This is a genomic window from Trichormus sp. NMC-1 (assembly GCF_001858025.1).
Classification (GTDB): domain Bacteria; phylum Cyanobacteriota; class Cyanobacteriia; order Cyanobacteriales; family Nostocaceae; genus Anabaena.
In genome coordinates this window covers 164,210-221,880 of the sequence record NZ_LZQD01000008.1, presented here as the reverse complement: position 1 = coordinate 221,880, position 57,671 = coordinate 164,210, and the positions used below count along the sequence as shown (strand labels likewise).

Below are 57,671 nucleotides of genomic sequence, written 5' to 3'. Positions count from 1 at the left end.
ATTGGTTACGACCCCGATGATCATTATAATCGTGAATATAGATTTGAAGATAAGAAAAAAGATTATGGTTTTTATAGAGAGAATTTGTAATTCTATCAGCCCTGCAATTAATTGAATGACTCTTATTTGATTTTTGTTCGCATATAGGTGGTTAGGACATCAATTGATAATGAAACTCCCACTACAAGAGGGTTTTACTCCTGAACGGCAGTTGACGGCAGTTGCTACAAGTCGGGGAACCCGCCCATCGCACTGCCTCCTTTATGCCGGGGAACCCGTCCACCGCACTGCCTCCTCCTGTACGGGCGTATTGCAATACGCCCCTACTGACTCCTGCTATAGCTTGCGCTCTGCACTTAACAAACTGGAGCTTATGTAAAGAAATTTAAAGTAATGTAATGTAATGTTAATTTATAGATTGATTCTCAAAAATTGTTCTATTGTTGCTTGATCTCACATTCTGAAGCCTTTGGCCAGACTCAATCACTAAAAACTGTTACAGTCTATGACGCGATCGCAATATAAGCTCAATTACGATGTTAGTATGCCCTAAAAACGTTGAGAGACAACCTCTTATGGCAGACACTCTTACTGGTAAAACTCCACTTTTCGGTGGCAGCACTGGCGGATTGCTGAAAAAAGCACAAGAAGAAGAAAAGTACGCTATCACCTGGACTAGCCCTAAAGAGCAAGTTTTTGAAATGCCTACAGGTGGCGCTGCCACAATGGTTAAAGGCGAAAACCTGCTTTATATCGCTCGGAAAGAGTATGGCATCGCTTTGGGCGGCCAACTCCGGAAATTCAAAATCACAGACTACAAAATTTACCGGATTCTTCCCAGCGGTGAAACCACTTTCATTCACCCAGCTGATGGTGTGTTCCCAGAAAAAGTGAATGCTGGTCGTGATAAAGTGCGCTTTGTACCCCGCAGAATTGGTCAAAACCCCAGTCCTGCACAACTGAAGTTCAGTGGTAAAGCTACTTACGATGCATAGTACCGCAGGGCGGAATTAAAAATTAACAATTAAAAATTAAAAAAGCAGACTCAACAAGCTGTTAACGAATTTTTAATTGTTGGTTGATTTACGCCGTTGTGAATTAATCGTTGAGTAGTGGTTAATGGGTAATGGGGAAAAAGAAAAACTTTTACCAATTACCCATTGCCAATAACTCGTTCGTAATTGTTAATTTTTAAGTTTTAATTGTTAATTTTTAATTATTTATGATTTTTCCCGATTTCACCCAGTTTCAAAAACTCGCTTTACAAGGTAATTTTGTCCCTGTATATCAGGAATGGGTAGCTGACTTAGATACTCCTGTTTCTGCTTGGTATAAAGTATGTGCAGAGCAACCTTATAGCTTTTTACTGGAATCGGTGGAAGGGGGGGAAAAACTAGGGCGTTATAGTTTATTGGGTTGTGATCCTCTGTGGATTTTGGAAGCCAGAGGTGATAAAACTACCCAAACACATCGAGATGGTTCTGAGCAAGTTTTTACCGGCGATCCTTTTACAGTTTTAGCTGAATGTTTAGCACCCTATCACCCAGTAAAATTACCGCAACTACCTTCAGGAATTGGCGGTTTATTTGGGTTTTGGGGTTATGAATTAATTAATTGGATTGAGCCGCGTGTACCAATTCATCCCCAAGATGAGCGGAATATACCTGATGGATTGTGGATGCAGGTAGACCAGTTATTGGTTTTCGACCAGGTGAAACGGAAAATTTGGGCGATCGCATATGCTGATTTACGTGACCCAAATGTTAATTTAGAGGTAGCCTATCAACAGGCGTGCGATCGCATTCAGGAAATGGTCAGCAAGCTATCTTTACCCTTATCGCCACAAAATACCAAATTAGCTTGGACAGCCCCTGGAAACAAGCCCAAAGCAGGAATAGAGGAATACACCAGCAACTTCACCCGTCCAGAATTTTGCGCCAGTGTCGAAAAAGCTAAAGAATATATCAAAGCTGGTGATATCTTCCAAGTGGTCATTTCTCAACGCCTATCTACAGAATATACTGGCGACCCCTTCGCCCTTTATCGTTCTTTACGCCAAATCAATCCTTCACCTTACATGGCATATTTTAACTTTAAGGATTGGCAAATTATCGGTTCTAGTCCTGAAGTCATGGTGAAGGCAGAATGCGACCCAGATGGGGGTATAATCGCCACAGTCCGCCCCATTGCTGGAACAAGACCCAGAGGGAAGACAACGCAAGAAGATGCGGCTTTCGCTGAAGATTTACTCCAAGACCCCAAAGAAATCGCCGAACACGTCATGTTAGTTGATTTAGGACGCAATGATTTGGGGCGTGTGTGCGAAAGCGGTAGCGTTAAAGTTGATGAATTAATGGTAGTTGAACGCTATTCCCATGTTATGCACATTGTCAGTAATGTGGTGGGTAAATTAGCAAATGACAAAACAGCCTGGGATTTGCTTAAAGCCAGCTTCCCAGCCGGTACAGTCAGCGGTGCGCCGAAAATCAGAGCGATGGAAATCATCAACGAATTAGAACCAAGTCGCCGGGGTGTGTATTCTGGTGTGTATGGGTATTATGATTTTGAAGGGCAATTAAATAGTGCGATCGCAATTAGAACGATGGTATTGCATAATCATACCGTCACAGTCCAAGCTGGTGCCGGTTTAGTCGCTGATTCAGAACCAGAGAAGGAATACGAGGAAACGCTGAATAAAGCTAGAGGGTTATTAGAAGCAATTCGTTGTTTGCGGTGAACTCTATTTCCTACGAAGAAGGGAAATTAAAATCAACACTGGAGCTAAACTATGATACCAGACGGCAGATTAGCAAACACTTCACTTTTGTTTGAAACTTACAAAGTGAATGATTATTAACCTAACCCCCCAGCCCCCCTTCCCTACCAGGGAATGGGGGTTTCAAAGCCTCTCCCCGCGTCGGGGAGAGGTTTGGAGAGGGGTTTATTTATACATTAAAAACTTTTAAAACATCCTCTTAGTAAACCTTCAACCTTACTTGGTCGGATTAAAGTTGAAAAGGTAGATAAATTCAATTTATTTAAATTTAATGATGAACTCCAGAAGCGAATGGAAGAACTTTTGGATAGAAAAAAAGCTGATTTGCTGACTTCAGAGGAAGTTATAGAACTGGAAGCTATTGGAGAGTTAGATAGAATTTTCACTCACATCAATGCGATGTTAGTAGCTCAAGTATGACTATTTATGAATTTCTTGTAAAAGAATATAAATCTCTGTTTAGGTATAGGTAAAATTTTAGTATTTGCGCGGGGTAAAATTTGGCTTCAAATAAACAACGAGAATTACTAGAAAGTTTCATAGTTGACAATGAAGATTTAGAAGAACTAGAGGCAAAACTAGCTGAGTTCAATATTTTTGAAGCTATTGGTGTAGTAAGACAAGAAATTAGGCATTCAAATTTTTTAGCATTTCTGCTAGATCCATCTCAAAATCATAGACTTGATGATATTTTTCTCAAGCGATTTTTGAAGCGAGTGCTTTTAGAAACGGATAACCCTACAAATACAAATTATACAAAAATTAGTCCTGTTGATATAGATATAGCTGATTTAACAGACTCAGAGATTAGACGTGAGTGGCAAAATATTGATATTCTTATCCATTCACCGCGTAATAAATTAATATGTGCTATAGAAAATAAAATTGATTCGGGAGAACATTCAAACCAGTTAGAAAGATATCAGAACATTATTGATATTGAATACAAAAATTATCGAAAAATTTTAATTTATTTAACTCCCGAAGGAAGTTTATCATCTAAAGCCAATTGGAGAATATATAGCTATTCTCAAGTAATACAAATAATTGATAGTATTTGTAAAAGTTATAAATCTATACTTGGTGCAGATATTTACACATTAATGACACATTATTCCACATTAATTAGGAGATATATTGTGAGTGATTCAGAAATTGCAGAACTTTGCCGTAAAATTTATTTTAAACATAGGCAAGCTCTTGATTTAATTATTGAGCATCGTCCAGACTTACAGTCAGAAATAGTTGTGGAAATTAAGAAATTACTAAATCCACTTATTGAATCTAACGAAATATTTGCAGATTTTTGGAACAAGGGATACACAAGTTTTGGAGCGAAACACTGGGAAAATAAATTAGGAAGTCGAGTAATGATTTATTTTCAATTTGAAAATCTTCCTAGTTCTCTTAGCATGAGAGTGCAAATTGGACCCAGTGACAATAAAGAAATCCGTCAGAAAATATTTGAGTTATTACAAAAGCAAGACTATTCAAAAATTTTCAAAAAAACAAGACTAAGTTCAAAATGGACAACCATTTATAATAAACAAATTTTAAATAATATTGATTATGAGGATGGTGATATTGAAAATATCATCAAAAAAATTCAGGATTTTTGGCAAGATTTTAGTAAAAATGACTTTGTAGCTATAGAGCAGATAATTAGCACAACTATAGAGATGATTTTAAATCATAATTGAATAGTGCGATCGCAAAGCGCTCCGAAGGAATCGCAATTCGGACGATGGTATTGCATAATCATACCGTCACAGTCCAAGCAGGAGCCGGTTTAGTCGCTGATTCAGAACCCGAAAAGGAATATGAGGAAACACTGAATAAAGCCAGAGGGTTATTAGAAGCAATTCGTTGTTTGCGGTGAATTTCATAAAAAAGTAGAGACAAAAAATTTTTCTGTCTCCACACCACAAGTGCCAAATATAATAAATCAACGCCAACAGAAACTAGTTATATTTAGTGAAAATTGGCGCTGTGCCGAATCAAATTCATAAACTCCTCACGAGTCCGCCTATCTTCTGCAAACACACCACGCATAGCACTAGTCACAGTCCAAGAACCAGGTTTCTGCACACCCCTCATTACCATACACATATGAGTTGCTTCTATAACTACAGCAACTCCTTGGGGTTTGAGTAACCCTTGCAGTGCGTCAGCAATTTGCACTGTAAGACGTTCCTGCACTTGCAACCGTCGTGCATACATTTCACAAATGCGCGCAATTTTAGATAATCCTATCACCTTACCATTGGGAATATAGGCTACATGAGCGCGACCAATAATTGGTAGGATATGATGCTCACAGGAACTGAAAATATCAATGTCCCGAATTAATACCATTTCATTGGCATCTTCTTTGAAAACTGCTCCATTGAGGAGTTCATCTAAAGATTCATCATATCCCTTGGTGAGAAACTGCAAAGCTTTTACAACTCGTTTCGGAGTGTCTTTTAACCCTTCACGATCAGGATTTTCTCCTAATCCAATCAGCAAAGTACGCACAGCCTGAACCATTTCTGCTTCTGTGACAGTTGGCTGTTGCTGAGTAGATATAGATGATACTAATTGAGCAACAGAATTTATATCGGGACTAATCGATAGAGTCATTTGCTATGTTTGAGCGGTATGGGTTATGAACTGATTAACGGCAGATTAGCAAACACTTCACTTTTGTTTGAAACTTACAAAGTGAATGATTATTAACATATCTTAATCATAACAGACATTCATTAAGTTTTGTGTAAATTTCCTGAGTATTCAACTTTCTGCCAATAAAAACCACCTGATTTTTAGGTGAAGTTTGCCATTCATCAGCGTGTAAGTTGTAACGGGGTCCACTCAGTTGAAAAATATGGCGCAACTCACTATCACTAAACCATAAAATGCCCTTAGCTCGAAATACATCTTGCGGCATTTCTTCGGTAAGAAAATGCTCAAATTTATGCACATCAAATGGTCTATCACTTTGGAAAGAAATCGAAATAAACCCATCGTTCTCTAAATGATGAGAGTGATGATGATGATGATGATGATGATGTTCATGTTCATGATGATGTTCATGTTTATGAGTATCTTCATCATCAATAGCAATATACTCATCTGTAGGAGTTAAATCGACATCTAAAATAAGCGGTAACGCAACTTCTCCATATTTGGTATGCAGAATCCTCGCAGAATCTTTCAAATCATGGATGAACTTTTCTACTTCTTGCAGTTTTTCTGAAGGAACAAGATCTGTTTTATTCAGAAGAATAATATCTCCATAGGTAATCTGTTTTAAAGCAGCTTCACTTTGAAAATGTTCTTCATTAAATGTTTCCGCATCTACTACTGTCAGAATCGAGTCAATTTTTGTTAAATCTCTCAATTCCGTACCCAAAAAAGTTAAAATAATTGGTAGTGGGTCAGCGACACCAGTAGTTTCAATCACCAGATAATCAATCCGTTCTTCTCGTTCTAAAACCCGATAAACAGCATCAACTAAACCATCATTTATTGTGCAGCATATACAGCCATTGCTGAGTTCTACCATATCTTGGTCTACAGAAACTAGCAATTGGCTATCAATATTAATATCACCAAATTCATTTACAAGTACCGCAACTTTTAAATCTTGTTTATTCTTGAGAATTTGATTTAAAAGCGTAGTTTTGCCACTTCCTAAAAATCCTGTAATGATAGTTACAGGCATTCCCAGCTTGGGAATATCAATGCTTGGGTTTGAAGTTTGTTGTGTGAGAGTCGTCATATTTAAACCTCGTGGATGGAAGTTGTTGAATTTTGTTTTAAATTAGTCAAGCAAGCAGGTTTAAGCTGTGTTGTACTAGATTAATGAACTGACCATATTAAATCGAAACGAGAATCGTTATCAATATAGCGCAAAAAAGTCTGAATGTGACAACTTGGCTGAAAAAACTCAATTTCTGGAAAAATACAAGACATCGAAAGTGCTGTAAATATAGCAACGGACAAGGCTGTTAGGACATCAACCAATGCTAAAACTTAGACACCAAAAGATTTTTAGCTCTGTCACCTGTCCCCTGTCACCTGCTATATCTGTTCAAATGTGTATAATTAATTCTGTCGGAGTACTTACCAATCCCCAATCACAACAGCATCAAAGCCACTTCTTTTGCAAAATAAGTCAAAATTAAATCAGCACCAGCCCGTTTCATACTGGTTAAAGTTTCTAAAATCACCTTTTTCTCATCAATCCAGCCATTTTTAGCAGCAGCTTTAATCATGGCGTATTCACCACTAACGTTGTATGCTGCCACTGGTAAATTGGTCGCTGCTTTTACTTGACATATTATATCTAGATATGCTAAGGCTGGTTTGACCATAACGATATCTGCACCTTCAGCAATATCTAATTCCACCTCTTTTAAAGCTTCTTTTCATCTACAGTTAAAATCGTTTCCCGCACCATTTTTCGTAGGGTTTCAGTGCGACGCAAACGACGGGGACGCTGGAATAGGTGTGATGAATCTACGGGTGACATTAAATTTTATTTAAAATGATAATCGTTATTATACTCTAATTCAACACAGATGCAAGTTGGGTTGAGGAATGAAACAATATCGCAATATCTTTGGTATTAATCCTGAAACTGTTTGTAAAAGTTTTAACTAACCACATTATGTCTATGATATTGCCTAATCATACCGTCACAGTCCAAGTCGGTGCAGGTTTAGTCGCTGATTCAGATCCAGAAAAGGAGTAGGAGGAAACACTAAATAAAGCCAGAGGATTGTTAGAAGCAATTCGTTGTTTGCGTTAAATCAGTTATCAATTAGTAAATGTTGTCATAATTCATGATCCAGAAATAATACTTGTAAGGATTTTCATAAGTGTTGACAAATCTTCTGGAACTCGATAACGTTTTTGGTCTTGAGTTACTTGACGATTTTTGCGGTTATAAACTCCAAAACGCCAATCTTCACCAGTCGTAACTGCTCCATAAATAAGCTCAGAAGTAGATTTCGTCCATTGATCAAGTGCAATTAATTCAATAGCAAGTTGAGTAAATCCCCTCACCAAATCTGATTGTTTAGCTTCAATAACTAATAGATTTTGAGGTGCTGCAATATAATAATCTACAGTTCCTTTCAAATAATCATTGACTGCAATTGAATATTCTATATTAAGTCGCTGGTTAGTTAAATCGCATACCTCAAACAAAATTGGACCTATTAAAGCCTCACGTCTAGCAGTTTCATTCACTAAATCTATGTGAGATAAATTTCGCTGAATCTGGTGCTGTAAAAAGTCTAAATTTAGCGTTTCCGAAGATTCAGGTAATGTTAAATCTTGCCTTTCAATAGTGCAGTTTAATTCTGCTAAGATATCATCAATGGTAAAGGATAATTCAAAATATCGGCTGAAAGTATAGGATTCACCAGGTTTGAGAATACGACGGGAACTCATAAGCAACCTAAGTTAAATTAAGATAAGTCTATTTTACAGAAAATCCTTTAAAGTATCATCAAATTTAACTAGGCAATCTGTAATGGTTTTTGAGGAAGCATTCGGGGTTCTGGTAATACTTGATTTTCTTGAGTAAGCATCTCAACAAAAGCCTCAATTACTTCCTGACCATTTCTAGCAGCTTCTTCATAAGTTTTACCATGAGTATGAAACTCCTGCCAGGGAAATTCAGGTAAGTGAACTAAAAAAAGTTGATCCTCTTGAGACCATTGAATTACCATGCTGTAGTGATAAATCATTCTTCACCTTCCTTATTTTCTGGTTTTTCTAGTTCTTCCAGCTTTTTCAGCACCCGCTGAATGTTTTTTTCTAAATATAGCGGAGCATCATCTCCATCTTTTCCCGGTATGGTTAATGGTTCTTCCGGTAATAAAGGATGTTTCCAATAAGTATGACTTCCTTTACCTCTACCTGCTTGAAGGAGATACCCAACTTTTGCTACTATTGCCTTCAGTTCTCTTATTTTCTTCGGCATTTCTCATTACCACACTCCTGGTTTATATTGTATGCTATTTCTGTACAACATAATCATTGTCTGAATCAGGATATCCAGGATTTAAGGATTTACAGGATGATGATAAAATTAATCAGAAAAGTTAAACTACAATGATTAGTGTCTAAAAGATACATCACTCAAAAGGATTAATACGATTATTCATTTTCACTTTACCTCTAGTTTCAGAGACTAACTCCAGACATTCTTCTAAATCATCCCCTACCCATGTACCAGCATGACGTAAAATTGAACGTCCTGAAGCTGGCCTATAGTTAGTTTTTTCTGATAAATTTGTTTCTTGTTTATATTTAATAAATTCGACAAATTCATCAATCAATTTTAAATTTTCTGGTAAAATCGTTAATAAATTTTGTTCAATTTTTTGTCTTAATTCAAGAGAGTTCATAATTTTGATCTCCTAATTAAAATTAATATTTTTTACTTTTATAAAGATTGATTGTTGATTATGATAAAATTGTAGCATAAATTCGGGTTTCTGAAAACTCTATTACAACAATCATTTGTCAGAATCAGGATTTACAGGATTTAAGGATTTACAGGATGTTAATTTTTAATGATCTCACATTGAACTTAGGTAAGATAAAACTATCAGCCATAAGGAGTAACATTAACTATAAATATTTCTTCATCACTTGTTGCTTGAGACTAGAAGATTCATCTATCATTTTCTGATTATTAGTAATTACTTGCTCTAGTTTCTCTACTTCTGAAACTAATTTTTCTTGAGTTGATAAAGGTGGTAAAGGAACTTGTAAATCTGAATACATTTGACCATTAATATTAGGTTGTGATGTCCCTGTTTGAGTATCGGCAACCCACTTTTTATAAAAACTAGACTGAGTTACTAATTTCAAAAAATCGGGTAATAATTTATCTTTATTAGTGCGAAAACGAATTAAATAGCCTGCATATAGGGCTTTGCCATACTTGTTTTTGTATAAAAAAGTTTTTCCAACTGTAGCCCCTGATCTAGCAAAAACAAAATCACCTTCTTTCAAAATATATTTTTCTTCAATGTTTGCAGCAGTTCTCCACTCAGAATTTAATTCTCCATTATCATTAATGTCTGTAATTCTAATATAACGATAATCTGTCAGAGGATTTCCATCAATAGCACTCTCATTAGCACCATACTGAGGTTTGTCACAAATTGATCCTAACTTTACTAAATTATATTGACCATAAATATTATCAGATTTATTCTCAATTTCATTTTTAGCCTGTTCAATTGCCTCTTTGGACTTAATTACATTTTGATCTATCTCCTCACACTCATCTACTATTTGCTGCTGCACTTCTAAAGGTGGTAAAGGAATTTTAGTAGCTTTTACTCTTTCAGTATTAAGATTTTGTACTACTCCTCCAGCCGCACTTTCTGAAAATTGCTGTTGAGTATCTTTGTAGGATAAAATCTCATACAAATAATCTTTATTGAGTTTTTCACTAAATTTAGATAGGAGTAACCAACCATCATGAATGCAGCCAGATATTTTCATAATATAAGGTCTTCCAAAGCTCATTGAGTTAGATAAAATAAAGTCTCCTTCATTTACTTTTCTGGATTTTTCAGCACCTTCTAAAGTTATTTTTTCTGCTGTTTGAGTAATATATTTTGATCCTTCACTAACATCACCTATTTTAATCCAATTTATGCCATTTATATCTGTTGTGATATATTTATCAATTGGTCTAGGTGATGCACCTCTAACAATTTCGCATATATTTTCTAACTTTACTAACTCCCATTTAGTTTCAATTTTCAAATTTTTCTTAGGAGTAAGTGAAAAAGTTTTATTAAAATCCTTACGAGAGAAATCTAATAAATCTACCAAACTAGCATAAGTAATATATTCGCTGAGATTTTTCAATTCAACATCTTCACTATTACCATGAAAATTTTGCTGAATCCAATAATTTATTTTTTCAGAATTATAGCGATTATCAGGATCAAAAAGCGGCGTAATATGACTACCAGAAAGATATTTCAGCCCTTCATTACCTTTAGCATTACTCCATTCATAGCCAAGAAATTGTTTTTGTTCCTTATTATCCCCAGGACTTTTCACAATTAGAACTTTCTGTGAATTATTAACAGCCAAGATGAAATAATAGAGTTTATCTTTTTCAATTATTTGCAGATATTCTAAAAACCGCTTATTCAGTTCCACCTCTTTTTCTGGAGATAATAAATCCTTAAAAGATTTTCTCTTTTTCAAATTAACAATATCAGTGCTTTTATCAAACTCATTTTTATATTCTTTAAATAGTTCATATTCTAATAACTGCTCAGAAGGAACACCTAATAAAAGGGTTTGGTAATCGTCAAAACCTACATTAATATGCTCACAATACTTTTTCACCAAATAAATATCTTCATAAATTCCTCCACTTGCTTCTATTTCATATTGCCAATTTTCAAAAAAGTCTAAAACGCGATTGTTGTATTGTTCCGCAGGTTCAGGACGTTGTGCTTTTCTCCGCAAAAATAAGATAATTGTATTTGTTCCAGTTTTACTAAAGGTATTACTACCCAATTCTACAAGGGAAATAATATCAAAATATTTTAGTAAAATTTCTCTAGTAGCAATATGGGTATTATCAGAATTAGAAAGCACAGATGATGGTACAATAATTCCCGCAACTCCATTAGGTGCAAGTAGTTGTTTAGCTCGTTCAATAAAGAAACATTGAATATATTTATTACCTAAATCAGAAATAGTGCTAAAAAGCTCATACTTTTGTCGTTGTTCTTCCGATAAAGTATCTAAAAAATCTTCTACAGCAAAGGGTGGGTTAGCTACCAAAATATCAAAACTTTCTAACTTAATCTCTGGTATATCATCAAGAGCATCATGGGGTAGGATATTAATACCTTCCTGTCCATACATAAAAGCTGATACCTTCGCAACCTTTGATAGTCGAGATTCTTTTTCTATACCATAGATATTTCTGAAAAAAGCTGAAGGTTCTAATTTTTTATATTTTTCAATAAAAGGTTTTGTTTGAATTGCTAACTCAGTGAGAAAATGCCCTGAACCGCAAGCAAAATCTATCACTTTGGGTAACTCAGAATTATCTTTAAGAATGTTTTCTAAAGGCAAAGACATACAGATAAATCGAGTAACTGGAATAGGTGTAAAAAATTGTCCTTCAGATTGCTTAATACCATTATCTAAAAAGAACTCAAACATATCACCTAAAAACTGATTTTGTTCTTGATTTTTTAGGCGTAAGTCTTGCCACATTTGCACAATTTCTAGCAGAATTTTAATATTTTTATTAAACAAATTTTTGTTATAAACATCAATAAAAGCAAAATCATTATTAGTAAAAAATTTTAATTGACGAAAATAATCTTTAATTGTAGTTTTAATAGCATTGCGATTAGCAGGCCAAAACGCATTTTCAATATCATCATTACTTACATAAGTAATTTCTTCACCTAGATATTTCTCCATGCCATATTTATACAAACCTTGCAACCGATCTATAAAATCATAATAATTATCATAAGCTATACCTTTCCAATAAAATTTAAGTTCTTGGGGATGCTGAGTTTCATCTACAATTTTGCATAAGAAAAGATTAACTAAAATATCAAAAGCATTTTCTCGACCAGAAACATTATGCTTTCTCAAAATAGTTCTAAAAATATGATATTTTTTGTCTTTATCTTTAACATCAATAAATTTAAGGTCTTCAATAGTATATTTATCTTTACCAATTTGATATGCAGGAATATTATCCTCAAAAATGCCCTTAGTAGTTGCTTCTAATTGATAGGTTTCTTTCCACACTTTGAAACGTTCTTTTACATCTTTTGCTTTCTCAAAACTGAGTAGGTTATCATCCTCTGCTAGGATTTTCAGGTTGTCTTTATGAGATATAACGTAATACTCAAAAATACAAATATTATCCAGAAAATCAGAAGTATAAAGACACAAAAATTCAGTTCCCATAATTTGTTGGGCATAAGAAATTAGCTGTCCGCCATCATTTTTAGTATCTTTCCAAGCGTTATTAAACTCCTTACCTGCGGTTTTACACTCTATAATCAACATTGGTTTACCCTGTTGATTTTTGACTAAAATATCTGCACGACCACCACTAGCACCATGTCCAACTTTCCATGTAGGTTCTAGTTCTATGTGTTCAGGTTTATAGCCTTTTGATAATAGCCGATGTACACATTCAAATACTACAAAATTCTCGTTTTGAGAGAAATTACAAGTCTGACGCTCATTAATCTTTAAGCCGTGATCTTCAGGATAAATTAATTCTTTTTTATTAAAATCTACCTTGATAATTCCCTCAGTGTGTGAGAAACTCTTTGAGAATATACTTTTATTTTCTTGAAAGTTTAAGGATAGTAGAACAGATTTAAAATTTTCTTGAGTAATCATTTTTTGATATTGACAGCAATTACCTGATTATATATTTATAAATGCAACCTGTAACTCTGCACAATAGTTAAGTTAAATTTACCAGATTGGGAATGGTTGAATAGAGTGATTACTTTGCCCACCGTAGCGATCGCATCTAAATCAATATTCATAAGCCAGCATCTTTTTTACTCAGCATCATTATAAATAACCTGAGTAAACATTATACTAAACCTAACCCATCTAAACCAGTATTTGTTAAGTATATTTACATCAACCAGGATGATTTTGATAACATAGTTTTCATCAGGTCTGCTCAAATTATAACTTTTCTAAATCCTGCACATCCTGATTCAGACAATCTGCGTTTATCTGCGTTCTTATCCTGAAAATCCTAAAATCCTGGACATCCTGATTCAGATAAAATATTAATTTTTTTGCGTTCCTTGCATAAACCCAACCTACATCTACATCTAAATATAATTAAAAAAGTAAATTGATAGCTTCTTAAATCATTATGGAAAACATTACCATTCAAGTTGACCCAGAAATTGCCAAAGCATACCGAGAAGCAGAACCAGAAAAACAGCAAAAAATCCAAATGTTTTTGAAAACCATGCTGCAAAAAGCAGTCAGTGAAAAACCACTCTTAGACATCATGGAAGCAGCGAGTCAACAAGCAATTGCTAACGGAATCACCCCAAAAATTTTAGAATCAATTCTCAATGATGAAAACTAACAATAAAAATCCTGCTATACTAAAAACCAGAAATCACCCTAATAATTAAATTATGATTATCCATAAAATTATCCAAGAATTAGAACAAATTCCAGAAGAAAAACTAGCAGAAATTTATAACTTAATCCACTATTTCCGCGTAGGATTAAATCAAACAAAACCTCAACCCAGAACACCAGGAATACTAACAGGAAAACTCAGCGACACCTTTTTTGATCCTCTACCTGAAGAAGAATTGCAACAATGGGAATAAATTATCTGATTGATACCCATATTTTATGATGGTGGTTTTTTGATGATCCTAAACTTGATAGATCATGCCGAGAAATAATTAAAAATCCTGATCATTGTATTTTTGTCAGTAGCGTATCCCCTTGGGAAATAGCCACTAAATACCGTATTGGTAAACTACCTGAAGCAAAAGACATATTACCAATCTATCCACAACTCTTAATTCAATCACAATTTATTGAACTAAATATTAATTCCAATCATGCTATTAGAGCAGGTACTTTACCTATAGATCATCGAGATCCTTTTGATCGTATGATTATGGCTCAAGCCGAAATTGAAAAAATGCCAGTTATCACTTATGATCAAGCATTTCATACAGGATTGATTGAAGTAATTCCTAATCCTGCAAATCCTTAAATCCTGTACATCCTGATATGGCTTACGCCACGCTACGCTATCAGACAAAAAAAAGCGGGCTAACCGCTATTACATGGTTAACCCGTTCAGCTTTGGGAACGCGCAGAGAAATTATTATTGCAATACCAACTTGACATTGGCGTTTTGCAGACCGCGCTGTTTTACTTCAGCCAAAGTCTTGTTAACGGCGTATTTTTGGTTAATAGAGTTGATCAACTCGGTTTGGTTGTGCTTCTTAGCAACACCCCACAAGTCAGCAATGAGGTCAAAAGAACCGTCACTGTTGCGAGACCAACCTAAATCGTACTCGCCTTCCAATACAGCAACGATGTCCGAACGTACACGCTGACCGTTATAACCACGAACATCAGCTTCGGTCTTGACGCTGATACCTAAGTCGCGCAAAGAAGACTTAAGGATTTCGGCATCGGTGATCTTGGTACGCAGAGTGCTAAAGTGAGACATTTGGGTTTCCTCCAATGAGAAGATTGATGAGAAAAACGACAACGGTTTCTTTTCAGCCAAGCCGCATTGATTGGGAGCGGCTTTTTTCTTCTAAACTGTTAGCTTTGTAGCTAACCTTTCCCCCCTGACATTGCAGGAGAAAGCTTTTAAAACTCCATGCGCTGATATTCAGCGACGGAGGATGCTGCTGGTCTAGCACGCTGTCTGGCCCAGTCTCTTAAAGCTGTGACCTGTTCTTGCATCGTTCGTGACAGTGGCAAAGTAGACTTCAATGCAGCAATAATATCTAATTGGGTGAACTCCCGATCTTGGGCGAAAGCTTCATACATCGCCGCCACAATCGCTTGTTCAATTTCTGCCCCAGAAAAGCCGTCTGACATTTTTGCTAGTTGTTCCAGATCAAATCTAGCAATATCTTCCCGCCGTTTGGTCAGGTGAATACCGAAGATATCCTGACGTTCTTCAGATGTGGGCAGATCCACAAAGAAAATTTCATCAAAGCGACCTTTCCTCAAAAACTCCCCAGGTAGGCGTTCCACGCGGTTAGCAGTCGCCATTACAAACACTGGAGATTTCTTTTCTTGCATCCAGGTGAGGAAAGAACCAAAAATTCTATTCGATGTCCCCCCATCAGAATCACCAGAACCGCCACTACCCGCGAAAGATTTATCCAATTCGTCGATAAACAGAATCGTTGGGGAAATTGATTCTGCTGTTTTTAGGGCGTTCCGCAGATTTGCTTCACTTCGACCCACCATTGAGCCGTCGTATACCCGCCCCATATCTAACCGCAAGATTGGTAAACCCCATAAACGGGAGGTAGTTTTGGCAATTAGTGACTTACCACAACCGGGAACACCGAGAATCAACATCCCCTTGGGTTGAGGCAAACCATACTCTCTCGCTCTTTCTGTAAAGGCGTTAGAGCGTTGTTTGAGCCACTTTTTCAATTCTTCCAAGCCACCAATAGCATCAATGGTTTCATCTTCTTCGATGTACTCTAAGATGCCATTGCGCCGAATCAGTTGTTTCTTCTCAGATAAAACTATATCTACTTCATCTTCCGTTAGTCGTCCGGTTGTTACCTGAGCCTTACGGTATACTTTTTCTGATTCGTCTTTAGTTAGACCTAAAGCTGCTCTGAGAAGTTTTTCTCGCGCCTCGGTGGTTAGTCGTCGGCCACGATGCTGTTCTTGGTGGTTTGTTAAAACTTTGTTCAACTCAACCATATCTGGTAGTTGGAAGTCTAGGACAACAACTTCTTTTTCCAGTTCAATAGGAACTTGCTGCATAGGAGACATCAGAATGATGTTCTTTTGCATTCCCTTGAAACTAGCGATCGCATCCCGTAGCGATCTAGTTGTTGCTGGCGCATCAATAAATGGATGTAAATCTTTAAGAATAAATATACCGGGTTCTTTCTGGCGAATAATCCACTCAATCGCCGCTTCTGGAGAAACTGTATTATGTTGAGTTGTATTCCGGGGTTGACCGTACTCAATGATACCGTGAGTTACAGTCCAAACATATACCCGGCGTTGTGGCTTTAACAATTGAGCGATTGTGGAAATTGCTTGCTCTGCCCGCTCTTCCTCGGAGGTCACAAGGTAGATTAGAGGGTATTGAGCTTGAATTAAAATATTGAGCTCTTCTTTCATACAATCGACCTACTTGAGACCTTATAAAGACAGTACAGTCATCGCTTTTGATAAAGACAACAGAAAAACTTCTTCTTCATAATTCCTACCTAGCAAGGAACCAATTCTTCCTCACCCTTCGGATGGGTTTCCTCTTGTTCCATTTCATCAATGGACAGATGCTCTTGACCAATTATTCCCGGTTGATTGCCCAGAGCTACTAATTCCCCATCACGTAATATTAGTGAACTTTCACAGGTAGGACAAGAATAAACTCTATGTGTTCGCCCATATAAAGACGCTTCTACTTCTTCGACTAATTCTGAATTTGTCAGGTAGAAATTGAGAGCGCGTTCTGCAAGTTCTGACATCGGCTCCGAATCAACTGCTGATCGAATTTTCAATCTTCTGTGCAGTTCAGGCGATAGATACAAAGTAACCTTTTGCTTAGTTTGCATATAACTCATTAACGGTCTTACCCGGGTATGTAACTAACGTTATCGGCTTCTTGATTCCTTGTCAAGATGGAAAAACGTTTTAACGGCTATTTTGTTACATTTCTTAATAATATTAGTTAGCAATTAGCCACCACATCATTAAACTGAGTGATTTATGTCACAATTAATCTGGTAGAGAAAACGGGGCAAAAAAGAGCAAGGGTGCAGGGGGAGATGAATTTTCCTCTCTGCCTCTTCTTTGATTGCACTGTCCGGAAATTGGGTAAAGGGTGTAATTATGTTTACTGCTGCCGTCAAAACCTGTAATTTGAGGCGAGTAATTGTGGCGCTAGTTTCTGGTGTTGGCACAGCAATGATTTTCTCAAGTTGTAGTGCTACTAGCTTCCCAACCTCCAAACTGACATGGGAGACTTACCACAATTCCCGTTATGGTTTTGAGTTTCCCTATCCCAGCAATTGGACTTCTGTCGCACCTCCAGACAATAACGATGGAGTTACCTTCGTGTCACCACAAAACCAAGATGCCGAAATTCGCGCTTGGGCAGGAAATCAATTACCAGAGTCAATTACCCAAGACCCAAAGACCATAAAAACGATAGACGAGAATTTTCAAACTGCTCAAGGAGTCTCTGGGGTGCTGGTGGTAGAAGTGGGAGAAGAGGTAAGTTCCATGCAATTGACCATCACTCAAGGCCAAGTGAAATATTATTGGCAAGGGAAAAGCAACAGCAAAGAATTTCGATATCGCTATCAGTTGTTTTACTACATTGCCCAGCAATATAAAATTCGTAATTCTTAATTCATAATTCGTAATAGTACCTACGGCAGGTTACCGCCAACGTAATTCATAATTCGTAATTGAGAAAACTTTTCCCCTTCCAATCCCCAGAATTAATGAGCGAGAGGGGACACAAACCTGATAGATTTAGCTATCAGCGAGTAAAAACTGGTAAAAATGAAAGTCCTGGTTATTGGTGGCGATGGGTATTGCGGTTGGGCAACAGCACTCTACCTTTCTAATCAAGGTTATGAAGTTGGAATTTTAGACAGTTTAGTGAGGCGGCATTGGGATAACGAACTGGGTGTTAACACACTTACCCCAATCGCACCCATTCAGCAACGCCTCCAGCGCTGGCAAGATTTAACTAGTAAATCTATCGACCTGTTCATCGGTGATATTACTAACTACGAATTTCTGCACAAATCCTTACACCAATTTCAGCCAAATGCCATAGTGCATTTTGGTGAACAACGTTCAGCACCATTTTCCATGATTGACCGCGATCATGCAGTTCTGACTCAGGTAAATAATGTAGTCGGTACATTAAACTTGCTGTATGCCATGCGGGAAGATTTCCCAGATTGTCATTTGGTGAAGTTGGGGACAATGGGTGAATATGGGACACCCAATATCGACATTGAAGAAGGTTACATCACGATTGAACACAACGGACGCAAAGATACTCTACCCTATCCTAAGCAGCCCGGTTCCATGTATCACTTAAGCAAAGTCCATGATAGCCATAATATTCACTTTGCTTGTCGGATTTGGGGATTGCGGGCAACAGACTTAAATCAAGGCATAGTTTACGGCGTTCTCACCGAAGAAACGGGGCTGGACGAACTGTTAATTAACCGCCTTGATTACGATGGTGTCTTTGGGACTGCACTCAACCGTTTCTGTATCCAAGCTGCAATTGGACATCCTCTGACTGTCTATGGGAAAGGTGGACAAACTCGCGGATTTTTAGATATTCGGGATACAGTGCGATGTATTGAATTAGCGATCGCTAACCCTGCACAACCTGGAGAATTCCGCGTATTTAACCAATTTACTGAATTATTCAGCGTTGGTGACTTGGCAATGATGGTGAAAAAAGCTGGCAATGCTATGGGATTGAATATAGACATCAATCACATTGACAACCCCAGAATCGAAAAAGAAGAACATTACTTCAACGCCAAAAACACAAAACTGCTAGATTTAGGCTTAGAACCTCACTATCTCTCAGATTCTTTACTTGATTCACTGTTAAACTTTGCTGTCAAGTATCAGGAACGAGTTGATAATCAGCAAATTTTGCCTAAAGTCTCTTGGCATAGAAAATAACTGGGAATAGGGAATAGGGAATAAATAGGCAGGGGGCAGGGGGCAGGGTGCAGGGGGCAGGAGGCAGGAGGCAGGGGGCAGGAGGCAGGGGGTTGAATTAAAATATTGAGCTCTTCTTTCATACAATCGACCTACTTGAGACCTTATAAAGACAGTACAGTCATCGCTTTTGATAAAGACAACAGAAAAACTTCTTCTTCATAATTCCTACCTAGCAAGGAACCAATTCTTCCTCACCCTTCGGATGGGTTTCCTCTTGTTCCATTTCATCAATGGACAGATGCTCTTGACCAATTATTCCCGGTTGATTGCCCAGAGCTACTAATTCCCCATATCTAAATATAATTAAAAAAGTAAGCGTAGCCGATAGCGTAGCGTGGCGTATGACTCCTACGTCGTCACGCAAGCTATAGCCATACGGGGGCAGGGGGCAGTAGATAATTATTTCTCCCCACCTCCCCACCTCCCCACCTCCCCACCTCCCCATCTCCCCATCTCCCCACCTCCCCATCTCCCCACCTCTCTACCTCCAGTCTTCTATTCATATGAGAATTGCCCTATTCACCGAAACTTTCTTACCCAAAGTTGATGGAATTGTGACGCGTCTACGTCACACAGTTGACTATTTACAACGTCATGGAAATCAAGTGTTAGTGATTGCCCCAGAAGGTGGGATCACTGAACATAAAGGAGCGAAAGTTTACGGCGTTACTGGCTTTCCTTTGCCTCTGTATCCAGAGCTAAAAATAGCACTACCTCGTCCAGCTATTGGTTATGCTTTAGAACAGTTTCAGCCGGATATTATTCATGTTGTCAATCCCGCTGTTTTGGGATTATCGGGGATTTTTTACAGTAAAGTCTTGAAAATTCCTTTGGTGGCTTCTTACCATACCCACTTGCCCCAATATCTGCAACATTACGGTTTAGGAATGTTAGAAGGATTACTATGGGAATTACTCAAAAGCGCTCATAATCAAGCAGAGTTAAATTTGTGTACATCCACAGCGATGGTGGAGGAATTATCAGGACATGGGATTGAACGGGTAGATTTATGGCAGAGAGGAGTTGATACAGAATTATTTCATCCTGATTTAGCAAGTGTCGAAATGCGATCGCGTCTATCCCAGAATCATCCAGAAAGCCCCTTACTTTTGTATGTAGGCCGTCTTTCCGCTGAAAAAGAAATTGAGCGGATTAAACCGATTTTACAAGCCATTCCTGGTGCGCGGTTGGCCTTGGTAGGAGATGGTCCCCACCGTCAAGCACTGGAAAAACATTTTGCCGGCACAAATACTTATTTTGTTGGTTATCTGATAGGAAAAGAGTTAGGTTCTGCCTTTGCTAGTGCTGATGCCTTTATTTTTCCTTCCCGGACAGAAACACTGGGATTAGTGCTGCTAGAAGCAATGGCAGCTGGGTGTCCAGTCGTAGCCGCCCGTTCTGGGGGAATTCCTGATATTGTTACAGATGGGGTAAATGGGTATCTTTTTAAACCGACAGCAGATATTCAAGAAGCTATTAATGCTACAGTGCGTTTATTACAAGAGCAACAAGAAGTTACCCAAATCCGTAAAAATGCCCGCAGAGAAGCGGAAAATTGGGGATGGGCAGCTGCTACCCGTCAATTACAAGATTATTATCAAAAGGTGATAGGGAATAGAGAATAGGGAAGCCAGAGGAAAATTAATCGACTTTTGACTTTGACTAATGACTAATGACTAATGACTAATGACTAATGACTAATGACTAATGACTAATGACTAATGACTAATGACTAATGACTAATGACTAATGACTAATGACTAATGACTAATGACTAATGACTAATGACTAATGACTAATGACTAATGACTAATGACTAATGACTAATGACTAATGACTAATGACTAATGACTAATGACTAATGACTAATGACTAATGACTAATGACTAATGACTAATGACTAATGACTAATGACTAATGACTAATGACTAATGACTAATGACTAATGACTAATGACTAATGACTAATGACTAATGACTAATGACTAATGACTAATGACTAATGACTAATGACTAATGACTAATGACTAATGACTAATGACTAATGACTAATGACTAATGACTAATGACTAATGACTAATGACTAATGACTAATGACTAATGACTAATGACTAATGACTAATGACTAATGACTAATGACTAATGACTAATGACTAATGACTAATGACTAATGACTAATGACTAATGACTAATGACTAATGACTAATGACTAATGACTAATGACTAATGACTAATGACTAATGACTAATGACTAATGACTAATGACTAATGACTAATGACTAATGACTAATGACTAATGACTAATGACTAATGACTAATGACTAATGACTAATGACTAATGACTAATGACTAATGACTATTTTTAATTATTTATGACACTCCCTAACGCCGGTAGCGTCTTGGCAACATTAACTGAACTTACTCAAGTTAATCGCACCCACACCCTACTCAGTCGAGTCAAAGATCTCTCTGTTAACGAATTTGTTTGCTTACTTGATTTCATTACAGCTGAGTTTCAGCAATTTCTCAGAGCTATTGATTTAATCAATAATGAAGCTCTAGAAAGTATGTTGGAAAAAGTTCTAGAAGCCATTACACTCAAAATTGGTCAAATTCTCCAAGCCGAACATACAGCCATTTTTTTAGTTGATTATGATAAGGCTCAACTATGGTCAAAAGTTCCCCAGAATAATAGCCAAAAATTCCTAGAAATACGCACTCCCTTAAATGTGGGTATTCCTGGTCATGTTGCGACTACAGGTCAATATCTCAACATAGCCCAAACCTCTACTCACCCTCTTTTTAGCCCAGAATTAGAAAGACAAATGGGCTATAAAATCCGCAATCTTTTATGTATGCCAGTTGTGAGTAGTAAAAAGCAAACTGTAGCTGTAGTGCAACTAGCAAATAAGGCTGGAAATGTTCCTTTTGATCAAGATGATGAAGAGTCATTTCGAGACTTTGCTTCTTCTATTGGTATTATCTTAGAAAGTTGTCAATCTTTTTATGTAGCGGCTCGCAATCAGCGCGGGGCAACGGCTTTATTGCGTGCGACTCAGACATTAGGGCAAAGTTTGGATTTAGAGGTGACTTTGCAAATAGTGATGGAACAAGCCCGGATTTTAATGCAAGCAGACCGCAGTGCGCTGTTTTTGTATCGTAAAGAAATGGGGGAACTATGGACGAAGGTAGCAGCAGCTGATGGTAAAAACTTGATTGAAGTCCGTATCCCTTCTAATCGCGGTATTGCTGGCTATGTGGCTTCTACTGGTCAAGCGCTGAATATCCCGGATGCTTATCAAGACCCTCGCTTTGACCCGACTACAGATCAAAAGACTGGGTATGTAACTCGCAATATTTTGTGTTTACCAGTATTTAATTCAGCTAATGAATTGATTGGAGTGACACAGTTAATTAATAAGCAACAAGGTAGTTTTTCTACTTCTGATGAAGAATTCATGCGGGCTTTTAATATTCAAGCGGGAATTGCTTTGGAAAATGCCCGGTTATTTGAAAACGTATTGCTAGAAAGACAATATCAAAAAGATATTCTCCAGAGTTTGTCAGATGCTGTAATTTCTACAGATATGCAAGGTCAAATTGTCACCATTAATGATGCAGCGCTGGAGTTAATTGGTTGTCCTTTGAAGGCAGCTAACAGAATTACTAATAAACTGTTGTGGAAGCAAAATTTGCTTGGTCGTAAAGTTTGGGAGGTTATGCCAATTGAAAATCTGCAAATGCGGCTGGAAGATAGTTTAAAACATGGGTCTAGGCATTATGTCCCAGAGCAAAGTTTGCTAGTAGGATTGTCTGAATTAGAGAATGGTGAAACTCAAAACTCAAAAGTCAAAACTCAGAAGTTAATTTTGGCGGTGCGCGATCGCCAGAACCCAGATATTTTTATTCCTTGGAATCAACTCCTGACTCCCCAGTCTGAGTTACTCAGTTCTAGTGTGGTGAAAGAGTTAGAACGCAGTATCAATCTCACCGTCAATCCCTTGACTAATCCAGAAGGTGGAGTCAGAGGTGGTTTAGTGGTATTGGAAGATATCAGTCGGGAAAAACGCCTCAAAAGCACCATGTACCGCTATCTGACTCCTCATGTAGCCGAGCAAGTTATGGCGCTGGGAGAAGATACTTTAATGGTAGGTGAGCGCAAAGAAGTAACCATCTTGTTCTCTGATATCCGAGGTTACACAACGCTGACAGAAAACTTGGGAGCAGCTGAGGTGGTATCGCTGCTGAATCAATATTTTGAAACAATGGTGGAGTCAGTTTTTCAATATGAAGGAACTTTAGATAAATTTATTGGTGATGCTTTAATGGCGGTATTTGGAGCGCCGTTACCGCTGACTGAAAATCATGCCTGGCGAGCAATACAGTCAGCATTGGATATGCGCCACCGATTGGAAGAATTTAACCAAAGACGGATTATGCAGGCGCAGCCTCAAATCCATATTGGCATTGGGATTAGTTCTGGGGAAGTAGTTTCCGGGAATATCGGTTCTCGCAAACGGATGGACTATACGGTGATTGGCGATGGGGTGAATTTGAGTTCCCGCTTGGAAGGTGTTACGAAGGAATATGGTTGTGATATTATTTTGAGCGAATTTACTTATAATTTGTGCAGCGATCGCATTTGGGTGCGACAACTAGATAAAATTCGCGTCAAAGGTAAACATCAGGCGGTATATATTTATGAATTAATTGGCGATCGCTCTATTCCCCTTGATGCTAACACCGAAGAGTTTTTGTTTCATTATCATGCTGGACGCACTGCTTATTCCTCCCGCAACTTTTCTCAAGCGATCGCCAGCTTTGAAGCCGCTAAACGCATCCGACCCTTAGACCAAGCCCTGAATACCCACCTAGAACGAGCCTATAATTATCAGCAAATACAACCTCCCGATTCTTGGGATGGTGTTTGGACAATGATCACTAAATAGTCATTGGTTATTGGTCATTGGTTATTGGTCATTGGTCATTGGTCATTGGAGAAAAACCAATCCCCGCGTCCCCGCGTCCCCATCTCCCCAGTCAAGAATCCTTAGTTTAATCTTCAGCTTCAGAGCCGTTGTTTGGTGAGGGACTTTCACCGATTTTGAGTTGTTTTTTCGTGCGTTTTAATTCCTTCCACATGGCCTTGATTTGCTCATAAGCTTCATCTGGTGGCAATTTTCCACCTGTTTCTAAGTTGCAGATGTAACTTACTCGCTGGGCAAATTCCTGTAGATTGGCATTAAAAACCAAGTTTTCTGGCTTTACATGACCGTAGTAGCGACCACGAGGATAGAGAAAATCATCTTTACTCACCATTTTTTTCTCCATGTATTCAAATCTGCCCCTGATTTTCAAAGTTTGCAGCAGAATCACTAGCAATTATTATCTCTATTTTGTCAGATCAAGAGAAAGCAAATTATTAGACGGTGCTTATAGGGAAGTTGTGGAGCAATTGGTTAATACCAGCTTTAACAACATCTATAGAGTTATCAGTTACTAATAAGCAAGCTGTAAAAAGTTTATGTTTAGCTATCCAAAGCTATTGACTAGCGATTGATCGCCCGCTATACATCTTTCCTCATAAAAGATTGCTATTTCCCAAAGGAGGTGAGTCTACTACAGCTTCAATTTGTTTAAAGGTTTTATTTTACATCGGAAACACTAGCTAATCAAGCCATAATATATACTTTTTTGACATGATTGCAAATTTTTTTTGACTAAAAATCACAATAAATCAAGTTTAAAAACCGGAATTTCCGGACAAAATAAGATTTCCTGGACAAAAATGTTTGATTTTAGATAATTTCCGCAATTTTTCTCCATTTGCCTCTAATCATTAATCGCCAAATGATCACTCATGGCCAATGGCTAATAACTAAAGATAAAATGGTGGAGCTTGAAACCATGCCTAGAAATGTGTCTACCAAAATGTCTATTAATTCCAAGCTATACGAAGGCAAAGCAAAAATCATCTACAGCACAGACGAACCTGAAGTCTTGTTGGCTGATTTCAAAGATGATGCTACTGCATTTAATGCCCAAAAACGTGGCAGTATTCAGGGTAAAGGAAGTATAAATTGCACTATTTCTAGTAAGTTGTTTCAACAGTTAGAAGTGCATGGAATCAAGACTCACTACATTGATAGTCCTGCTCCAAATCAAATGCGGGTACGCTCCGTGAAAATTGTACCCTTGGAAGTAGTTGTCAGAAATATTGCCGCTGGTAGTCTGTGTCAGCAAACAGGACTGCAACTAGGTACAGTTCTGCCACAGCCTTTGGTAGAGTTTTATTACAAAGACGATAAATTAGGAGATCCTCTGTTAACACGCGATCGCATATTCCTGTTGGCATTAGCCACTGCGGAACAAGTTGATCGCATTACTCATCTTGCATTGCAAATCAACGAGTTTCTTCAGGGTTTTTGGCAAAGCTGCGGTATCACCTTAGTAGACTTTAAACTTGAATTTGGTTTGGACTCACAACAGCAAATACTTTTGGCAGATGAAATTAGCCCCGACACCTGCCGTTTGTGGGACATAACAGAAGAAGATCCTAATCGCAGGGTAATGGACAAAGACCGCTTTCGCAGAGACATGGGGAATGTAGAAAATGCCTACCAGGAGGTTTTACAAAGGGTTTTAAAAGTCGTAGACAGCAGAAATCTTTGAATTTTGAATTTTGAATTTTGAATTTTTAATTCCGCATTTGCGGAATGCCTTAAAGAAAAGAGAAGCGGTATGTGTGGTAGTGAAGAGGAATATGAGTAAAATGCGTTTATCTCCTGTATTGCTGGCAGCGATGCCCTTGGCGAGTGTAGCTATCGCCTTTGCGGCTCCTTTGAATAGTTCCCTGAGAGCAAATGCACAAACTGCTAATGGTGTCAATCAAACAACAGAAGTTTCTACCCTAGAAACAACCCAGCCGCTAAAACAGGAATCTGGTCAGAGTGATGAAAACCAAGTATCTCAACCCAAACCAACAGCAGTAGTTATAGAGACGAAATCTCATCATTCTTCTACAAATGTTACAGCCTTAATAAATAACTCGGCATCGATAGCGGAACCAGAGGTAATTATACCCAATCCAACAACGCCAAAAACTACTCAAGTTACCCAATCAGCTTTAAATCGCAACTTAGCACCAATAGACAAAGCAGAAGTAGTTATCTCCAATCAGACAGCGCCAACAACTACTCAAGTTACCCAATCAGCTTTAAATCGCAACTTAGCACCAATAGACAAAGCAGAAGTAGTTATCTCCAATCAGACAGCGCCAACAACTACTCAAGTTACCCAATCAGCTTTAAATCGCAACTTAGCACCAATAGACAAAGCAGAAGTAGTTATCTCCAATCAGACAGCGCCAACAACTACTCAAGTTACCCAATTAGCTTTAAATCGCAACTTAGCACCGATAGACAAACCAGAATTAATTATATCCACCACGACAGCGCCGAAAACTGCTCAAGTCCCTCAGCAAGCGCCCAATCCTAGGACTACTCCCAGTCAGGAAAATGTCAATCCACCCACAGCAGAACCTCGTGTGCTGGTGTCAGAAGTAGCGATTACATCTCAAACGGGAACAATCTCACCAGAACTGGAAAGCGAAGTTTACAAAGTCATTCGTACCCAACCAGGACAAACAACTACTCGCTCCCAACTGCAAGAAGATATTAATGCGATCTTTGGTACAGGCTTTTTCTCCAACGTGCAAGCAATTCCAGAAGATACTCCTTTGGGGGTGCGGGTGAGTTTTGTTGTTGCTCCTAACCCAGTTCTGAGTAAGGTCCAAGTTGAAGCTAATCCGGGTACTGGTGTTGCTTCTGTAATTCCTGCTAACACTGTAGATGAAATCTTCCGCGATCAGTATGGCAAAATCTTGAATTTGCGGGACTTACAAGAAGGTGTTAAAAAATTAACTAAGCAGTATCAAGATAAAGGTTATGTGTTGGCTAACGTAATTGGAGCGCCCAAAGTCTCAGAAGATGGAGTTGTTACCCTACAAGTAGCAGAAGGGGTAGTGGAGAATATCAAAGTCCGTTTCCGCAGTAAAGACGGTCAGGAAACAGACGATAAAGGACAACCAATTCGGGGACGGACTAAGGAATATATCATTACAAGGGAATTGGAATTAAAGCCAGGACAAATATTCAACCGCAACATAGTTCAAAAAGACATACAACGAGTATTTGGACTGGGATTGTTTGAAGATGTGAATGTCTCCCTTGACCCTGGTACTGACCCCAGTAAGGTGGATGTAGTATTAAATGTGGCTGAACGTAGTAGCGGCTCAATTGCGGCTGGTGCGGGGATTAGTTCCGCGAGTGGGTTATTTGGGACTATTAGCTATCAGCAGCAAAATTTGGGAGGTAGAAACCAAAAATTAGGCACTGAGATCCAGCTAGGAGAGAGAGAACTGCTGTTTGACCTTCGCTTTACAGACCCTTGGATTGCGGGTGATCCTTACCGAACTTCTTATACAGCCAATATTTTCCGCCGTCGCTCAATTTCGTTGATTTTTGATGGCAAAGATGAAAATATTGAAACCTTTGATCCAAACAATATCACTAATCAAGATAAGCAAGATCGTCCCCGGATTACCCGTTTAGGTGGTGGTATCTCCTTTACCCGCCCTCTTTCCCCCAATCCCTACGAAAAGTCAGATTGGATTGCTTCAGCTGGCTTGCAGTATCAACGGGTTTCTGGCCGTGATGCTGATGGCGATCTCAGAAAGCAAGGTGCAGTATTTGATGATAATGGTAATATCATCAGCCCATTAGTTCCCCTGACTCAATCGGCAACAGGGGAAGACGATTTATTATTAGTGCAACTGGGCGCACAACGCGATCGCCGTAATAATCCTTTACAACCCAGCAGCGGTTCTTACCTCCGCGTCGGAGTTGATCAGTCTGTACCGATAGGACAAGGCAACATTTTTCTAACCAGAGTCAGGGGTAATTACAGTCAATATTTACCCGTGAAATTCCTCAGTTTTGGGAAAGGCACACAAACCCTAGCATTTAACCTTCAAGGCGGCACAGTCTTGGGTGACTTACCTCCCTACGAGGCCTTCACTCTTGGTGGTAGCAATTCTGTCCGGGGTTACGATGAAGGCAGATTAGCTTCTGGACGCAGTTATGTGCAAGCATCTGTCGAGTATCGCTTCCCCGTTTTCTCTGTAGTTAGTGGCGCTCTATTTTTGGATTATGGTAGTGACCTGGGAACTAGTACCAGAGCAGCTGAAGTGTTAAATAAAAATGGTAGTGGCTACGGTTATGGTCTGGGTGTGCGTGTACAGTCACCATTGGGGCCAATTCGCATAGATTATGGTATGAGCGATGATGGCGATAGCCGCATCAATTTTGGAATTGGGGAAAGGTTTTAAATTGGTCATTGGTCATTGGTCATTAGTCATTGGTCATTGGTCATTAGTCATTGGTCATTGGTCATTGGTCATTGGTCATTGGTCATTGGTCATTGGTCATTGGTCATTGGTCATTGGTCATTGGTCATTGGTCATTGGTCATTGGTCATTGGTCATTGGTCATTGGTCATTGGTCATTGGTCATTGGTCATTGGTCATTGGTCATTGGTCATTGGTCATTGGTCATTGGTCATTGGTCATTGGTCATTGGTCATTGGTCATTGGTCATTGGTCATTGGTCATTGGTCATTGGTCATTGGTCATTGGTCATTGGTCATTGGTCATTGGTCATTGGTCATTGGTCATTGGTCATTGGTCATTGGTCATTGGTCATTGGTCATTGGTCATTGGTCATTGGTCATTGGTCATTGGTCATTGGTCATTGGTCATTGGTCATTGGTCATTGGTCATTGGTCATTGGTCATTGGTCATTGGTCATTGGTCATTGGTCATTGGTCATTGGTCATTGGTCATTGGTCATTGGTCATTGGTCATTGGTCATTGGTCATTGGTCATTGGTCATTGGTCATTGGTCATTGGTCATTGGTCATTGGTCATTGGTCATTGGTCATTGGTCATTGGTCATTGGTCATTGGTCATTGGTCATTGGTCATTGGTCATTGGTCATTGGTCATTGGTCATTGGTCATTGGTCATTGGTCATTGGTCATTGGTCATTGGTCATTGGTCATTGGTCATTGGTCATTGGTCATTGGTCATTGGTCATTGGTCATTGGTCATTAGTCATTGGTCATTTTCTCCCCCTCTCCGCGTCCCCAATTATCTTGACTAAAAGAACTTGCCAATTTTCACCTTTGCCTTAATACTATTCCCCATACAGGCTTAAATCAGGGTTTCTACTAAAGATAAAAAATGAGCAGTACAAACCGAAATATATCGGCTTTTCGCCTATGCACCAACACACTTTAGCAGGGGAAATTACCCAAAGGGGTGTGGGGCTGCATAGTGGGGTGAGTACCCATGTACGGATACTACCAGCTGAGGTGGGAAGCGATCGCTATTTTGTCCGGGTGGATTTGCCAAATTCGCCGATTATTCCCGCCCAAGTTGCAGCAGTTAGTCAGACTCAGCTTTCAACTCAGTTGGGTGAAGGTGAGGTCAGTGTCCGCACTGTAGAGCATTTGTTAGCAGCTTTGGCGGCTATGGGTGTAGATAATGCCCGCATTGAAATTGATGGTCCAGAAGTACCACTTTTAGATGGTTCGGCTCAGGTATGGACTCAAAGCATTGCTGCTGTGGGTTTGGTATCACAGCCCGTCAGTGATGCACAAACACTGATAACGATTAAAGAACCAATTTGGGTTTATCAAGGTGATGCTTTTACCTGCGCCCTCCCCGCAGCAGAAACTCGGTTTAGTTATGGTATTGACTTTGAGTTACCTGCTATTGGTAATCAATGGTATAGTTGGTCACTAATTACCGATTTAGAAAATACTGGAAATACTGAAAACACTTTTGTTACAGAAATTGCTCCAGCCCGTACCTTTGGGTTATTGCATCAAATTGAATATCTCCAAAAGTCAGGATTAATCAAAGGTGGTAGCTTGGATAATGCTCTAGTTTGTGGGGCTGAAGGTTGGCTAAATCCACCCTTAAGATTTGAAAATGAGCCAGTACGTCATAAAATCTTAGATTTAGTGGGAGATATGAGCTTGTTGGGTAAATTTCCTATTGCTCACTTCTTGGCTTACAAAGCCAGTCATAATTTACACGTGCAACTGGCACAAAAAATTTTAGAATTAATCTAGAATTCAAACCTACTCAAGATTATTCACAGTTACTGATTTCACTAAGAATTAGTAATTACATATCACGAATTAGAAATTACCCATGTCAACTCTTACCCAAGCTAACTCTACTGACGTGACTACAACCCAAGGAGATAATCAAAATAGCAACACATCTGAGATTAAAACAACGTTCACGATTGAAGAGATTCAGCAACTATTACCTCACCGTTATCCGTTTTTACTGGTAGATAAAATTATTGACTATGTTCCAGGTAAATTGGCAGTGGGGGTAAAAAATATTACTTTCAATGAACCCCAATTTCAAGGGCATTTTCCCGGACGCTCACTGATGCCTGGTGTACTAATTGTGGAAGCAATGGCACAAGTAGGCGGAATTGTCATGACGCAAATGTCCGATTCACCTGGTGGTCTGTTCGTGTTTGCTGGGATTGATAAAGTCCGTTTCCGTCGTCAAGTAGTACCAGGAGATCAGCTTGTGATGACGGTGGAACTGTTGTGGGTAAAACAACGTCGTTTCGGTAAAATGCAAGGTCGAGCCGAGGTTGACGGACAACTAGCTGCTGAAGGGGAATTAATGTTTTCTTTAGTTAGCTAAAAGTCTTTGCTTATTGGTCATTAGTCATTGATTTTTAGTGTTAAAAAACTGACGATTGATCACATAGTATTTACTGATTTTCGCTACCCTTTTTTCAAGACACTACGCCCTCACACATAAATTGTTTTGCTGAACCTTTTTGTTCAGTAAATATTTAATACACAGCACTCAGTTCTGGAGAGTCACCTTTGAAAACGCTTATTCATCCAACTGCGGTAATACATCCTAACTCGGAACTCCACTCTACAGTGCAAGTCGGCGCTTATGCTGTGATTGGAGCGAATGTCACAGTCGGCGCGGAAACTGTGATTGGCGCTCATGCAGTGCTAGAGGGGCCGTGTGAAATTGGGGCGCGAAATCATATTTTTCCTGGTGCAGCTATTGGTATGGAACCCCAGGATCTCAAGTATGTGGGAGAACCAACTTGGGTAAAAATTGGGGACAATAATTCTATTCGGGAATACGTGACTATTAACCGCGCTACCGGTCGAGGTGAAGCGACGGTGATTGGAAATGGTAATCTACTTATGGCTTATGTTCATGTGGGTCATAACTGCTTGATTGAGGACTCGGTGGTAATTGCTAACTCTGTGGCTTTAGCGGGTCATGTTCACATTGAGTCAAGAGCTAGATTAAGCGGTGTTTTGGGTGTCCATCAATTTGTACATATCGGTGGTATGGCTATGGTGGGCGGTATGGCACGCATTGACCGAGATGTTCCTCCTTATATGTTGGTTGAGGGTAATCCTTCGAGAGTGCGATCGCTCAATCTGGTGGGTCTAAAACGCTCAGGAATGCCCACAAAAGACTTCCAAATCCTCAAAAAAGCTTTCCGCATTCTCTACCGTTCTAATTTCCTTTTTAAAGATGCTTTGGCAGAGTTGGAACAAATCGGAAATACTGAACAATTAGAACACTTACGCCGTTTTTTACTCCTTTCGCAAATGTCAGGAAGACGCGGTTTGATTCCCGGAAAAGGGCGAAAAAGCACTAGTGATGAGTCGTGATTTAGTTCCTTCATCATTAGTTGGATTAGGGATTATTCGACATATTCCCTAATCACTGGAAGAAGAATATGGATTAATTGAACCGCAAAGACGCGTTCGCCTTAGCGTTGCGAAGCAAAGAGCGCGTTCGTCGAAGACGTTCCGAAGGAAAGGAAGAAAGAAAGAAGAAGGAAGAAGGAAGAGGAAGAGGAAGAGAGCAAGAACACAACATCTAAAATTGAAATGCGTATATTTATCAGTACGGGTGAAGTCTCTGGCGATTTGCAGGGATCACTTTTAATTGCTGCACTTCAGCGTCAAGTTGCAGCTATGGGTTTGAAGTTGGAAGTTGTGGCTTTGGGTGGGGAGAAGATGTCCGCCGCCGGAGCGACTATTTTGGGCAATACTAGCGGTATTGGCTCGATGGGTATTATTGAGGCTCTACCTTACTTTATACCTACTGTTCAGGTACAACGCCAAGCGATCGCTTATCTGAAGCAAAATCCACCTGATTTGGTGGTGCTGATTGACTACATGACTCCCAATATCGGGATTGGTAGTTATATGGAGCAGCATTTTCCTGATGTGCCTATTGTGTATTACATTGCACCGCAAGAGTGGGTGTGGTCAACGAGTTTTGAGAGAACGAAGCGGATTATTAGCTTTACAGATAAGCTATTGGCGATTTTTCCCGAAGAAGCCCGTTATTATCAGGAGAAAGGGGCTAACGTTAATTGGGTTGGTCATCCGTTGATTGATCGGCTGGAAAATACTCCTAGTCGGGAAGCAGCACGGACAAGTTTGGGAATTAAAGGGGAACAGATTGCTGTTGCTCTTTTGCCAGCTTCTCGTCAACAAGAATTAAAATATCTATTACCAGCAATTTTCCAAGCTGCTCAAAATATCCAATCTAAATTACCAGAAACCCATTTTTGGATTCCTCTATCTTTGGAAACATTTAGACAACCTATTGAGAAAGCCATTCAAGATTACGGGTTACGAGCTACAGTTGTATCAGGTCAACAACAAGAAGTTTTTGCAGCGGCTGATTTTGCAATTACTAAATCTGGAACTGTCAATTTAGAATTAGCTTTGTTAAATGTACCGCAAGTAGTTGTTTATCGCCTTAATACCATTACTGCTTGGATTGCGCGTAATGTTCTTAAAGGTTCGATTCCCTTTGCTTCCCCAGTGAATTTAGTTGTGATGCGGGAAATTGTGCCAGAATTGTTACAAGAGCAAGCCACAGCCGAGAATATTACTCAAGCAGCGATGGAATTGTTATTAAATCCTGAGCGCAAACAGCAAACTTTGGCAGATTATCAGGAAATGCGGCGATGTTTGGGAGAAGTGGGTGTATGCGATCGCGCCGCCAAGGAAATTCTACAAATGCTACCCAATTAGAATTTTTTGATGAGGAATTAGTCAGGGAAAATAAATATAAAAGACCGATAGCTGTTGATTTATTTGCTGGTGCTGGGGGAATGACTCTTGGTTTTGAACAAGCGGGATTTGATGTTCTTGCAGCAGTGGAAATTGATCCTGTTCATTGTGCAGTTCACGAATTTAATTTCCCTTTTTGGCAAATTTTTTGTAAAAGTGTCGTTGAAATTACCGGAGAAGAAATTAGAAAATCATCTAAAATTAAAAATAAAGAAATTGATGTCGTCTTTGGTGGTCCACCCTGTCAAGGATTTTCTTTAATCGGTAAACGGCTGTTAGATGATCCGCGAAATAGTTTGGTTTTTAATTATATTCGTTTGGTTCTGGAGTTACAGCCTAAGTTTGTAGTTCTAGAAAATGTTAAAGGGATGACTGTAGGTAAACACCAGAATTTTCTTTTAGAAATAATCTCTGAGTTTGAAAAAAATAATTATAAAGTTTGCAAAGATTATCAAGTTTTAAATGCAGCTAATTATGGAGTCCCACAAAACCGAGAAAGATTGTTTTTGTTAGCTTGTCGTCAAGATTTAGATTTACCGAATTATCCCCAACCAATTACCACACCTATTAAAAAAAAGAAAAATATTAATAATCAGCTTTTATTAACTCCTACTGTAAAAAAAGCACTACAAGATTTACCAATAATTGAAAATTATCCAGAATTATATGAGCAAGATTGGATATTAGCAGATTTTGGTAAAAGCAGCAGATATGTTAAACGACTAAATAGTTTTAATTCTAAGTTTCAGAACTATGGTTATAAACGTATTTATGATCCAAAAATGCTCACTTCTAGTTTAAGAACAAAACATACAGAAGCATCAATTCAAAGATTTACAGAGACTTTACCAGGAAAAATTGAACCCATTAGCCGCTTTTATAAACTTGATTATAAAGGTATTTGCAACACATTAAGAGCCGGAACTGCTAGTAATAAAGGTGCATTTACTTCTCCCCGTCCCATTCATCCATTTATTCCCAGATGTATCACTGTGCGGGAAGCAGCACGTTTACATTCTTATCCTGACTGGTTTAGATTTCATGTGACAAAATGGCATGGTTTTAGACAAATTGGTAATTCTGTTCCTCCTTTATTAGCGAAAGCTATAGCATCAGAAATTATTAAAGCTTTGAATATAGAACCGTCTAGACCTAGAATAATTAAAAATCTGGGAAATGAGAGTTTATTACATTTTAATATGTCGGAAGCAGCTAAATATTATGATGTGAATGCAGATATTATTGAACCTAGAATCAAAAAGAAATGTGATAATTCAGAAGGGGCGTATTGCAATACGCCCCTACAGGAGTCCAAATAAACAAAACCAACCATGATTAAATCTAGGCATGGATTATAGAATTTAAATACGTTTAAACTGGGATTTAATGGATACTTTCTTGGCAGTTGCTATAATTTTATACAAATGAAATTTTTTTAAGATGATCTGGATCTGAATATGTTAAATAACCATCAAGTGATTGATAAATGTCTGAAATTACTTTCTCAAGGTTTATATCCTTATGTTGAACAGAAAATGAGATTAGTGTATGGTAATCAATGGCTTACTCAAGCTGGACAATGTTTGTCTCCAGATACAAATTTAAAACGAACTACAGAAGAAAGTTTACAGCAAGATATATCATCACTACTTTCTGTGATGACAAAAAGATGGGATAAAGCATTTAAAGATAAAGAGCGTTTATCTAATACTGAAAGGGCATTTGCAAGTGAAATTATTCAGATTCGCAATAAATGGGCGCATAATACACCATTTTCTACCGAAGATGCTTATCGCGCTATAGATAGTATTCATCGTTTATTGCAAGCTATTGAAGCCGAAGAAGCGCAAGAGGTTGAAAAATATAAACAAAAAATTTTTCAAGCTTTAGTACAAGAGCAAAATCGTAGTCAAAAACGAACACAACAACTATCTACTCAAGAAATAAGAATTAAGGAACGTTTAGCAGGAATTCTTAACGATATTCCTTTTGAAGATGTTACTTTGTTAGAAAGATCGTTAACTCATCGTTCTTATGCCTATGAAAATAGAATCAATAAAGATAATGAACAATTAGAATTCTTAGGAGATTGTATTTTAGGTTTTTTAGCAGGTGCTTATATTTATGAATTGTACGGGGATATTTCTGAAGGTGAATTAAGTAAATTAAAAGAGCGACTAGTTGATAATCCCCAATTATCAAAATTAGCTAATCAATTAAATTTGGGACAATGGATATTATTAGGAAAAGGAGAAAAATTACAAGATGGTAGCAAAAAAGAATCTCTATTGAGTAACACTTTTGAAGCTATTATTGGTGCGTACTATCTGGATTCTGGTATCCAAGCAGTCCAAGAAATAGTATATCCTTTATTTGAATCAGTAGGTGAGGATAAAATTCCTGAAAATATCAGTTTAGAGAATTTAGAAAATGCTAAAGGATTATTACAACAATACGCTCAAAAAAATGGATTTGATATTCCTGAATATACGACTATTCAAGAAACTGGAACAGATCACAACAAAGAGTTTACTGTTCAAGTTGAAATAGGAGGTAATATTTGTGGTCAAGGAAAAGGTAAGAGAAAGAAAGACGCTCAACAACAAGCAGCGGCCAATGCTTTGGAGAAACTCGGAGTAAAAGGATATGGCACTTAACGATTTCAGAGCAGTATTTCTTCCCTATTGCCTTCAGAAACAACCTGATGGAAGATATGTAGTTCTTAATAGGCGATACAAACCACTGGGTTTTAATACCAGAGAACATATCGAGTATGAAGACTATCCTATTTGTGTTAAATTGAAAGGTATAAGTTCAGCAACGGCAGAAAAACTATCGTGGAATTGTGATTCAAATACAGACATAATTTATCTGTACAACGATGGTTGTTTTCCAACAAAAAGTCCTGAAGATATGAAAAATTATCTTAAACGCTTAGAGATATTGGCAAAACTTAAAGTTGATTCGTGAGGTAATAGCAATTAGTGTCTGCAAAAGATATATTTCACGAAGCAGTAAAAAAGGCTTTACAAAAAGAGCAGTGGTTGATTACAGATGATCCACTCAAATTTAAATTTGGCAACGTCAAATTTAACATAGATTTAGGTGCTGAGAAATTAATTACTGCTGAAAGAGAAAGTGATAAAATAGCAGTAGAAATTAAGAGTTTTGTTAATCCTTCGGCTATTACAGACTTTTATGCTGCTTTAGGTCAGTTTCTCAGCTATCGTCTGGCTTTAGAAGCTCTTGAACCAGATCGTATACTATATATGGCAGTTCCATTTGAAGTTTATCAAACCTTTTTTCAGCTTGAATTTACACAAATTGCACTAAAAAGGTATCAAGTGTTATTAGTAGTATATGAACCAGATAATGAGGTGATTGTAGAATGGATAACATAGCCAAATATCGAGAATACATTCAAACATTACTCACAAATTACGCCAAAAACGATATTTCCACCGACGAAGTAGATGTGGAACTCATCTTTGATACAAAACGTGACCATTACCAGTGGATGAACGTTGGTTGGGAACATTTAAATCGTGTTTATATGACTGTGATTCACTTCGATATTAAAAACGGCAAAATTTGGTTACAACAGAATTTAACAGAAGAAAATCCAGCAGAAGATTTAGTAAAAATGGGTGTTCCCAGAGAAGATATCGTCCTGGGTTTACATCCTCCTTATAAACGTCCCTATACAGATTATGGAGTGGCTTAGAGGATGTTTTAAACGGAGCAATTTATCAATCTTTGCTAAACTGCTAATGGGTGAAGTATTACTAACAATAATCATAGCCAACCTGTCTCTTGAAGAGTTTTAATATCGTCTTCAAACTCTTCCACATCATAGTGGATAGAGATATTCCGTTGAGCAAGTAATTGTTGAAACTCTACATAATTCATCTCAGCAATTTTACTAGCTTTACCGAGACTAACCCTTTCTTGTAGAAATAGCATCACCGCAATTTCTACTAATAGTTCACTCGCTGTCATTCGACTAGAATTTAGAATTTCATCAGAAATAGTTAAACTCATAATTTAATCTCCTTGAGAACAGCAAACTTTCTGCAAACTCAGGATTCCGAAGATTTGAAGTTAAGTAGTTTGGGTTGATTATAGCATTTGTTGTCTGAATGAGGATTTTCAGGATTTAAGGATTTACAAGATTTCAAGAATTTTGTGTTTATCAAAAAATATTTTTTCCTGAAAATAACTTAATCCTACTCATCCTGATTCAGATATTGTTATCATAATTGACAGAATTGCCAGATTAACAAGATTTCGTGGTAATCAAAAATATTTAATCTCTTAATCCTGAAAATCCTTAAATCCTGGATATCCTGATTCAGACATTTTTATTCGCAATTTAAATATGAAAATTCAACAAATTCATTCTTGGCCTAGCACAGTTGGAGAAGCTATAACAATTCAAGAAACCCTGCAAAATCAAGTAATTACTACAGATTTATTCAAAGAACCTATCAAGTACGTTGCAGGTGTGGATATGGGTTTTCTCGAAGATGGTAAAATTAGCCGTGCAGCAGTTGCAGTACTGAGTTTTCCTGATTTGCAAGTAGTCGAAACGAGTTTAGCATATCGTCCTACAACCTTTCCTTACATACCTGGTTTCCTCTCCTTTCGGGAAATACCCGCCCTTCTCGATGCTTTAGAAAAGATTCAAACTATACCTGATATAATATTGTGTGATGGTCAAGGAATTGCTCACCCTCGAAGATTAGGCATAGCTTGCCATTTAGGAGTAATCGTGGATATACCGACAATTGGTGTAGCGAAATCTTTGCTCATTGGTAAACATGAAGAATTACCAGAAGCTAAAGGAAGTTGGCAACCATTAATACATAAAAAAGAAACTATTGGCGCAGTTTTACGTACACGAACCGGAGTAAAACCTCTCTATATATCTAGTGGACATCGCATCAGCTTACCGACAGCAATTGACTATGTATTACGCTGCACGCCAAAATATCGGTTGCCAGAAACTACCCGCATTGCTGATAAATTAGCATCTGACAGATAAAGTGTAGATTTTGTAGATAAGTCTTTAAGGGAACACCAAAAAATAAATTACCCAAAACAAAAATTGTAGGGTGGGTTAGGACGGTAGTCCGTAACCCACCATAAACTTAAGGGATAATTGGTGGGTTACGCTGCGCTCTAGCGTTCGCACAGCGTGTGCTTTGCACTTAGCCATGCCCGCAAGGGCTTTACCCACCCTACAAATTAGAGCTTTGTTATCTGGAAGTCATTAAAGTTGATTTTCAAGACTTGCTTACTAACACCCAATCATGTTAGGAATCGCACTGTAAGGAGTTGAAGTAGCTAAATAAAAGTTACCTAAGAATAATGAACGCACTAACTTTACAGTGGCAAGATGCAGGACAGAGTAAAACTCAACAAATTTATGAGCAACAGTCTAGCAAAAATCCTGGTACTGTTCGCATCGGTCGTGACCCTTTTCGGTGCGATATTATTTTAACTCACCCGACTGTCTCTGGTTTACACGTTGAAATATTTTTTCATCCTCAACAAAAACGTTTTTATATTAGAAATGTGCGGGAATCAAACCCTCCACAAATAGATGGTAAATCACTCATTCAAGGTGAAATGCTGTTAAATGAAGGGAGCATAATTTATTTAGGACAGCAACAACTTCAAGTTACTGCAATTGCTATCAACAGTATTGCCTCAACAATTTTATTCCCACCTCAACAACCACCAGCCCAAACAGGATTTCACCACCATAAAAAATCACTCCCGACACAACCAAAACCAGTTTATGGTTTGCAATGTTCTAGATGTCATAAAGTTTCCCCACCAGAAAATCTACAAGTAGGTTGTCCTTGGTGTGGTACATCTTTAGCAGCGGCTGTAAGTGTATTAGTAGCACCGAAGAATTGAGTGCTGGGTCAATTTCTCCAATCACTAATGACTAATAACCAATGACTAATTTACAAATTCAATTAAGTTGGGAAGATCCAGCGACGGGAGAAAGACGAGAACCTAAGTTAAGTTTACCTATCGCTTTTGGTCGAGAATTTGCCCGTTTACCAACAGAAATTAGGGGTCAACGTGTCTCGCGGATGCTGCTAAATAGCAATGAAGTTTCTCGCTATCATGTCCTGATTGATTGGGAACAAGATTGGGAACAAAATCACTTTTTAGTAATTGACCAAAATAGTGTTAATGGTGTGTTGGTAAATGGTCAACGCCAAACACGCCGTCAGTTAGCTAATGGGGATACTTTACAAATTGGTCCCTATATAATGACGGTGCAATTTGGGATAAATACTGTTATTCCCACTCCTAATAATCCTTCTACAATTCTATTTAATCATAATACTAATCTTCCAGATCCTAGTTTATCCCCAGTCAGTCCTGTAACTCCTTTAGGAAGTAATTTTCCGCCCCCAGCATTTCAAGATGCAAAAGTTGATTTACAGGCGCTTCATGCTACGGGTTTACCAGTTGATGAATATGATTATTTAGCGATTGGTGCGGGTTTGGGTAGTTTTGTTTGGGTTGATTTATTAAGAATTAGTGGTATTAAAGCTGAGAAAATTATCGCTGTGGGATTAGAAGCGGAACCCTATGCTCGTTATAAACGGCTGTGTTTGAATTCGCAAATTCCTCTACATGAAAGATTGCGCTCTAATTCAGATTCTTGTCCTGATAATATTTGGGGTTGGCCTAGTTATGCTGTGAGGGAATTTTGGCATGATTTAACTAAAGGTCAATTAAATTCAGCATTTAAATATTTATGGCAGGTTTTTGGTGAACCAACTTTTGCGGAAACTTATACTCCCCGTTCTGGTAATGTTTTTGATTCTATAGATAGAGAAGCAAAACGTATTGGTTGGCATCAAATTTATCGTTATGGACGAGTTAGATCAATTCGCAAAACTGAAGATGGTAGATATTGCGTTGCTTATTCTCGCAGTCCGGGAAATTATGCTTTTTTAGTTTGTCGTTATTTACATTTGGCTACGGGATATCCTGCTATTCAGTTTCTCCCAGATTTGCAAGCTTATAGAGAAAAATATCAAGATTTTAAGTCTGTTGTGAATGCGTATGAAGCACACGATCATGTATATGAACAGTTAGAACGCCAAGGTGGGACTGTTTTGATTAGGGGACGGGGTATTGTGGCTTCGCGGATTTTGCAGCGGATTTATGAAGCGAGAAAGCAAAATCGCAATATTACAGTTTTGCATTTAATGCGATCGCCCAAACCCCAAGGCAACAAATTTCAAAAGTCCCAGCGTACCGTCAAAAATCACTACGAATTTCAACCCTTTAACTGGCCAAAAGCCTGTTGGGGTGGTGAACTGCGAGTTATGTTAGAAAAAGCCACCCCTGAAGAACGCCAGCGTCTATTAGCAGACTGGGGTGGAACTACTACCGCAGACCGTTTAGATTGGCAAAATATCACTGAACAAGGTATTAAAGAAGGTTGGTATCAAATTACCTTTGGTCAGGTAATGGACGTAGAACGAGATAACGAAAATCACACCATTACCCATATCCAAGAAAAAGGTTTTGGGGAAATGAAGCTAACTGCTGACTTTATTATTGATGCTACGGGATTAGATGCCAAAGTTGATGCTAATCCGTTGTTAGAAGATTTGGTTCAACATTACAATTTACCTCTAAATCATTTAGGGCGGTTAGTAGTAGCAAATAATTTTGAACTAGTAGAAATGCGGAATATCAAAGGTCAAATTTATGCCGCAGGGGCGATAACTTTAGGTGGCCCCTATGCAGCAGTTGATAGTTTCCTGGGTTTGCAGTATGCGGCTTTAGTTGCTGTTGATGGATTATACACAGCCCGTGCGCCGGGAGTTGGGCGTTTAAATACCTTTAGTTCCTTTGGCCAATGGCTAAAATGGATGTCAAATCAATCACCGTAATTCGTAATTCGTAATTCGTAATTCGTAATTCGTAATTCGTAATTTTACTACAATGACCAATGACTAATCGGCGGCTAATCGCAATGCAGGATCAGGAAAAAGACTTTTAAATCCAGTTAAACGCTCACTCAATGACTCTGAAGAATTATTCCAAAGAGTTTCATAATAGAAGAAAACTACACCTAATCCGCGCTGTTGGGCGGCTCGTACTTGATATTTAATTTGTCGCATTGATACGGGTTTAGTTCTTAAACCTGCCATAATTCCGACTCCAGTAGGAATTATTTGCTGTACTTCTTGCATTTCTGGGCGAGAAATTTTGGCGTTAAACTGCTCCATATCCTCTCGATAAACTTGCACAATTAGCTCATCTACTATGTTTAACCGCACCCAGTTGAGCCAATCTTGTAGTTGAAGCTTGTAAGCAAAATCGTAGTAATTAGGTGAAACTGAAAAAATTGCTTTTGGTTTTATTTGTTTTATACTTTCATTAAGTCTGATCATAAAATCTGTGATTTTATTCGCACGCCAGCTTACCCATTCTGGATCTTGAGCATCTAATGGGGGATTCTTTTTGGTTTCTTGGCGGTACAAGGCCACAGTGTATTTATCATAGCCAAATTCATGAGGTAAACTCATGTGATCATCAAATTGAATGCCATCAATGTCATAGTTATTAGCCAGTTCTAAAAGCAGATTAGTAATAAACTGTTGTACTTCTGGATGAAAGGGATTTAACCACATAACTTCACCAGCCGCACTAATGGAAGTTTGGCTACCGTTCCGTTTTTGTGTGAACCATTCTGGTTTATTTAATGCTAGTTCTGATGTAGGAGGAGCCATAAAACCAAACTCAAACCAAGGAACAACGAGTAAATTTTGGCGATGGGCTTGGTTAATTACATCGGCAAGAATATCATGCCCATCTGAACCTCGAAAAACAAATGGTTGAATATCTAAACGTTTAGCTACGACGCTAGGATACATGACGTAGCCAGAATTCCAAACTACGGGATAAATAGTATTAAAGTTAAGCTGTCGCAGTTTTTTGACAGAATCCTGGACTTTTTGACGATCTTTAAAAATGTTAAGATCGTTGTTGGTTATCCACACGCCGCGAATTTCTTGACGGGGCGTTTGGGCGGTAACGGGGGTGAAGCTATTTCCCCATAAAACGGCGACAAAGGAAATTAGAAATAACAGCGGAAACACACTTTTAACTAATTGATGATGCCAACTGAAAGATAAAATATTAAATTTCAGTGTTTTGTAGGATGTATTAAGTAAAGATTTATGCATCTGCATCAGATGGCGACGGAATTTATGAGTCATTTTGTCTACGAGCATGAGAAATTTTGCTTGTGCATTGTATTTTGCTGGGAGGGTAATCCAAGCTGATTGCGTAAATTCATAATTGTTGACGTAGCTATTGAAAATTAGTGCCTGATTTGACTATTTTCTCTAGCTAAGGCACTTGTTAAATTAATTTTTGTTTTTTATGTTCAGCATTGCAATATAGGAATCCTATTTGAGTTTTGTGAAAGTGGCCTGCGCTTTGCGCTTACATCTACTCTCTTTCTTCCCTATTCCCTGCCTCAAAGTCATTTTGATAAATTTGCCAAATTCACAGTTAAATTTCTGAAATTTTGAATATATTTTGATTTCTTAACAACATTTAATAATATCTTTATTTTTGACATTAAACAAGTAATATGATTGGCATTTGCCCAGAAATATATTAATAAAATTATAGGTATGCCCTGGCAATAGATAATTAATACTTATCAGTGCTGCCCTGTAGAAATCTGGAGATCGTTCTCATCAATCTCAGAAAGTCAAGACTTTTAGCCGAAAAGATAAAAAAGATACCATAGAATAGTGTAAAAATGTATAGAATCTTGTAAAGATATAAATCACACTGCTGTTTAAGATGCAAACCTTGAAGCCTTCCTCCTCAATGCTTTCTGTAGCGCCAAAAGTATGCCAGCCTTTAAAGATTGTTGCCTTGGGAGATAGCTTAGTATATGGATATGGCGACCCAGAAAAAGGCGGTTGGGTGGAACAACTACGACGGTGGTGGATGTTGCCGGATAGCGTCGGTCATGTACTATATAATTTGGGGGTTAGGGGCGATCGCACTCAGCAAGTTTCCCAAAGGCTAGAAATAGAATTTCGCCATCGCGGAGAAATCCGTAACCGTGTTCCTGACTTGATTATTTTATCTGTTGGAGTTAACGACACACCCCGCTTAGGTCGTCCCACAGGCAAAAATTACACAAATTTTACCCAATTTGAAACCGAAATCGCGGCATTATTAGACCAAGCCCAACAACTGTGTCCCGTCCTCTTTGTTGGTATGGTTCCCGTAGATGAAACCAAAATGCCGTTTCTCGATTGTTTATACTACAATCACGTTGACCAATATCGCTACAAAGAAGCCACCCGTAAAGCGTGTAAGCAACGGCAAATACCCTATTTAGATATTTTCGACCAATGGCTAGAAAGAGATGAATCCTGGCGCACTCAACGCATCAGCGCAGACGGACTTCACCCCAATACATTAGGCTATCAAGACCTGCTAGAATCTGTACTCAATTGGCCAGAATTAGCAAAATATCATTGTCAATTAGATTATCAAATAATGGCAGAAGTCATAAAGCAGGAAGCAGATTAGAACCAATTCATTTTTAATTGTTAATTTTAAATTTTTAATTGTTTATGACTCCAACTTTATTTGGTCGTTGGCAAACTCGATTATTATTATTAGCAACTGTCGGCGTATTAATATCTATACCTTTTGCTATTGGTTTAATTGGCAACCGTCCGCACACAGTTTATTTTTGGATTCTCGCCTATATCGCCATTTTTGGTTTAGGTTGGGATGTGCTTTATAACTATCTGCAAAAATCACGTTGGGATAGAGATTGGCCAGCAGCTTATCAACTTTTTGCAGGTATTTGGGAAATGGTATTTGTCTTTTGTGGAATTAAGATTTTTGGCTTTTTACCCATACCTATGCCTAAAGAAGAACTACCAATAGGGGTGTTTTTTCTGCATTATAGTTTTGTTTGGTTTGCTGTTTTTATTATGTCACAAAGTTTAATGAGGATTATTTTTCCTCGCTGGCGTTTTCGGGGTGGAGAGTGGTTTTAAAACGCAGAGGTATGAGGAGGTAAACGCAAAGGGTTTTTTAATTTGGTGCCGAGGATCCGATAATTTTTAGTCCTTGTTTTTCTTTTTCTGCAAGTTCTATGTTTGAGGTGAGGAGTTTTTCTAGAATGTCATCGTTAGGGTGAAAATCATAAGCTTGCATGACTAGTTTATCTAATTAAGGTAAAAACCTAATTAGCGCTAATCAAATTAAACCAGAAAATTGGCACATTTCAGAGGACGAGGCCAAATAAGCTCTACAAGCCAAAGGCTACAATGTCAAACAAATCAAAAAAATCAAAAAAATCCACGGACTCAAGCATCAGGCATTAGAAAACCGCCTGGATGTATTACAAGAAACATCTACACAAGCGGTTTTTCAGGATATTTAACAGGCAATATTAGCTGACAGAGGTAGCTAATTCTGCTAAACGCTCTTGCTGGTCTTGAGATATACAAGATTGGATCACCGTTTCTAAATCGCCTTCCAGAACAGGGTTTAGTGTGTAATTTTGACCTAAGCGATGATCAGTAACACGGCTATCTTTATAGTTATAAGTGCGAATTTTTTCAGAACGGGAACCTGTACCAACTTGCGATCGCCTCATAGAAGTGACAGCCTCTTGTTGTTCCCGTAACTTCATTTCATACAATTTAGCCCGCAAAATTTGCATCGCCCGTTCTTTGTTTTGCAACTGGCTGCGTTCTTCTGTACAAAAAATTCTGATTCCCGTGGGTTTGTGGAACAAGTCAGCGGCTGTTTCCACCTTGTTGACGTTTTGTCCACCAGCACCACCAGAACGGGCGGTACTCATTTCAATATCTTTCGGGTCAATATGAATTTCCACATCATCCACTTCTGGCATAATGGCGATAGTCGCTGTAGAAGTGTGAACCCTTCCCCCAGCTTCCGTGGCTGGTACGCGCTGCACCCGATGCACTCCAGCTTCAAACTTCAGCTTGCTGTAAACGCTGTCGCCTTGAATTTCCAGAATCACCTCTTTGAAGCCACCCATTTCACCCAGAGATTCACTGACTAGCTTCACTTTCCAACCCTGAGTATCAGCATAGCGGGAATACATTCGCAGCAAATCACCAGCCCAAATACTTGCTTCATCGCCACCAGTACCAGCGCGAATTTCCAACATGATGTTTTTATCATCATTGGGGTCACGGGGTAGCAGCAACACCTTCAAGCGGCTTTCTAGGTATTCAAGCTTTTCTACTAGCTCATTGACTTCCAACGCTGCCATTTCTTGCAACTCAGGATCGCTATTTGCCTCTTTCAGTACCTGACGCGCCCCTACCAATTCATCCTGGGAGGTTTTCCAAATTTCATAGGTATTGACTACCTCTTCCAAAGAAGAACGAGACTTGGCAATTTTTTGATACTCATCGGGGTTTTTAGCGGTATCAGGGTCGCCCAGGCGACGTGTTAATTCATTAAAGGTTTGTTCAACAGATTTCAGTTTCTCCAGCAGGTATGATTCAGCCATGATCAGGGCAACGCTCCTTAAAAAATAACTAGTGTGGCTTTCTGCATTAAATGACAATCGACCCTGCATCTATGTAGGGTCGTCGTTAACAGCTACAGCCAACCAGCTACTTTTTATCTTGGTCGTCGCCAGAGGTTTGAGTACTGCTCATACCGTATTTGCGGAGGAAGCGCTCAACTCGACCCTCAGCATCAATCATCTTCTGAGTACCAGTGTAAAAGGGGTGGTTTCCAGACCAAACGTCTACGTGTAGTTCAGGCTTAGTAGAACCAACGGTCATGACAACTTGACCGTTACAGTAGACCTTAGCCTCTGGATACCACTGGGGATGAATATCAGATTTAGCCATTGTTCCTTTTGTGGTGAATCTATACAAATTATAACTGGGACTGGGGACTGGGGACTGGGGACTGGGGACTGGGGAAAAATTTGAATAACCTTCAGCATAGCTGCCTCCTGCCTCCTGCCTCCTGCCTCCTGCCTTACCGCTTGGAATACTGAGGAGCTTTCCGAGCTTTGTGTAAACCGTATTTTTTCCGTTCTTTAGCTCGTGGGTCACGAGTTAAGTAGCCTTCGGTTTTCAAAGGTGGACGGTTATCGGGGTCTAATTGGCACAAAGCACGAGCAACACCCAAGCGAATAGAATCTGCTTGTCCTGTCAAACCGCCGCCTACGGCCTTGACCAAAATGTCATATTCGTTTTCTAGTCCCAAAGTTTCCAAGGGCGCTTTGATGACTCCCAGGTAATTGGCGTTGAATTGGAAGTACAACACTCCATCTTTGCCATTCACAATCAACTTGCCTTCACCTGGAACTAGGCGTACACTGGCGACTGCGGACTTACGACGGCCAGTACCCCAGTACACGGCGCGACCGCTATTGGTTTCTACTGCGACCATTAATTTTCTCCAGGAATTGTACTAATGTTTAATTCTTTGGGTTGTTGAGCCTCATGGGGATGAGTAGGCCCAGCGTATACTTTCAGTTTGGTAAACAACTGCTTACCCAAGCTATTTTTAGGCAGCATACCTTTAACAGCTTGTTCTAAAATCCTTTCTGGTAGGCGCTGTTGCAGCTTGGCGAAGGTTTCTGTCTTCATCCCGCCGGGACGACCAGAATGGCGACGGTAGAGTTTTTGGGTACGTTTTTTGCCTGTAACTGCTACTTTTTCGGCGTTGATGACAACAACGAAATCACCTGTGTCCATATGGGGGGTATATTCAGCCTTTCTTTTCCCTCTCAAGACCATAGCGATTTCGCTGGCCAGGCGACCAAGGCGTTTATCGGTGGCATCTACTACGTACCACTCGCGCTCAAGGGATGCTTGAGGAGGAAGGTATGTTTTACTACTCATTGTTATTTATCCTTTGTTTTTGTTCTTGGTCAGTTGTCAGTGGAAGAAGGCAAGAGGCAAAAGGCAAGAATTTTTTAATTGATGTTTTCCCTATTCCTTGTCACCAATGACTAATAACCAAACACTAAATATGGTTGGGTGTCGTACCAAATTTCCGGAGGAAAGGGAAAATCGGGATAGCCTACTCGTAACAAGCATAAACCTTGGGGAGGCGCGGCGTATTTTACTTCTTCCCGGCGTTCTTCTTTCCAGATTTCGGTAAAGTTAGCCAGCGTCCTTTGTCCAGAACCCACTTGTACGAGCATTCCTAACAACAGGCGTACCATGCCATATAAGAATCCATTAGCCTGAATTTCAATATGGATAAACGACCCATTGCGACGACACTCTGCTGCCTGTACCTCTACCCAGGAATGCGATCGCGCTGAACCGGCTCGATGAAAGGCAGCTAAATGATGTTTTCCCAGCAGTGGTTCGAGGGCAGCTTGGATTAAGGATTCATCCAGGGGTGCATAATAATAATGCCAACTGAAGCGGTTCACGAACAAGTTCGGTAGAGCCTCAGTATAGATTGTGTAGCGATACCGTCGAGAGTCTGCACTAAAGCGAGCGTGCCAACGATCACTTACACCCGCTGAAGCCCTAATTAATATATCTGGAGGCAGATAGCTGTTCAGAACTGTTGCCCATTTGTGAGCCGGGATGAAACCTGTAGCGTCAAAATGGGCTACTTGAGCAGCGGCGTGAACTCCGGCATCGGTTCTCCCTGCGCCGTGAAGTGTCACATGATACCCCAGAATAGTAGCTATAGCTGTTTCTATTTCTTCCTGGACGGTTCGCTGGCGTGATTGCCGTTGCCAGCCATGAAACTGAGTACCTAAGTACTGAATGACCAAGGCTACTCGATGAGTTGCTGTAGGCTCGCGGCTATCTAACATATCAATCAATTTTAGATTTGTGATTTGTGATTTTAGATTTAATCCCAAATCCAAAATCCAAAATCCAAAATATGGTTACACCAGTTCAATGATTGCCATTTCAGCATTGTCACCGCGACGGGGTACGGTATGCAGGATACGAGTATAACCCCCTTGACGGTTGCCATAGCGAGTAGGAGCTTGCTCAAATAGAGCATGAACCAGTGTTTTGTCGTAGATATAGCCCAGGGCTTCCCGACGTGCTGCTAAGGAGCCATTTTTGGCGAGGGTAATCATTTTATCCACTTCACTTCGCAGGACTTTAGCGCGGATTAAAGTGGTGGTGATTCGACCATGACGGATGACTTCTGTGGTTAGCGCTCGCAACAGGGCGCGGCGCTGGTCTGCTGGTTTACTGAGTTTTTTGACTCGACAACGGTGACGCATAATAATGCACTGTGAATTATTAAAAATGGAAATTTAAGCGTGCTTAGAGCCTCTTTCTTGGGGTAAAGTTATTCCTAAACGTCGCTGTAAAGCTTCTACTACTTCTTCTGCGGACTTCTGACCGAAGTTTTTAATTTCGAGTAGGTCTTCTTGGGTGTAATCCAATAAGTCTGCCACAGAGTTAACTTGCGCTCGTTTGAGACAGTTATATGCCCGTACAGAAAGTTGCAACTCTTCAATCGGAATCTGAGCAGTTGGGTCATCTGGGATATCTGAACCTGTATCAGTTGGTTCCAGGGAGATATCTTTCAATGGGTTGAATAAATCTACCAAAATTCCAGCTGCCGAAGATAGGGCTTCTTGAGGAGAAAGACTGCCATTTGTCCAAACTTCTAATAGCAGTCGGTCTTTGAGCGATCCATCTCCACGCGCTTCTTCAACGCTATAGTTGACTTTTCGCACTGGCATAAATATTGAGTCGATTTGCAGAAAGTCCAAAGATGTGGCTTCTTCCCTTCCTCGCTCAACAGTGCGATATCCTTTGCCTCGTTCAATCCGAAATTCCATTTCCAGTTTGCCGCCATCCGCTAAGGTAGCTACATACTGGGTGGGATCAATGACTTCTACTTCACTGGGTAAATCAAAATGTGCCGCAGTGACTGTTACTGGTCCGTTAACGAGTAACCGACCAATCTGAGGTTGAGAGGAATAACTTTTGAGAATGACTTCCTTCATTCGCATGAGGATTTCCAGCACGTCTTCTCGCACGCCTGGAACTGTGGCAAACTCGTGGCTAACCCCAGCAATCCGCACTGCTGTAACCGCTGTACCCTCTAGATTGGACAGTAAAACCCGCCGCAGCGCGTTGCCAACTGTTGTTCCTTGACCGCGCTCTAGAGGTTCCAGAACAAATTTACTGTAATGGCTTCGACTTTCCTCAGTATTAGACTCTACACATTCAATTTGAAACTGCGCCACGGAGTAGCCTCCCTTTTTAAGGTGCTGCTAGCAGGCAAATTAATTGCCTCTCGAATTTACTTTCTGACCTGAGATTTTGTTGAGGCTGATCAAACTACGAACATTAAGAAAGGTTGTAAAGTTTGATGCCCCAATTTGACCCACAGGCACTGATAATTTGTGGATGAACCAAAATTTGATCAGTCCTGCCTGTGAGAATACCTGATTTGTTGCACCTGTCACCCAACGGTTCTGAAGTAGACAAGTATTTGCTCTGCTTTGGCAGTTTATACTTTGTACGCTCCAATTGCAGGTGATTTCCCCTAGCTTTGGCTTTCGTCTAAGCGTGATTAACAAGTTTTGTTTAAACTCGACGGCGCTTGGGCGGACGGCAACCATTGTGAGGAATCGGGGTAATATCCCGAATCAGGGTAATTTCTAATCCTGCTCCTTGAAGTGCGCGGATAGCAGTTTCTCTACCTGCTCCAGGTCCGCTGACCATTACCTCAATTTGGCGCATTCCTTGATCAATGGCTCTACGGGCTGCACTTTCAGCTGCTGTTTGTGCTGCAAAGGGTGTTCCCTTTTTTGCCCCCTTAAATCCACTAGAACCAGCACTTGCCCAGGAGATGACATCTCCATTTTGATCTGTAATAGAGACAATGCTATTGTTAAAAGTAGACTGGATGTAGGCAATACCGTTGGGTACGTTCCGTTTCTGCTTCTTGCTCCCGGATTTTTTAGTTGGTTGTCTGGCCATATTTGTTTAGTGAATTTAAGGTAAAACTTGCTTCTATGAGCAAGTGCTGAAAAATTATTTGCCAGGGGCTTTTTTCTTCCCAGCTACTGTCTGCCTTCTACCACGTCTGGTTCTAGCATTGGTGCGGGTTCTTTGGCCTCTGACGGGTAATCCCATGCGATGGCGACGACCTCTGTAAGTGCCTATATCAACTAGACGCTTGATATTCATCGCTTCTAAGCGCCGCAAGTCACCTTCGACTTGATAGTTGCTTTCTATTTCTCCCCGCAGGGCGGCAACATCGGCATCACTTAAGTCTTTAACGCGGGTGTCTGGGTTCACACCGGTCGCTGCTAAGATTTCTTGCGACCTTGATAACCCAATTCCGTAAATGTAAGTCAGACCAATTTCTACACGCTTGTCGCGTGGAAGGTCTACTCCGGAGATCCGTGCCACAATTAATCTCTCCCTATTTTTCTGGTAATCGCAGTTGGCAAAACGTGATTAATCGCGTCTTTTCGTTTGAATGGTGATCTGGTATGGTACCAAGCTCTTTTAGTCAGAGCGCTATCCTTGACGTTGTTTGTGCTTGGGGTTAACACAAATCACCATGACGCGACCACGGCGTTTGATCACGTTACATTTTTCACAAATTTTCTTGACTGAGGCTCTGACTTTCATGCCTTTTCTAATTGACTCCAAATAGTAAATTATAGCATTTCTAGAGAAAATAATTCAGTTAAGTAACTGGGAAAACCCCAAAAAAAGCTGCTTTATGGTAAGATTTTCTGCATAGATTTACTTTTTCCGCAGTCTATAGGTAATTCTGCCTTTTGTTAAGTCATAGGGCGTTAACTCCACTTTGACGCGATCGCCGGGTAAAATTTTGATGTAATTACGGCGAATCTTGCCAGAAATGTGTGCTAATACGTTAAAGCCATTGTCTAGATCAACTCGAAACATTGCATTGGGCAATGACTCGGTGACCGTACCTTCCATTTCAATCAAATCTTGCTTAGACAATTTGTTTTTTCCTCAACTCAACAATCTCCTGTGACCAAGCAGTGCTTTCATCTGCACAAGAACACAATTTGAGAAATATATCAACAGTTTATTAATATATCTTAGCTAAAAGGGAACTGAGACTGGGATCTGGGGACTGGGAAAATTGCTCCCCCTGCTTCCCCTACCTCCCGGTCATTCTTAAGCAGCTATGAGATTTTTCAATGCGTCAGTGACTTCTGCTTGGGACTGATTGCCGTTAACAGTCAGGAGTTTTTGGCGATCGCTGTAATAATCGATCAGGGGTGCAGTTTCCTCGCGGTAAACCTCTAAACGACGACGAATCACTTCTTCGTTATCGTCTTTTCTTCCTCGTCCCAGCAAGCGGGTAATAACAACGTCGTCTGGTGCATCCAAGTTGACTACCCTTTCACCACCCTGTCCGATCTTTTGCAGTAATTCTGCCAAAAAAGCTGCTTGGGTTACTTTACGAGGAAAGCCGTCAAGAATCCAACCTGTTTTTGTATCTGGTTGATTAAGACGCTCTTCTACTAGATCCTGAACTAGTTGATCAGGAACTAACTCACCCTGATCCATGTAGCTTTGTGCTTTTATGCCCAAAGGTGTTTGGTCTTGAATGGCTTGCCGTAATATATCACCAGTAGAAATATGGGGAATCTTCAAGAATTCAGCCAAAGTTATTGCCTGAGTTCCTTTACCAGCACCTGGTGGTCCCAAGAAGATTAAGCGAGTCACGATTATTTCACCATTCCTTCATAGCGCTGAGAAATCACATAAGTTTGGACTTGTTTTGCTGTCTCAATTGCCACACCTACCAGAATTAACAAAGATGTAGCACCCAATCCCTTAAAAGTTGGAACTTTCAAAGCACTTTCTACAGCTGTGGGAATAATCGCCACCAAGCCTAAAAAGATCGCACCCAAAAAAGTGAGTCTATTCGTTACACGCTCAATATACTCGCTTGTAGCTTTACCTGGACGAATGCCAGGAATACTAGAACCCATTTTTTTCAAGTTCTGAGCTACATCTACGGGGTTGAGAATCAACGACGAATAGAAGTAACTGAAGAAAACAATGGAAGTTAAATAAACTAGGGCGTATACCCACGGTGCAGAACCGCTAGGACTCAGGTAAGTGTTAACAATGTTGGCTAATTCTGGATTTTTGGTAAAATTGGCGATTAAAAGTGGCAAACTCAGGATTGCTGCTGCAAAAATAATCGGCATGACACCGCCAGAATTGAGGCGTAGGGGTAAATAACTCCGCTGCTCTGCCAAAACTCGTCTACCCACTTGGCGACGAGCAGAAATAATCGGGATGCGGCGCATTCCTTCCTGCACAAAGACAATCCCCACAATTGTGAGCAGGAATACTAAGACTAGAACGATGACGCGACCGACGATTTCCCGTCCCCCAACTTGTACTAAGTCGATGGTGTCGCCTAAAGATTTGGGTAGGGAAGCAACAATGTTGACAAAAATCAACAATGATGCACCATTACCTATGCCACGTTCTGTAATTAGTTCTGATGCCCACATGACAAACATAGAACCAGCGGTTAGAGCGATCGCTGTTTCAGCCACAAATAGTGGGCCTGGGTTTAAGGCAAACTGTTGCAGAAATAATGCCGAAAAGGCCACGCTTTGTATAATTGCCCAAACGACAGTTACATAGCGGGTAATTTGGGATATTTTCCGCCGACCTGCCTCACCTTCATTTTTCTGTAAATTTTCTAAAGAAGGAATTGCTGCGGTGAGCAATTGGATGATAATGGACGCATTAATGAAAGGCAAAATCCCCAAGGCAAATACACCTAAAGTAGACAAGCCCCGTCCAGAAAATATATCCAATAAACCAAATACGGAATTATTGCCCGAAATGGCCTCAGCAAACCTAGCTCTATCAATTCCTGGTATGGGCAAAAAGATTCCCAGGCGAACCAAAATTAAAATACCGACGGTAACAAGCAGCCTACCTCTGAGTCCGGCTGCTTGGGCCATCTGCATAAAAGTTTCTTGAGCCGTTGGGGCTTTATCTCGACTGATCATAGAGTGCTACCTTTATAGTGAACCAGGCGCTGGAAGCGAGTTGGCTAGCTTTAAATTGCGCTTTCTTGGCTCAGGTTAAGACTTCACAACTCCCACCAGCTGCCTCAATTTTGCTCCGGGCTTGTCCGGTGAAAGCTGCTGCTTGCACCTTGAGCGGAATGCTCAATTCCCCATTACCCAAAATTTTCAATGGACCTTTAGCAGCGGTAAGGATACCTGCTTCTCTTAAAGAGGCTAAAGTTACTTCAGTGTTGGCAGGTAAGGAGGCTAACTTCTCTACATTAATCGTAGTGTAAATTTTACGATTAATAACTGGAAAGCCCTTCAGCTTGGGTAAGCGGCGGTACAATGGCTGTTGACCACCTTCAAACCCAGGTCGAGTACCACTACCAGAACGGGATTTCTGACCCCGCATCCCTAAACCTGCACTAGCGCCTTGTCCGGCAGAAATACCTCTACCTACACGCTTACGGCGTTTTTTTGAGCCTTTTTGAGGCTTAACATCGTTGAGTCTCATGATGTAATTAGTAGTTTTTTAGACTAATACTTAGTAAGAATGTCATCTACTAGATGTAGAGATTCTCAATAGCAATACCCCGATCTTCAGCAACTTCAGCAAAGGTTCGCAGTGTAGATAGGGCATTAACTGCGGCTCTAGCATTGTTGAGAGGATTGTTGGAACCGAGTTGTTTGGCGAGAACGTTACGAACTCCTGCCAACTCTAATACAGTCCGTACTGCTCCACCAGCAATTACCCCTGTACCTGGTGCTGCGGGTCGCATCATCACCTTAGCACCGCCACCAACGCCATCAATGGGGTGGGGGATAGAATTGGATTTGGTAATAGGAATATCAATCAGATGTTTTTTCCCGTCGGCGACGCCTTTTTTCACGGCACCAATTACATCTGAGGCTTTACCTACTCCCACGCCAACTTGACCGCGTTCGTTACCAACGACCACAATCGCCCGGAAGCTTAGTTTTTTACCACCTTTGACGACCTTACTCACTCGTCGGATCTGAATAACTCGCTCTTGCCAAGTGGTTTCTTCTTTTTTGGCACGTTTTGTTCTAGATTTACGCTCTGTTGCCATAATTAATGCTCTGGTGAACGTCAGTTGTGAGTCAGTGCGCTTTTGGGGATTTTCCCATGAGCATCTGACGTATGCCTACGGCACGCTGTGAGAATGCGTAGCGTCAGTTGTCAATTGTCATTTGTCTTTTGTCATTTGTTTTGATAGCTAATGACTCATGACTAATGACTAATGACGCATGATTTTAGAAATCTAAACCAGCCTCCCGTGCTGCATCAGCTAGTGCTTTAATGCGACCGTGATATAGGTTTCCACCGCGATCAAAGACCACTTGAGTAATACCTTTTTCTAGCGATCGCACTGCTATCAATTTACCAACTTGCGCTGATGCATCGCAGTTTGACCCAGAAGCTAAACCAGATTTCAACTCTGGTTCTACAGTTGATGCTGCCACCAGGGTTTGATGCTGTGTATCGTCAATTACCTGAACATAAATATGTTCATTAGAACGGAATACAGCCAGACGTGGACGTTCTGGTGAACCGCTAACTTTGCCACGAACGCGCCGATGGCGACGCTGTTTTGATTCTCTACGAGTAAGTTTCATGTTTACTTCTTACCACCCTTACCAGTCTTACCAGCTTTGCGTCTGACCACTTCACCGGCATAGCGAATGCCTTTACCTTTGTAAGGTTCGGGTGGACGAACTGCACGGACTTTAGCTGCTGTGTTGCCTACAATTTCTTTGTCATAGCCACTGACTATGACATTGGTCGTACCTTCAACTGCAAATTGAATTCCATCTGGTGGTTCTATTTGCACTTGATGGCTGTAACCCATATTTAAAACTAAGTTACGGCCTTGTACTTGGGCGCGGTAACCTACCCCTTGAATTTCCAACCGACGTTGAAAACCAATGGATACTCCCTCAACCATGTTGGCAACTAAAGTCCGGCTTAAACCGTGTAGTTGCCTAGATGTGCGGGTTTCATCCCGACGTGTTACTAATAATGTTTCCCCTTCCTGGGAGACTGTAACATTAGCAGGTAAAGTGCGTGAAAGTTCGCCTTTTGGACCTTTCACGACTACACTAGTGCCATCAATCGCCACTTGTACTTTGGCGGGAACAGTAATTGGACGTTTACCAATTCGAGACATGATTTTTTGTCAGTTGTTCAGTTGTCAGTTCTGAGTCAGCGCTCACAACAGGCGGTTTTCCTATTTAGGTGGAAGTCATTCCGTCTTGGGTGCGACTGAGGTTCACCTAAGCTATGCCGGAGGCATCACCCGTGAGGGTCAGTTGTCAGTTTTCGGTTGCACTGACTATTGACGTTCGCGAATGCGTGCCGGAAGCACTTGACGACTACCAAACGTAGCAAAGCACTTCACCACCTAAATTCTGACGGCGTGCTTCGCGGTCAGTCATTATACCACTGGATGTAGAAATAATGGCGATACCGATACCGCCTAGTACTCTTGGTAATTCTTTTCGATTGGAGTAAACTCGCAAACCGGGCTTACTCACTCGCTTCAAGGCAGTGATTAGGGGTTGGCGATTTTTGCCCTTGTATTTCAGGGAAATCACCAGATTGCGCGTTACCCCTTCTCCTGATTCTCCAAATTCAGCAATAAAGCCTTCGTTCTGTAGAACTTTAGCAATATTACGAGTCATTTTTGTTGCTGGCACTTGTGTAGTTTGATGCCTTGCCAGATTAGCATTGCGGATGCGCGTCAGCATATCTGCAATTGTGTCGTTAGCCGCCATCGTTCCCTCTTTAGATGAACTTATTGATCGCGAAAGGGCATTCCCATTTCTTTAAGTAAGGCGCGACCCTCTTCGTCATTTTTTGCTGTGGTGATGATAGAAATATCGAGACCACGGACTTGATCGATGCTGTCGTACTCGACTTCTGGAAAAATTAGCTGTTCTCTTACACCCAGAGTGTAGTTGCCCCGTCCGTCAAAGCTTTTGGGACTAACGCCGCGAAAGTCGCGGATTCTGGGCAATGAAAGGCTAACAAGTCGATCCAGAAAGGCATACATCCGTTCGCCTCTCAGAGTCACCATGATACCAACAGGCATACCTTGACGAATTTTGAAGCCAGCGATCGCCTTTTTTGCCCTTGTCACTACTGGTTTTTGACCAGTTATCAGTGCAATTTCGTTTAAAGACGCTTCTAATGCTTTAGCATTTTGAGCAGCTTCTCCCAAACCCCGGTTAATAGTTATTTTTACTACCTTTGGTACTTGATGTACGTTGGTGTATTGAAACTGATTAATCAGTTTGGGGACAATTGTCTCTTGGTATAAGTTTTTGAGTCTGGTTGTCGCCATAGTTGTTTGTCCTTATTATCCCTGGGCTTGGTCAGGGTCGCTGCCAATTAAAAATTAAAAATTCCAAATTAAAAAATTGAAACTATTCATTTTTAATTGTTAATTTTTAATTGTTGAGTATCTCGCCTGTTTTTTTGAGCATCCTGACTTTCTTACCCTCGGCGGTGAAAGTGTAGCAGACGCGACTGGCGACGTTTTGCTTGGTGGAATAAAGCATCACGTTAGAGCTATGAATTGGGAATTCCTGGGTGATGATCTGCCCCGATTCCCCTTCTTGCTGAGGTTTAACGTGTTTGGTTTTAATATTCACACCTTTGATAAGGACTTTGCTGAGTTGGGGTAGTGCTTTGATCACTTCACCAACTTTACCCTTATCTTTACCAGCGATCACTTGTACAGTGTCACCGGTTTTAACGTGCATTTTGTGGAAAACTTTTGGTTGTGGCTTTGCCATTACAGCACCTCTGGAGCCAGAGAAACAATTTTGGTGAAATTTTTATCGCGTAATTCCCGTGCCACTGGGCCAAAGACCCGTGTACCTCTGGGATTACCATCTTTGTTGATGATCACGGCGGCATTGTCATCAAAACGAATGCTCATACCGCTGTCTCTATTAATACTTTTTCTGGTACGCACAATGACAGCTTCTACAACATCAGACTTTTTTACAGCCATGTTGGGTGTGGACTCTTTGACAACGGCGATAATTTTATCGCCCACGCCACCGTAACGGCGGGG

At 39.8% G+C, this 57,671-nt stretch carries 64 protein-coding genes and 3 pseudogenes (1 of these 67 cut by a window edge); 30 read left to right on the top strand and 37 right to left on the bottom strand.

All coding sequences use genetic code 11. The annotated features are described in order from the left end of the window. The 6 genes and pseudogenes from A9Y75_RS21950 to A9Y75_RS26895 form a co-directional block, all read left to right on the top strand. Positions 1–90, top strand: the 3' portion of a protein-coding gene (locus A9Y75_RS21950; protein ID WP_083389702.1) for a P-loop NTPase fold protein. It extends 5,079 nt beyond the left edge of the window; only the last 90 of its 5,169 coding nucleotides appear in the window; its start codon lies off the left edge, out of view; the stop codon is at positions 88–90. A gap of 485 nt (positions 91–575) precedes the next feature. Further along, a complete protein-coding gene (locus A9Y75_RS21945; protein WP_071191642.1) occupies positions 576–995 on the top strand; it encodes a photosystem I reaction center subunit II PsaD in 420 nt (139 codons plus the stop codon). Between the two features lie 227 nt (positions 996–1,222). Then, entirely contained in the window at positions 1,223–2,737 is a 1,515-nt protein-coding gene (trpE, locus tag A9Y75_RS21940) for an anthranilate synthase component I (protein WP_071191641.1), read from the top strand. Between the two features lie 330 nt (positions 2,738–3,067). Further along, on the top strand, positions 3,068–3,196 hold the full coding sequence (locus A9Y75_RS21935; protein WP_343232446.1) for a hypothetical protein: 129 nt from the start codon (positions 3,068–3,070) through the stop codon (positions 3,194–3,196). Positions 3,197–3,276: 80 nt separating this feature from the next. Next, positions 3,277–4,476, top strand: a complete 1,200-nt coding sequence (locus A9Y75_RS21930) for a PD-(D/E)XK nuclease family protein (RefSeq protein ID WP_071191639.1) — start codon at positions 3,277–3,279, stop codon at positions 4,474–4,476. 29 nt (positions 4,477–4,505) lie between these two features. Next, a pseudogene (locus A9Y75_RS26895) lies at positions 4,506–4,655 on the top strand (chorismate-binding protein); the annotation flags it as partial. 92 nt (positions 4,656–4,747) lie between these two features. On the opposite strand, the gene folE reads toward A9Y75_RS26895, so the two are convergent. The 8 genes and pseudogenes from folE to A9Y75_RS21890 all read right to left on the bottom strand — a co-directional run bounded on the left by folE (position 4,748) and on the right by A9Y75_RS21890 (position 13,198). Further along, positions 4,748–5,398, bottom strand: a complete 651-nt coding sequence (folE, locus tag A9Y75_RS21925; protein ID WP_071191638.1) for a GTP cyclohydrolase I FolE — start codon at positions 5,396–5,398, stop codon at positions 4,748–4,750. Between the two features lie 106 nt (positions 5,399–5,504). Then, the gene (locus A9Y75_RS21920; RefSeq protein WP_071191637.1) at positions 5,505–6,539 is read right to left on the bottom strand and encodes a GTP-binding protein; all 1,035 of its coding nucleotides are present in this window, start codon (positions 6,537–6,539) and stop codon (positions 5,505–5,507) included. 358 nt (positions 6,540–6,897) lie between these two features. Then, positions 6,898–7,185, bottom strand: a pseudogene (locus A9Y75_RS21915) (porphobilinogen synthase); the annotation flags it as partial. A gap of 418 nt (positions 7,186–7,603) precedes the next feature. Continuing rightward, complete coding sequence (locus A9Y75_RS21910; RefSeq protein WP_071191635.1) at positions 7,604–8,218, bottom strand: hypothetical protein; 615 nt, start codon at positions 8,216–8,218, stop codon at positions 7,604–7,606. A gap of 68 nt (positions 8,219–8,286) precedes the next feature. Beyond that, the gene (locus A9Y75_RS21905) at positions 8,287–8,517 is read right to left on the bottom strand and encodes a type II toxin-antitoxin system HicB family antitoxin (protein WP_071191634.1); all 231 of its coding nucleotides are present in this window, start codon (positions 8,515–8,517) and stop codon (positions 8,287–8,289) included. Further along, entirely contained in the window at positions 8,514–8,753 is a 240-nt protein-coding gene (locus A9Y75_RS21900; RefSeq protein WP_071191633.1) for a type II toxin-antitoxin system HicA family toxin, read from the bottom strand. Before A9Y75_RS21900 ends, A9Y75_RS21905 begins: the two co-directional genes overlap by 4 nt. Before the next feature lie 154 nt (positions 8,754–8,907). Further along, a complete protein-coding gene (locus tag A9Y75_RS21895) occupies positions 8,908–9,180 on the bottom strand; it encodes a hypothetical protein (RefSeq protein ID WP_071191632.1) in 273 nt (90 codons plus the stop codon). Between the two features lie 226 nt (positions 9,181–9,406). Continuing rightward, complete coding sequence (locus tag A9Y75_RS21890; RefSeq protein ID WP_071191631.1) at positions 9,407–13,198, bottom strand: N-6 DNA methylase; 3,792 nt, start codon at positions 13,196–13,198, stop codon at positions 9,407–9,409. Positions 13,199–13,694: 496 nt separating this feature from the next. Here A9Y75_RS21890 and A9Y75_RS21885 point away from each other — a divergent pair, with 496 nt between their 5' ends. The 3 genes and pseudogenes from A9Y75_RS21885 to A9Y75_RS21875 form a co-directional block, all read left to right on the top strand. Beyond that, complete coding sequence (locus A9Y75_RS21885) at positions 13,695–13,916, top strand: hypothetical protein (RefSeq protein WP_071191630.1); 222 nt, start codon at positions 13,695–13,697, stop codon at positions 13,914–13,916. A gap of 52 nt (positions 13,917–13,968) precedes the next feature. Beyond that, complete coding sequence (locus tag A9Y75_RS21880) at positions 13,969–14,169, top strand: hypothetical protein (protein ID WP_071191629.1); 201 nt, start codon at positions 13,969–13,971, stop codon at positions 14,167–14,169. 44 nt (positions 14,170–14,213) lie between these two features. Then, positions 14,214–14,567, top strand: a pseudogene (locus A9Y75_RS21875) (type II toxin-antitoxin system VapC family toxin); the annotation flags it as partial. Between the two features lie 114 nt (positions 14,568–14,681). On the opposite strand, the gene A9Y75_RS21870 reads toward A9Y75_RS21875, so the two are convergent. From A9Y75_RS21870 to A9Y75_RS21860, 3 genes are all read right to left on the bottom strand, one after another. Continuing rightward, positions 14,682–15,032, bottom strand: a complete 351-nt coding sequence (locus A9Y75_RS21870) for a DUF1257 domain-containing protein (protein ID WP_048868763.1) — start codon at positions 15,030–15,032, stop codon at positions 14,682–14,684. Between the two features lie 146 nt (positions 15,033–15,178). After that, positions 15,179–16,690, bottom strand: a complete 1,512-nt coding sequence (locus A9Y75_RS21865; protein WP_071191628.1) for an AAA family ATPase — start codon at positions 16,688–16,690, stop codon at positions 15,179–15,181. Positions 16,691–16,779: 89 nt separating this feature from the next. Continuing rightward, complete coding sequence (locus tag A9Y75_RS21860) at positions 16,780–17,127, bottom strand: hypothetical protein (protein ID WP_071191665.1); 348 nt, start codon at positions 17,125–17,127, stop codon at positions 16,780–16,782. 277 nt (positions 17,128–17,404) lie between these two features. Here A9Y75_RS21860 and A9Y75_RS21855 point away from each other — a divergent pair, with 277 nt between their 5' ends. Further along, positions 17,405–17,926: a hypothetical protein gene (locus A9Y75_RS21855; RefSeq protein WP_071191627.1), complete on the top strand. Its 522-nt coding sequence runs from the start codon at positions 17,405–17,407 to the stop codon at positions 17,924–17,926. Positions 17,927–18,082: 156 nt separating this feature from the next. Next, positions 18,083–19,237, top strand: a complete 1,155-nt coding sequence (locus A9Y75_RS21850) for an NAD-dependent epimerase/dehydratase family protein (protein ID WP_071191626.1) — start codon at positions 18,083–18,085, stop codon at positions 19,235–19,237. 211 nt (positions 19,238–19,448) lie between these two features. On the opposite strand, the gene A9Y75_RS21845 is transcribed toward A9Y75_RS21850, so the two are convergent. Next, positions 19,449–19,748, bottom strand: coding sequence for a hypothetical protein (locus A9Y75_RS21845; protein WP_071191625.1), 300 nt, complete (start codon positions 19,746–19,748; stop codon positions 19,449–19,451). Between the two features lie 34 nt (positions 19,749–19,782). On the opposite strand from A9Y75_RS21845, the gene A9Y75_RS21840 reads away from it, so the two are divergent. Continuing rightward, on the top strand, positions 19,783–20,904 hold the full coding sequence (locus tag A9Y75_RS21840; protein WP_071191624.1) for a glycosyltransferase family 1 protein: 1,122 nt from the start codon (positions 19,783–19,785) through the stop codon (positions 20,902–20,904). Between the two features lie 746 nt (positions 20,905–21,650). Then, a complete protein-coding gene (locus tag A9Y75_RS21835; protein WP_071191623.1) occupies positions 21,651–24,227 on the top strand; it encodes a GAF domain-containing protein in 2,577 nt (858 codons plus the stop codon). A gap of 106 nt (positions 24,228–24,333) precedes the next feature. On the opposite strand, the gene A9Y75_RS21830 is transcribed toward A9Y75_RS21835, so the two are convergent. Beyond that, positions 24,334–24,609, bottom strand: coding sequence for a hypothetical protein (locus A9Y75_RS21830; protein ID WP_071191622.1), 276 nt, complete (start codon positions 24,607–24,609; stop codon positions 24,334–24,336). Between the two features lie 600 nt (positions 24,610–25,209). Between A9Y75_RS21830 and purC the strand changes: the two genes are divergently transcribed. The 12 genes from purC (at position 25,210) to A9Y75_RS21770 (ending at position 37,224) form a co-directional block, all read left to right on the top strand. Further along, a complete protein-coding gene (purC, locus tag A9Y75_RS21825; RefSeq protein WP_071191664.1) occupies positions 25,210–25,950 on the top strand; it encodes a phosphoribosylaminoimidazolesuccinocarboxamide synthase in 741 nt (246 codons plus the stop codon). Between the two features lie 100 nt (positions 25,951–26,050). Continuing rightward, positions 26,051–28,666, top strand: coding sequence for a BamA/TamA family outer membrane protein (locus A9Y75_RS21820; protein WP_071191663.1), 2,616 nt, complete (start codon positions 26,051–26,053; stop codon positions 28,664–28,666). A 64-nt stretch (positions 28,667–28,730) separates the two neighbouring features. Beyond that, positions 28,731–29,528, top strand: coding sequence for a hypothetical protein (locus tag A9Y75_RS29860; protein ID WP_236721492.1), 798 nt, complete (start codon positions 28,731–28,733; stop codon positions 29,526–29,528). 87 nt (positions 29,529–29,615) lie between these two features. Next, positions 29,616–30,473, top strand: a complete 858-nt coding sequence (lpxC, locus tag A9Y75_RS21810; RefSeq protein WP_071191621.1) for a UDP-3-O-acyl-N-acetylglucosamine deacetylase — start codon at positions 29,616–29,618, stop codon at positions 30,471–30,473. Positions 30,474–30,555: 82 nt separating this feature from the next. Further along, on the top strand, positions 30,556–31,071 hold the full coding sequence (gene fabZ, locus A9Y75_RS21805; RefSeq protein WP_071191620.1) for a 3-hydroxyacyl-ACP dehydratase FabZ: 516 nt from the start codon (positions 30,556–30,558) through the stop codon (positions 31,069–31,071). Positions 31,072–31,259: 188 nt separating this feature from the next. After that, positions 31,260–32,078: an acyl-ACP--UDP-N-acetylglucosamine O-acyltransferase gene (lpxA, locus tag A9Y75_RS21800; protein ID WP_071191619.1), complete on the top strand. Its 819-nt coding sequence runs from the start codon at positions 31,260–31,262 to the stop codon at positions 32,076–32,078. 222 nt (positions 32,079–32,300) lie between these two features. Continuing rightward, complete coding sequence (gene lpxB / locus A9Y75_RS21795) at positions 32,301–33,461, top strand: lipid-A-disaccharide synthase (protein ID WP_071191618.1); 1,161 nt, start codon at positions 32,301–32,303, stop codon at positions 33,459–33,461. Next, on the top strand, positions 33,395–34,819 hold the full coding sequence (locus tag A9Y75_RS21790) for a DNA cytosine methyltransferase (protein ID WP_269086326.1): 1,425 nt from the start codon (positions 33,395–33,397) through the stop codon (positions 34,817–34,819). Before lpxB ends, A9Y75_RS21790 begins: the two co-directional genes overlap by 67 nt. 138 nt (positions 34,820–34,957) lie before the next feature. Further along, complete coding sequence (gene rnc, locus A9Y75_RS21785; protein ID WP_071191617.1) at positions 34,958–36,157, top strand: ribonuclease III; 1,200 nt, start codon at positions 34,958–34,960, stop codon at positions 36,155–36,157. Next, positions 36,147–36,470 (top strand): hypothetical protein, encoded by a 324-nt coding sequence (locus A9Y75_RS21780; protein WP_071191616.1) that lies wholly within the window; start codon positions 36,147–36,149, stop codon positions 36,468–36,470. The genes rnc and A9Y75_RS21780 overlap by 11 nt, the downstream gene beginning before the upstream one ends. Before the next feature lie 14 nt (positions 36,471–36,484). Next, entirely contained in the window at positions 36,485–36,901 is a 417-nt protein-coding gene (locus A9Y75_RS21775) for a XisH family protein (protein WP_071191615.1), read from the top strand. Next, on the top strand, positions 36,889–37,224 hold the full coding sequence (locus tag A9Y75_RS21770) for a XisI protein (RefSeq protein ID WP_071191614.1): 336 nt from the start codon (positions 36,889–36,891) through the stop codon (positions 37,222–37,224). The genes A9Y75_RS21775 and A9Y75_RS21770 overlap by 13 nt, the downstream gene beginning before the upstream one ends. A gap of 71 nt (positions 37,225–37,295) precedes the next feature. Here the strand turns inward: A9Y75_RS21770 and A9Y75_RS21765 are convergent, their stop codons facing one another. Further along, positions 37,296–37,541, bottom strand: a complete 246-nt coding sequence (locus A9Y75_RS21765; RefSeq protein ID WP_071191613.1) for a UPF0175 family protein — start codon at positions 37,539–37,541, stop codon at positions 37,296–37,298. A gap of 337 nt (positions 37,542–37,878) precedes the next feature. Here A9Y75_RS21765 and nfi point away from each other — a divergent pair, with 337 nt between their 5' ends. The 3 genes from nfi to A9Y75_RS21750 all read left to right on the top strand — a co-directional run bounded on the left by nfi (position 37,879) and on the right by A9Y75_RS21750 (position 41,434). Continuing rightward, complete coding sequence (gene nfi, locus A9Y75_RS21760) at positions 37,879–38,544, top strand: deoxyribonuclease V (RefSeq protein WP_071191612.1); 666 nt, start codon at positions 37,879–37,881, stop codon at positions 38,542–38,544. Between the two features lie 326 nt (positions 38,545–38,870). Next, complete coding sequence (locus A9Y75_RS21755; RefSeq protein WP_071191611.1) at positions 38,871–39,425, top strand: FHA domain-containing protein; 555 nt, start codon at positions 38,871–38,873, stop codon at positions 39,423–39,425. Positions 39,426–39,466: 41 nt separating this feature from the next. Continuing rightward, complete coding sequence (locus A9Y75_RS21750) at positions 39,467–41,434, top strand: FHA domain-containing protein (protein ID WP_071191610.1); 1,968 nt, start codon at positions 39,467–39,469, stop codon at positions 41,432–41,434. Positions 41,435–41,497: 63 nt separating this feature from the next. Here the strand turns inward: A9Y75_RS21750 and A9Y75_RS21745 are convergent, their stop codons facing one another. Further along, entirely contained in the window at positions 41,498–42,733 is a 1,236-nt protein-coding gene (locus tag A9Y75_RS21745) for a glycoside hydrolase family 10 protein (protein WP_143046477.1), read from the bottom strand. Between the two features lie 631 nt (positions 42,734–43,364). On the opposite strand from A9Y75_RS21745, the gene A9Y75_RS21740 reads away from it, so the two are divergent. Both A9Y75_RS21740 and A9Y75_RS21735 read left to right on the top strand, forming a co-directional pair. Next, positions 43,365–44,108, top strand: a complete 744-nt coding sequence (locus A9Y75_RS21740) for a GDSL-type esterase/lipase family protein (RefSeq protein ID WP_071191609.1) — start codon at positions 43,365–43,367, stop codon at positions 44,106–44,108. A gap of 44 nt (positions 44,109–44,152) precedes the next feature. Continuing rightward, a complete protein-coding gene (locus tag A9Y75_RS21735; RefSeq protein WP_071191608.1) occupies positions 44,153–44,587 on the top strand; it encodes a hypothetical protein in 435 nt (144 codons plus the stop codon). Positions 44,588–44,624: 37 nt separating this feature from the next. Here A9Y75_RS21735 and A9Y75_RS30275 read toward each other — a convergent pair whose 3' ends face one another. From A9Y75_RS30275 to rplN, 22 genes are all read right to left on the bottom strand, one after another. Further along, complete coding sequence (locus A9Y75_RS30275; protein WP_269086325.1) at positions 44,625–44,747, bottom strand: hypothetical protein; 123 nt, start codon at positions 44,745–44,747, stop codon at positions 44,625–44,627. Between the two features lie 238 nt (positions 44,748–44,985). Continuing rightward, the gene (prfA, locus tag A9Y75_RS21730) at positions 44,986–46,080 is read right to left on the bottom strand and encodes a peptide chain release factor 1 (protein WP_071191659.1); all 1,095 of its coding nucleotides are present in this window, start codon (positions 46,078–46,080) and stop codon (positions 44,986–44,988) included. 106 nt (positions 46,081–46,186) lie between these two features. Next, positions 46,187–46,429 carry a 50S ribosomal protein L31 gene (gene rpmE, locus A9Y75_RS21725; RefSeq protein WP_016953017.1) on the bottom strand — a complete coding sequence of 81 codons (243 nt, stop codon included), beginning with the start codon at positions 46,427–46,429 and terminating at the stop codon, positions 46,187–46,189. A 133-nt stretch (positions 46,430–46,562) separates the two neighbouring features. Further along, a complete protein-coding gene (gene rpsI / locus A9Y75_RS21720; RefSeq protein WP_071191607.1) occupies positions 46,563–46,979 on the bottom strand; it encodes a 30S ribosomal protein S9 in 417 nt (138 codons plus the stop codon). After that, positions 46,979–47,434 carry a 50S ribosomal protein L13 gene (rplM, locus tag A9Y75_RS21715; protein WP_071191606.1) on the bottom strand — a complete coding sequence of 152 codons (456 nt, stop codon included), beginning with the start codon at positions 47,432–47,434 and terminating at the stop codon, positions 46,979–46,981. The genes rpsI and rplM overlap by 1 nt, the downstream gene beginning before the upstream one ends. A 110-nt stretch (positions 47,435–47,544) precedes the next feature. Next, positions 47,545–48,372 (bottom strand): tRNA pseudouridine(38-40) synthase TruA, encoded by an 828-nt coding sequence (gene truA, locus A9Y75_RS21710; RefSeq protein WP_071191658.1) that lies wholly within the window; start codon positions 48,370–48,372, stop codon positions 47,545–47,547. Between the two features lie 75 nt (positions 48,373–48,447). Next, entirely contained in the window at positions 48,448–48,798 is a 351-nt protein-coding gene (rplQ, locus tag A9Y75_RS21705) for a 50S ribosomal protein L17 (RefSeq protein ID WP_071191605.1), read from the bottom strand. A gap of 33 nt (positions 48,799–48,831) precedes the next feature. Beyond that, the gene (locus tag A9Y75_RS21700) at positions 48,832–49,776 is read right to left on the bottom strand and encodes a DNA-directed RNA polymerase subunit alpha (protein WP_071191604.1); all 945 of its coding nucleotides are present in this window, start codon (positions 49,774–49,776) and stop codon (positions 48,832–48,834) included. A 343-nt stretch (positions 49,777–50,119) separates the two neighbouring features. Further along, on the bottom strand, positions 50,120–50,515 hold the full coding sequence (rpsK, locus tag A9Y75_RS21695; RefSeq protein ID WP_016953011.1) for a 30S ribosomal protein S11: 396 nt from the start codon (positions 50,513–50,515) through the stop codon (positions 50,120–50,122). A gap of 54 nt (positions 50,516–50,569) precedes the next feature. Next, positions 50,570–50,950, bottom strand: a complete 381-nt coding sequence (gene rpsM, locus A9Y75_RS21690) for a 30S ribosomal protein S13 (RefSeq protein WP_071191603.1) — start codon at positions 50,948–50,950, stop codon at positions 50,570–50,572. A 111-nt stretch (positions 50,951–51,061) separates the two neighbouring features. Next, a complete protein-coding gene (gene rpmJ, locus A9Y75_RS26885) occupies positions 51,062–51,175 on the bottom strand; it encodes a 50S ribosomal protein L36 (protein ID WP_015129703.1) in 114 nt (37 codons plus the stop codon). Positions 51,176–51,292: 117 nt separating this feature from the next. Further along, a complete protein-coding gene (infA, locus tag A9Y75_RS21685) occupies positions 51,293–51,517 on the bottom strand; it encodes a translation initiation factor IF-1 (protein WP_006276978.1) in 225 nt (74 codons plus the stop codon). A 180-nt stretch (positions 51,518–51,697) separates the two neighbouring features. Then, positions 51,698–52,252 (bottom strand): adenylate kinase, encoded by a 555-nt coding sequence (locus A9Y75_RS21680; RefSeq protein WP_143046472.1) that lies wholly within the window; start codon positions 52,250–52,252, stop codon positions 51,698–51,700. A gap of 2 nt (positions 52,253–52,254) precedes the next feature. Then, entirely contained in the window at positions 52,255–53,565 is a 1,311-nt protein-coding gene (gene secY / locus A9Y75_RS21675; RefSeq protein ID WP_071191601.1) for a preprotein translocase subunit SecY, read from the bottom strand. A 70-nt stretch (positions 53,566–53,635) separates the two neighbouring features. After that, on the bottom strand, positions 53,636–54,082 hold the full coding sequence (rplO, locus tag A9Y75_RS21670; RefSeq protein ID WP_071191600.1) for a 50S ribosomal protein L15: 447 nt from the start codon (positions 54,080–54,082) through the stop codon (positions 53,636–53,638). Positions 54,083–54,131: 49 nt separating this feature from the next. Further along, positions 54,132–54,659, bottom strand: coding sequence for a 30S ribosomal protein S5 (rpsE, locus tag A9Y75_RS21665; protein WP_016953007.1), 528 nt, complete (start codon positions 54,657–54,659; stop codon positions 54,132–54,134). Between the two features lie 184 nt (positions 54,660–54,843). Beyond that, a complete protein-coding gene (gene rplR, locus A9Y75_RS21660) occupies positions 54,844–55,206 on the bottom strand; it encodes a 50S ribosomal protein L18 (RefSeq protein WP_071191599.1) in 363 nt (120 codons plus the stop codon). Positions 55,207–55,208: 2 nt separating this feature from the next. Then, positions 55,209–55,757: a 50S ribosomal protein L6 gene (gene rplF / locus A9Y75_RS21655; RefSeq protein ID WP_071191598.1), complete on the bottom strand. Its 549-nt coding sequence runs from the start codon at positions 55,755–55,757 to the stop codon at positions 55,209–55,211. A 205-nt stretch (positions 55,758–55,962) separates the two neighbouring features. After that, positions 55,963–56,364, bottom strand: a complete 402-nt coding sequence (gene rpsH, locus A9Y75_RS21650; RefSeq protein WP_071191597.1) for a 30S ribosomal protein S8 — start codon at positions 56,362–56,364, stop codon at positions 55,963–55,965. 20 nt (positions 56,365–56,384) lie between these two features. Continuing rightward, positions 56,385–56,933 (bottom strand): 50S ribosomal protein L5, encoded by a 549-nt coding sequence (gene rplE / locus A9Y75_RS21645; RefSeq protein WP_071191596.1) that lies wholly within the window; start codon positions 56,931–56,933, stop codon positions 56,385–56,387. Between the two features lie 106 nt (positions 56,934–57,039). Beyond that, positions 57,040–57,387: a 50S ribosomal protein L24 gene (gene rplX / locus A9Y75_RS21640; RefSeq protein WP_071191595.1), complete on the bottom strand. Its 348-nt coding sequence runs from the start codon at positions 57,385–57,387 to the stop codon at positions 57,040–57,042. Continuing rightward, the coding region (gene rplN, locus A9Y75_RS21635; RefSeq protein WP_071191594.1) for a 50S ribosomal protein L14 at positions 57,387–57,671 on the bottom strand (285 nt) is incomplete at its 5' end. The genes rplX and rplN, both read right to left, overlap by 1 nt.

Coding starts and splice junctions, on each gene's coding strand:
- A9Y75_RS21945 (WP_071191642.1), top strand. CDS start 576: ATGGCAGACACTCTTACTGGTAAAACTCCACTTTTCGGTGGCAGCACT.
- trpE (WP_071191641.1), top strand. CDS start 1,223: ATGATTTTTCCCGATTTCACCCAGTTTCAAAAACTCGCTTTACAAGGT.
- A9Y75_RS21935 (WP_343232446.1), top strand. CDS start 3,068: ATGGAAGAACTTTTGGATAGAAAAAAAGCTGATTTGCTGACTTCAGAG.
- folE (WP_071191638.1), bottom strand. CDS start 5,398: ATGACTCTATCGATTAGTCCCGATATAAATTCTGTTGCTCAATTAGTA.
- A9Y75_RS21920 (WP_071191637.1), bottom strand. CDS start 6,539: ATGACGACTCTCACACAACAAACTTCAAACCCAAGCATTGATATTCCC.
- A9Y75_RS21910 (WP_071191635.1), bottom strand. CDS start 8,218: ATGAGTTCCCGTCGTATTCTCAAACCTGGTGAATCCTATACTTTCAGC.
- A9Y75_RS21905 (WP_071191634.1), bottom strand. CDS start 8,517: ATGATTTATCACTACAGCATGGTAATTCAATGGTCTCAAGAGGATCAA.
- A9Y75_RS21900 (WP_071191633.1), bottom strand. CDS start 8,753: ATGCCGAAGAAAATAAGAGAACTGAAGGCAATAGTAGCAAAAGTTGGG.
- A9Y75_RS21895 (WP_071191632.1), bottom strand. CDS start 9,180: ATGAACTCTCTTGAATTAAGACAAAAAATTGAACAAAATTTATTAACG.
- A9Y75_RS21890 (WP_071191631.1), bottom strand. CDS start 13,198: ATGATTACTCAAGAAAATTTTAAATCTGTTCTACTATCCTTAAACTTT.
- A9Y75_RS21885 (WP_071191630.1), top strand. CDS start 13,695: ATGGAAAACATTACCATTCAAGTTGACCCAGAAATTGCCAAAGCATAC.
- A9Y75_RS21880 (WP_071191629.1), top strand. CDS start 13,969: ATGATTATCCATAAAATTATCCAAGAATTAGAACAAATTCCAGAAGAA.
- A9Y75_RS21870 (WP_048868763.1), bottom strand. CDS start 15,032: ATGTCTCACTTTAGCACTCTGCGTACCAAGATCACCGATGCCGAAATC.
- A9Y75_RS21865 (WP_071191628.1), bottom strand. CDS start 16,690: ATGAAAGAAGAGCTCAATATTTTAATTCAAGCTCAATACCCTCTAATC.
- A9Y75_RS21860 (WP_071191665.1), bottom strand. CDS start 17,127: ATGCAAACTAAGCAAAAGGTTACTTTGTATCTATCGCCTGAACTGCAC.
- A9Y75_RS21855 (WP_071191627.1), top strand. CDS start 17,405: ATGTTTACTGCTGCCGTCAAAACCTGTAATTTGAGGCGAGTAATTGTG.
- A9Y75_RS21850 (WP_071191626.1), top strand. CDS start 18,083: ATGAAAGTCCTGGTTATTGGTGGCGATGGGTATTGCGGTTGGGCAACA.
- A9Y75_RS21845 (WP_071191625.1), bottom strand. CDS start 19,748: ATGGGGAGGTGGGGAGATGGGGAGATGGGGAGGTGGGGAGGTGGGGAG.
- A9Y75_RS21840 (WP_071191624.1), top strand. CDS start 19,783: ATGAGAATTGCCCTATTCACCGAAACTTTCTTACCCAAAGTTGATGGA.
- A9Y75_RS21835 (WP_071191623.1), top strand. CDS start 21,651: ATGACACTCCCTAACGCCGGTAGCGTCTTGGCAACATTAACTGAACTT.
- A9Y75_RS21830 (WP_071191622.1), bottom strand. CDS start 24,609: ATGGAGAAAAAAATGGTGAGTAAAGATGATTTTCTCTATCCTCGTGGT.
- purC (WP_071191664.1), top strand. CDS start 25,210: ATGTCTATTAATTCCAAGCTATACGAAGGCAAAGCAAAAATCATCTAC.
- A9Y75_RS21820 (WP_071191663.1), top strand. CDS start 26,051: ATGCGTTTATCTCCTGTATTGCTGGCAGCGATGCCCTTGGCGAGTGTA.
- lpxC (WP_071191621.1), top strand. CDS start 29,616: ATGCACCAACACACTTTAGCAGGGGAAATTACCCAAAGGGGTGTGGGG.
- fabZ (WP_071191620.1), top strand. CDS start 30,556: ATGTCAACTCTTACCCAAGCTAACTCTACTGACGTGACTACAACCCAA.
- lpxB (WP_071191618.1), top strand. CDS start 32,301: ATGCGTATATTTATCAGTACGGGTGAAGTCTCTGGCGATTTGCAGGGA.
- A9Y75_RS21790 (WP_269086326.1), top strand. CDS start 33,395: ATGTTTGGGAGAAGTGGGTGTATGCGATCGCGCCGCCAAGGAAATTCT.
- rnc (WP_071191617.1), top strand. CDS start 34,958: ATGTTAAATAACCATCAAGTGATTGATAAATGTCTGAAATTACTTTCT.
- A9Y75_RS21780 (WP_071191616.1), top strand. CDS start 36,147: ATGGCACTTAACGATTTCAGAGCAGTATTTCTTCCCTATTGCCTTCAG.
- A9Y75_RS21770 (WP_071191614.1), top strand. CDS start 36,889: ATGGATAACATAGCCAAATATCGAGAATACATTCAAACATTACTCACA.
- A9Y75_RS21765 (WP_071191613.1), bottom strand. CDS start 37,541: ATGAGTTTAACTATTTCTGATGAAATTCTAAATTCTAGTCGAATGACA.
- nfi (WP_071191612.1), top strand. CDS start 37,879: ATGAAAATTCAACAAATTCATTCTTGGCCTAGCACAGTTGGAGAAGCT.
- A9Y75_RS21755 (WP_071191611.1), top strand. CDS start 38,871: ATGAACGCACTAACTTTACAGTGGCAAGATGCAGGACAGAGTAAAACT.
- A9Y75_RS21750 (WP_071191610.1), top strand. CDS start 39,467: ATGACTAATTTACAAATTCAATTAAGTTGGGAAGATCCAGCGACGGGA.
- A9Y75_RS21745 (WP_143046477.1), bottom strand. CDS start 42,733: ATGCATAAATCTTTACTTAATACATCCTACAAAACACTGAAATTTAAT.
- A9Y75_RS21740 (WP_071191609.1), top strand. CDS start 43,365: ATGCAAACCTTGAAGCCTTCCTCCTCAATGCTTTCTGTAGCGCCAAAA.
- A9Y75_RS21735 (WP_071191608.1), top strand. CDS start 44,153: ATGACTCCAACTTTATTTGGTCGTTGGCAAACTCGATTATTATTATTA.
- A9Y75_RS30275 (WP_269086325.1), bottom strand. CDS start 44,747: ATGCAAGCTTATGATTTTCACCCTAACGATGACATTCTAGAAAAACTC.
- prfA (WP_071191659.1), bottom strand. CDS start 46,080: ATGGCTGAATCATACCTGCTGGAGAAACTGAAATCTGTTGAACAAACC.
- rpmE (WP_016953017.1), bottom strand. CDS start 46,429: ATGGCTAAATCTGATATTCATCCCCAGTGGTATCCAGAGGCTAAGGTC.
- rpsI (WP_071191607.1), bottom strand. CDS start 46,979: ATGGTCGCAGTAGAAACCAATAGCGGTCGCGCCGTGTACTGGGGTACT.
- rplM (WP_071191606.1), bottom strand. CDS start 47,434: ATGAGTAGTAAAACATACCTTCCTCCTCAAGCATCCCTTGAGCGCGAG.
- truA (WP_071191658.1), bottom strand. CDS start 48,372: ATGTTAGATAGCCGCGAGCCTACAGCAACTCATCGAGTAGCCTTGGTC.
- rplQ (WP_071191605.1), bottom strand. CDS start 48,798: ATGCGTCACCGTTGTCGAGTCAAAAAACTCAGTAAACCAGCAGACCAG.
- rpsK (WP_016953011.1), bottom strand. CDS start 50,515: ATGGCCAGACAACCAACTAAAAAATCCGGGAGCAAGAAGCAGAAACGG.
- rpmJ (WP_015129703.1), bottom strand. CDS start 51,175: ATGAAAGTCAGAGCCTCAGTCAAGAAAATTTGTGAAAAATGTAACGTG.
- secY (WP_071191601.1), bottom strand. CDS start 53,565: ATGATCAGTCGAGATAAAGCCCCAACGGCTCAAGAAACTTTTATGCAG.
- rplO (WP_071191600.1), bottom strand. CDS start 54,082: ATGAGACTCAACGATGTTAAGCCTCAAAAAGGCTCAAAAAAACGCCGT.
- rpsE (WP_016953007.1), bottom strand. CDS start 54,659: ATGGCAACAGAGCGTAAATCTAGAACAAAACGTGCCAAAAAAGAAGAA.
- rplR (WP_071191599.1), bottom strand. CDS start 55,206: ATGAAACTTACTCGTAGAGAATCAAAACAGCGTCGCCATCGGCGCGTT.
- rplF (WP_071191598.1), bottom strand. CDS start 55,757: ATGTCTCGAATTGGTAAACGTCCAATTACTGTTCCCGCCAAAGTACAA.
- rpsH (WP_071191597.1), bottom strand. CDS start 56,364: ATGGCGGCTAACGACACAATTGCAGATATGCTGACGCGCATCCGCAAT.
- rplE (WP_071191596.1), bottom strand. CDS start 56,933: ATGGCGACAACCAGACTCAAAAACTTATACCAAGAGACAATTGTCCCC.
- rplX (WP_071191595.1), bottom strand. CDS start 57,387: ATGGCAAAGCCACAACCAAAAGTTTTCCACAAAATGCACGTTAAAACC.